This is a genomic window from Cryobacterium sp. Y82 (assembly GCF_002929495.1).
GTDB lineage: Bacteria > Actinomycetota > Actinomycetes > Actinomycetales > Microbacteriaceae > Cryobacterium > Cryobacterium serini.
Map to the genome: position 1 here is coordinate 56,681 of NZ_PJJJ01000037.1, position 57,671 is coordinate 114,351.

Annotated in this window: 51 protein-coding genes and 2 tRNA genes (2 of these 53 running past the window's edge); 29 read left to right on the forward strand and 24 right to left on the reverse strand. The window is 64.7% G+C overall.

Translation table 11 applies throughout. The features are described from left to right. From CXY70_RS15575 to CXY70_RS15610, 8 genes are all read left to right on the forward strand, one after another. Positions 1-212, forward strand: the final stretch of a protein-coding gene (locus CXY70_RS15575; protein ID WP_233205980.1) for a transglycosylase domain-containing protein. 2,398 nt of this gene lie to the left of the window's left edge; 212 of the gene's 2,610 nt are visible here — the last part of the coding sequence; the start codon falls outside the window, past its left edge; it ends in the stop codon at positions 210-212. Next, positions 209-1,201: a metallophosphoesterase gene (locus tag CXY70_RS15580; RefSeq protein ID WP_104193263.1), complete on the forward strand. Its 993-nt coding sequence runs from the start codon at positions 209-211 to the stop codon at positions 1,199-1,201. The genes CXY70_RS15575 and CXY70_RS15580 overlap by 4 nt, the downstream gene beginning before the upstream one ends. Positions 1,202-1,264: 63 nt before the next feature. Beyond that, positions 1,265-1,338 (forward strand) — tRNA-Pro (locus CXY70_RS15585). A gap of 134 nt (positions 1,339-1,472) precedes the next feature. Further along, positions 1,473-2,966, forward strand: coding sequence for an MFS transporter (locus CXY70_RS15590; RefSeq protein WP_104193264.1), 1,494 nt, complete (start codon positions 1,473-1,475; stop codon positions 2,964-2,966). A 30-nt stretch (positions 2,967-2,996) separates the two neighbouring features. Beyond that, positions 2,997-3,470, forward strand: coding sequence for a VanZ family protein (locus CXY70_RS15595; RefSeq protein WP_104193265.1), 474 nt, complete (start codon positions 2,997-2,999; stop codon positions 3,468-3,470). A 69-nt stretch (positions 3,471-3,539) separates the two neighbouring features. After that, positions 3,540-4,394, forward strand: a complete 855-nt coding sequence (locus tag CXY70_RS15600) for a hypothetical protein (RefSeq protein WP_146066157.1) — start codon at positions 3,540-3,542, stop codon at positions 4,392-4,394. A 13-nt stretch (positions 4,395-4,407) separates the two neighbouring features. Continuing rightward, the gene (locus CXY70_RS15605) at positions 4,408-5,535 is read left to right on the forward strand and encodes an acyltransferase family protein (RefSeq protein ID WP_104193267.1); all 1,128 of its coding nucleotides are present in this window, start codon (positions 4,408-4,410) and stop codon (positions 5,533-5,535) included. 32 nt (positions 5,536-5,567) lie between these two features. After that, positions 5,568-6,101, forward strand: a complete 534-nt coding sequence (locus CXY70_RS15610) for a YdcF family protein (protein ID WP_104193268.1) — start codon at positions 5,568-5,570, stop codon at positions 6,099-6,101. Here CXY70_RS15610 and CXY70_RS18555 read toward each other — a convergent pair. Next, positions 6,085-6,609: a DapH/DapD/GlmU-related protein gene (locus CXY70_RS18555; RefSeq protein ID WP_146066158.1), complete on the reverse strand. Its 525-nt coding sequence runs from the start codon at positions 6,607-6,609 to the stop codon at positions 6,085-6,087. The genes CXY70_RS15610 and CXY70_RS18555 overlap by 17 nt on opposite strands. A 194-nt stretch (positions 6,610-6,803) precedes the next feature. Between CXY70_RS18555 and CXY70_RS15620 the strand changes: the two genes are divergently transcribed. From CXY70_RS15620 to CXY70_RS15645, 6 genes are all read left to right on the forward strand, one after another. Next, on the forward strand, positions 6,804-8,231 hold the full coding sequence (locus tag CXY70_RS15620; protein ID WP_104193270.1) for a hypothetical protein: 1,428 nt from the start codon (positions 6,804-6,806) through the stop codon (positions 8,229-8,231). An 84-nt stretch (positions 8,232-8,315) separates the two neighbouring features. Continuing rightward, positions 8,316-9,335 carry a glycosyl transferase gene (locus CXY70_RS15625; protein ID WP_199183462.1) on the forward strand — a complete coding sequence of 340 codons (1,020 nt, stop codon included), beginning with the start codon at positions 8,316-8,318 and terminating at the stop codon, positions 9,333-9,335. Next, on the forward strand, positions 9,332-12,283 hold the full coding sequence (locus CXY70_RS17875; protein WP_158251001.1) for an oligosaccharide flippase family protein: 2,952 nt from the start codon (positions 9,332-9,334) through the stop codon (positions 12,281-12,283). The genes CXY70_RS15625 and CXY70_RS17875 overlap by 4 nt, the downstream gene beginning before the upstream one ends. Beyond that, entirely contained in the window at positions 12,280-13,512 is a 1,233-nt protein-coding gene (locus CXY70_RS15635) for a glycosyltransferase (protein WP_104193272.1), read from the forward strand. Before CXY70_RS17875 ends, CXY70_RS15635 begins: the two co-directional genes overlap by 4 nt. Further along, entirely contained in the window at positions 13,509-14,558 is a 1,050-nt protein-coding gene (locus tag CXY70_RS15640) for a polysaccharide pyruvyl transferase family protein (protein WP_146066159.1), read from the forward strand. The genes CXY70_RS15635 and CXY70_RS15640 overlap by 4 nt, the downstream gene beginning before the upstream one ends. Then, positions 14,555-15,559 (forward strand): glycosyltransferase family 2 protein, encoded by a 1,005-nt coding sequence (locus tag CXY70_RS15645; RefSeq protein ID WP_104193274.1) that lies wholly within the window; start codon positions 14,555-14,557, stop codon positions 15,557-15,559. The genes CXY70_RS15640 and CXY70_RS15645 overlap by 4 nt, the downstream gene beginning before the upstream one ends. Before the next feature lie 158 nt (positions 15,560-15,717). Here CXY70_RS15645 and CXY70_RS18525 read toward each other — a convergent pair whose 3' ends face one another. Beyond that, the gene (locus CXY70_RS18525; RefSeq protein ID WP_146066160.1) at positions 15,718-16,035 is read right to left on the reverse strand and encodes a transcriptional regulator; all 318 of its coding nucleotides are present in this window, start codon (positions 16,033-16,035) and stop codon (positions 15,718-15,720) included. A gap of 138 nt (positions 16,036-16,173) precedes the next feature. On the opposite strand from CXY70_RS18525, the gene CXY70_RS15655 reads away from it, so the two are divergent. Together CXY70_RS15655 and CXY70_RS15660 are read left to right on the forward strand one after the other, a co-directional pair. Then, entirely contained in the window at positions 16,174-17,700 is a 1,527-nt protein-coding gene (locus CXY70_RS15655) for a right-handed parallel beta-helix repeat-containing protein (protein ID WP_146066161.1), read from the forward strand. A gap of 501 nt (positions 17,701-18,201) precedes the next feature. Continuing rightward, positions 18,202-20,097, forward strand: a complete 1,896-nt coding sequence (locus CXY70_RS15660; RefSeq protein ID WP_104193277.1) for a right-handed parallel beta-helix repeat-containing protein — start codon at positions 18,202-18,204, stop codon at positions 20,095-20,097. On the opposite strand, the gene CXY70_RS15665 is transcribed toward CXY70_RS15660, so the two are convergent. The 8 genes from CXY70_RS15665 to CXY70_RS15700 form a co-directional block, all read right to left on the reverse strand. Further along, entirely contained in the window at positions 20,075-21,274 is a 1,200-nt protein-coding gene (locus CXY70_RS15665; RefSeq protein WP_104193278.1) for a glycosyltransferase family 4 protein, read from the reverse strand. The two genes, CXY70_RS15660 and CXY70_RS15665, sit on opposite strands and share 23 nt — an antisense overlap. After that, complete coding sequence (locus CXY70_RS15670; protein WP_146066162.1) at positions 21,271-22,371, reverse strand: polysaccharide pyruvyl transferase family protein; 1,101 nt, start codon at positions 22,369-22,371, stop codon at positions 21,271-21,273. The genes CXY70_RS15665 and CXY70_RS15670 overlap by 4 nt, the downstream gene beginning before the upstream one ends. Further along, positions 22,368-23,399: a glycosyltransferase gene (locus CXY70_RS15675; RefSeq protein WP_104193280.1), complete on the reverse strand. Its 1,032-nt coding sequence runs from the start codon at positions 23,397-23,399 to the stop codon at positions 22,368-22,370. Before CXY70_RS15675 ends, CXY70_RS15670 begins: the two co-directional genes overlap by 4 nt. A gap of 24 nt (positions 23,400-23,423) precedes the next feature. Further along, on the reverse strand, positions 23,424-24,944 hold the full coding sequence (locus CXY70_RS15680; RefSeq protein WP_104193281.1) for a polysaccharide biosynthesis tyrosine autokinase: 1,521 nt from the start codon (positions 24,942-24,944) through the stop codon (positions 23,424-23,426). Positions 24,945-25,004: 60 nt separating this feature from the next. Next, entirely contained in the window at positions 25,005-25,916 is a 912-nt protein-coding gene (locus CXY70_RS15685) for an alpha/beta hydrolase (RefSeq protein ID WP_104193282.1), read from the reverse strand. After that, positions 25,913-26,968 carry an acyltransferase family protein gene (locus CXY70_RS15690; RefSeq protein WP_158251003.1) on the reverse strand — a complete coding sequence of 352 codons (1,056 nt, stop codon included), beginning with the start codon at positions 26,966-26,968 and terminating at the stop codon, positions 25,913-25,915. Before CXY70_RS15690 ends, CXY70_RS15685 begins: the two co-directional genes overlap by 4 nt. Before the next feature lie 50 nt (positions 26,969-27,018). Next, positions 27,019-28,029, reverse strand: coding sequence for an LCP family protein (locus tag CXY70_RS15695; RefSeq protein WP_158251004.1), 1,011 nt, complete (start codon positions 28,027-28,029; stop codon positions 27,019-27,021). Between the two features lie 269 nt (positions 28,030-28,298). Next, positions 28,299-29,066 (reverse strand): HAD-IIB family hydrolase, encoded by a 768-nt coding sequence (locus tag CXY70_RS15700; RefSeq protein WP_104193285.1) that lies wholly within the window; start codon positions 29,064-29,066, stop codon positions 28,299-28,301. 155 nt (positions 29,067-29,221) lie between these two features. Here CXY70_RS15700 and CXY70_RS15705 point away from each other — a divergent pair, with 155 nt between their 5' ends. Next, positions 29,222-29,845, forward strand: coding sequence for a flavin reductase family protein (locus CXY70_RS15705; protein WP_104193286.1), 624 nt, complete (start codon positions 29,222-29,224; stop codon positions 29,843-29,845). A gap of 127 nt (positions 29,846-29,972) precedes the next feature. On the opposite strand, the gene CXY70_RS15710 is transcribed toward CXY70_RS15705, so the two are convergent. Next, positions 29,973-32,180 carry an acyltransferase family protein gene (locus CXY70_RS15710; RefSeq protein ID WP_104193287.1) on the reverse strand — a complete coding sequence of 736 codons (2,208 nt, stop codon included), beginning with the start codon at positions 32,178-32,180 and terminating at the stop codon, positions 29,973-29,975. Between the two features lie 288 nt (positions 32,181-32,468). On the opposite strand from CXY70_RS15710, the gene CXY70_RS15715 reads away from it, so the two are divergent. Both CXY70_RS15715 and CXY70_RS15720 read left to right on the forward strand, forming a co-directional pair. Continuing rightward, positions 32,469-32,831, forward strand: coding sequence for a zf-TFIIB domain-containing protein (locus tag CXY70_RS15715; protein ID WP_104193288.1), 363 nt, complete (start codon positions 32,469-32,471; stop codon positions 32,829-32,831). A gap of 98 nt (positions 32,832-32,929) precedes the next feature. Then, a complete protein-coding gene (locus CXY70_RS15720; protein ID WP_104193289.1) occupies positions 32,930-33,406 on the forward strand; it encodes a hypothetical protein in 477 nt (158 codons plus the stop codon). A 27-nt stretch (positions 33,407-33,433) separates the two neighbouring features. Here CXY70_RS15720 and CXY70_RS15725 read toward each other — a convergent pair whose 3' ends face one another. The 6 genes from CXY70_RS15725 to CXY70_RS15750 form a co-directional block, all read right to left on the reverse strand. Further along, a complete protein-coding gene (locus tag CXY70_RS15725; protein ID WP_104193290.1) occupies positions 33,434-34,471 on the reverse strand; it encodes a YeiH family protein in 1,038 nt (345 codons plus the stop codon). Positions 34,472-34,661: 190 nt separating this feature from the next. After that, positions 34,662-35,972 (reverse strand): UDP-glucose/GDP-mannose dehydrogenase family protein, encoded by a 1,311-nt coding sequence (locus CXY70_RS15730; RefSeq protein WP_104193562.1) that lies wholly within the window; start codon positions 35,970-35,972, stop codon positions 34,662-34,664. Between the two features lie 172 nt (positions 35,973-36,144). Beyond that, entirely contained in the window at positions 36,145-37,032 is an 888-nt protein-coding gene (locus CXY70_RS15735) for an aminodeoxychorismate lyase (protein ID WP_104193291.1), read from the reverse strand. Between the two features lie 82 nt (positions 37,033-37,114). Then, the gene (locus CXY70_RS15740) at positions 37,115-38,038 is read right to left on the reverse strand and encodes an anti-sigma factor domain-containing protein (protein WP_104193292.1); all 924 of its coding nucleotides are present in this window, start codon (positions 38,036-38,038) and stop codon (positions 37,115-37,117) included. Beyond that, on the reverse strand, positions 38,035-38,619 hold the full coding sequence (locus CXY70_RS15745; protein ID WP_233205981.1) for a sigma-70 family RNA polymerase sigma factor: 585 nt from the start codon (positions 38,617-38,619) through the stop codon (positions 38,035-38,037). The genes CXY70_RS15740 and CXY70_RS15745 overlap by 4 nt, the downstream gene beginning before the upstream one ends. Positions 38,620-39,007: 388 nt before the next feature. Further along, positions 39,008-39,637 (reverse strand): DNA-directed RNA polymerase subunit beta, encoded by a 630-nt coding sequence (locus CXY70_RS15750; protein ID WP_104193294.1) that lies wholly within the window; start codon positions 39,635-39,637, stop codon positions 39,008-39,010. 101 nt (positions 39,638-39,738) lie between these two features. Here CXY70_RS15750 and CXY70_RS15755 point away from each other — a divergent pair. Beyond that, a tRNA-Lys gene (locus CXY70_RS15755) sits at positions 39,739-39,811 on the forward strand. Between the two features lie 67 nt (positions 39,812-39,878). Here CXY70_RS15755 and CXY70_RS15760 read toward each other — a convergent pair. Next, positions 39,879-40,385, reverse strand: a complete 507-nt coding sequence (locus CXY70_RS15760) for a MarR family winged helix-turn-helix transcriptional regulator (RefSeq protein ID WP_158251005.1) — start codon at positions 40,383-40,385, stop codon at positions 39,879-39,881. Between the two features lie 61 nt (positions 40,386-40,446). Here CXY70_RS15760 and CXY70_RS15765 point away from each other — a divergent pair, with 61 nt between their 5' ends. From CXY70_RS15765 to CXY70_RS15775, 3 genes are read left to right on the forward strand one after another with little or no spacing between them, the layout of a single operon-like run. After that, a complete protein-coding gene (locus CXY70_RS15765) occupies positions 40,447-41,556 on the forward strand; it encodes an ABC transporter substrate-binding protein (RefSeq protein WP_104193295.1) in 1,110 nt (369 codons plus the stop codon). A gap of 58 nt (positions 41,557-41,614) precedes the next feature. Beyond that, entirely contained in the window at positions 41,615-43,033 is a 1,419-nt protein-coding gene (locus tag CXY70_RS15770) for an APC family permease (RefSeq protein ID WP_233205982.1), read from the forward strand. A gap of 4 nt (positions 43,034-43,037) precedes the next feature. Then, entirely contained in the window at positions 43,038-44,048 is a 1,011-nt protein-coding gene (locus CXY70_RS15775; RefSeq protein ID WP_104193296.1) for an acetamidase/formamidase family protein, read from the forward strand. A gap of 167 nt (positions 44,049-44,215) precedes the next feature. Here the strand turns inward: CXY70_RS15775 and CXY70_RS15780 are convergent, their stop codons facing one another. From CXY70_RS15780 to CXY70_RS15790, 3 genes are all read right to left on the reverse strand, one after another. Next, a complete protein-coding gene (locus CXY70_RS15780; protein ID WP_104193297.1) occupies positions 44,216-44,734 on the reverse strand; it encodes a pyridoxal 5'-phosphate synthase in 519 nt (172 codons plus the stop codon). A gap of 90 nt (positions 44,735-44,824) precedes the next feature. Further along, on the reverse strand, positions 44,825-46,072 hold the full coding sequence (locus CXY70_RS15785; RefSeq protein WP_104193298.1) for a GAF domain-containing protein: 1,248 nt from the start codon (positions 46,070-46,072) through the stop codon (positions 44,825-44,827). A 100-nt stretch (positions 46,073-46,172) separates the two neighbouring features. Next, the gene (locus tag CXY70_RS15790; RefSeq protein ID WP_104193299.1) at positions 46,173-47,459 is read right to left on the reverse strand and encodes a DUF445 domain-containing protein; all 1,287 of its coding nucleotides are present in this window, start codon (positions 47,457-47,459) and stop codon (positions 46,173-46,175) included. A 265-nt stretch (positions 47,460-47,724) separates the two neighbouring features. On the opposite strand from CXY70_RS15790, the gene CXY70_RS15795 reads away from it, so the two are divergent. From CXY70_RS15795 to CXY70_RS15805, 3 genes are all read left to right on the forward strand, one after another. Continuing rightward, positions 47,725-49,812: a heavy metal translocating P-type ATPase gene (locus CXY70_RS15795; protein ID WP_199183470.1), complete on the forward strand. Its 2,088-nt coding sequence runs from the start codon at positions 47,725-47,727 to the stop codon at positions 49,810-49,812. Between the two features lie 104 nt (positions 49,813-49,916). Then, positions 49,917-50,249 carry a hypothetical protein gene (locus tag CXY70_RS15800; protein ID WP_104193301.1) on the forward strand — a complete coding sequence of 111 codons (333 nt, stop codon included), beginning with the start codon at positions 49,917-49,919 and terminating at the stop codon, positions 50,247-50,249. A gap of 82 nt (positions 50,250-50,331) precedes the next feature. Beyond that, positions 50,332-51,573: a hypothetical protein gene (locus CXY70_RS15805; RefSeq protein ID WP_104193302.1), complete on the forward strand. Its 1,242-nt coding sequence runs from the start codon at positions 50,332-50,334 to the stop codon at positions 51,571-51,573. A gap of 362 nt (positions 51,574-51,935) precedes the next feature. Here CXY70_RS15805 and CXY70_RS15810 read toward each other — a convergent pair whose 3' ends face one another. After that, complete coding sequence (locus CXY70_RS15810) at positions 51,936-52,892, reverse strand: DMT family transporter (protein WP_104193303.1); 957 nt, start codon at positions 52,890-52,892, stop codon at positions 51,936-51,938. 72 nt (positions 52,893-52,964) lie between these two features. Between CXY70_RS15810 and CXY70_RS15815 the strand changes: the two genes are divergently transcribed. After that, positions 52,965-53,870: a LysR family transcriptional regulator gene (locus CXY70_RS15815; RefSeq protein ID WP_104193304.1), complete on the forward strand. Its 906-nt coding sequence runs from the start codon at positions 52,965-52,967 to the stop codon at positions 53,868-53,870. Here the strand turns inward: CXY70_RS15815 and CXY70_RS15820 are convergent. Then, on the reverse strand, positions 53,867-54,832 hold the full coding sequence (locus CXY70_RS15820; RefSeq protein ID WP_104193305.1) for an aldose 1-epimerase family protein: 966 nt from the start codon (positions 54,830-54,832) through the stop codon (positions 53,867-53,869). The two genes, CXY70_RS15815 and CXY70_RS15820, sit on opposite strands and share 4 nt — an antisense overlap. Before the next feature lie 9 nt (positions 54,833-54,841). After that, positions 54,842-55,711: a DeoR/GlpR family DNA-binding transcription regulator gene (locus CXY70_RS15825; RefSeq protein ID WP_199183463.1), complete on the reverse strand. Its 870-nt coding sequence runs from the start codon at positions 55,709-55,711 to the stop codon at positions 54,842-54,844. An 85-nt stretch (positions 55,712-55,796) separates the two neighbouring features. On the opposite strand from CXY70_RS15825, the gene galT reads away from it, so the two are divergent. Both galT and galK read left to right on the forward strand, forming a co-directional pair. Beyond that, positions 55,797-56,978: a galactose-1-phosphate uridylyltransferase gene (gene galT, locus CXY70_RS15830; RefSeq protein ID WP_104193306.1), complete on the forward strand. Its 1,182-nt coding sequence runs from the start codon at positions 55,797-55,799 to the stop codon at positions 56,976-56,978. 38 nt (positions 56,979-57,016) lie between these two features. Next, positions 57,017-57,671: the 5' portion of a galactokinase gene (galK, locus tag CXY70_RS15835; protein WP_104193566.1), read on the forward strand. It continues 509 nt past the right edge of the window; the window shows 655 of its 1,164 coding nt (coding positions 1-655); the start codon lies at positions 57,017-57,019; the stop codon falls past the right edge of the window.

The following is a 57,671-nucleotide window of genomic DNA, read 5'->3' on the forward strand; positions in this document are numbered from 1 at the left end:
CCGGCGCTCCCTACGGTTTCACCGTGGCCAAGACCGAACAGCCAACCGCGGACAAGGCGCAGGACGGCAAAGTCATGGCCATCCAGCCCGGCGAGGGAACGGCCGGCCGCCCCGGCGACGCCGTAACCATCGTTATCGGCAAGTACACCCCACCGACGCCTCCGACCACGACCGCGCCCAACTCCGGCGCCAATAACGGCCGGGACGAATGACCGCGCTTCGCCGCCTCGGCGAGGGCGGGCAACTCGTCGGCACGTCGCTCGCGGCAGCCGGCGCGGTTGGCCTGGCCGCCTTCGCCTGGGGCGCGCTTGTGGAGCGCAACCGATTCACGCTGCGTGAGGTGAACGTTCCGGTGCTCGCGCCGGGGTCGACCTCCATTCGGGTGCTGCATCTGTCCGACCTGCACATGGCTCCGTGGCAGAAGAACAAGCAGGAGTGGGTGCGCAGCCTCGCGTCCCTGAAACCCGACCTTGTCGTCGATACCGGCGACAACCTCGGTCATGAAGACGGTGTCAGTGGCATCGAGTATGCCCTCGCCCCGTTCCGCGGCATTCCCGGTGTGTTCGTCAACGGCTCCAATGACTACATCGGACCGCAGGTGAAGAACCCGTTCACCTACTTCGGGGGGCCGTCAAGCCGGCGCACCATTCGCCGGGAAGAACTCGACACCGATGCGCTGCGCCGGGTGTTCGCCGATCTCGGCTGGACCGACATCAACAATGCGGCCGAGGCTCTCGACCTGAAAGACACCCACGTGGAGTTCTTCGGCGTCGACGACCCGCACATCGGGCGGGACCGACTCGACCTGATCACGCGGGCGATCGACGACCTACGGGCCAACGATCCGCTCGGTGACGACGTCTGGCCCGACCCTGAAGAGGCCGCAGCACCGCGCTCCACGCTGACGGTGGGCGTGGCGCACGCGCCCTACCAGCGGGTGCTGAACTCTTTTGTGAACCATGGCGCCCAACTGATTCTGGCCGGCCACACTCATGGCGGCCAGGTCTGCGTGCCGGGTTTCGGTGCCCTCGTAACCAATTGCGATATTCCACGGCGCCAGGTCAAGGGCTTGAGCCTCTGGAACCATGGCTTGCGAACCGCATTCCTGAACGTCTCGGCCGGCCTTGGAACCTCTATTTATGCGCCCGTACGTTTCGCCTGCCCGCCCGAGGCGACGCTGCTCACCCTGACCTCCGCCTAGCTTCAGGCTCAATTCGTCGCCGGAGGGTATGAGCGCCTATACTAATTGAGGCTCACGGGCCATCGGGGTATGGCGCAGCTTGGTAGCGCGCGTCGTTCGGGACGACGAGGTCGCAGGTTCAAATCCTGTTACCCCGACAGCAGTAAATTCGGCGGACAACGCATAATCCCCCACTCCACTCGAGTGGGGGATTTGTTGTAGGATCGCCTGTCGGCACCGGCGTCACTCCTGCCGAGGATCACCGGGAGACCGGCGCGAATGGATCTCCCGCATGACTTCTACGCCCGCCACCCCAACGACGTCCGTCGTTTCACGCCGGGCCTGGCAGGCGCTAATCGTTCTTCTCGCCGGTATGTTCATGGCTCTGCTCGACACGACCATCGTGAACGTTGCATTGCCGAGCATCCGCACGAGCCTCGACGCCAGCGAGGCTACGCTTTCGTGGATCATCTCCGGTTACGCCCTCGCTTTCGGCCTCGCGCTCATTCCAGCGGGGCGGGTCGGCGATCGGTACGGGCACAAATGGGTCTACTTCACCGGCCTGGCCCTGTTCACCATCGCCAGCCTCGCCTGCGGGCTCGCGCAGAATGACCTGCAACTCATCGTCGCCCGCGTCGTGCAGGGACTGGCCGGCGGCGTATTCGTGCCGGCGGTCACCGCCGTCATTCAGCTGATGTTCCCACCGATGGCCCGCGGCAAGGCCTACGCGATCATGGGCTCGGTCATCGGAGTCTCCACTGCGCTTGGCCCCATTGTCGGCGGCCTGATTATCGAGGCCTTCGGCGCCCCGAACGGCTGGCGCCTGGTCTTTTGGGTGAACCTGCCGATCGGCGTTCTCGCCCTGATCGCCACTGTCTTCCTCCTGCCCGGTGGCGCCGCACTCCCGCGAGCGACACCGGTGTCGCGGACGGGCACTGACTGGTTTGGACTCGCACTCATCTCGGCCGGCCTGGTCGCTCTTTTAGTTCCACTGATTGAGGGCCAGGACCAAGGCTGGCCGCTCTGGACCTTCCTTACCCTCGCTGCCGGCGTGCTGCTCGTGGTGGCCTTCGGTGCCTGGGAAGTCTCCGTCGCGCGGCGTGACGGTAGCCCGCTCGTACCCCCTCACCTGTTCGCGCACCCGGCGTTCACCGGCGGAGTCGTTCTCGCACTGGTCTACTTCGCAGCGTTCACCAGCATTTTCTTCACCATCTCCATTCTCTGGCAGGCGGGTCTTGGGCACAGTGCGCTCGATTCGGGCATCGTCTCCATTCCGTTCGCTGTCGGCACGATTCTCGGCGCATCGCAGAGCGACCGACTGGCCAAGCGCCTGGGACGCACCGTTCTCGTCGTCGGCGTAGCCCTCGTCACGATCGGCCTGGTCTGGATCTGGCTGGTCATGCTCCTGACCACTCCGGGGGACCTCACAAATTGGCACCTGCTGCCGCCCCTGTTCATCGCGGGCCTCGGCAGCGGCTTCTTCATCGCCCCGAACGTGTCCTTCATCGTCGCGACCGTCGACCCTACTGAAGCCGGCGGCGCGAGCGGCGTAATCGGCGTGATGCAGCGCGTCGGCAGCGCGGTGGGTATCGCCGTAATCGGCAGCGTATTCTTTGGCACGCTCACGGTCACCGGCCCGGGAGCGGATGCCCTCGCCGCGGCTTTCACCCACAGCGCCACAATGGCGATGGCGGTGAGCGCCGGATTTGCCCTTGTCGCGCTCATGCTCGTCTTTGCCCTGCCGAAACGCGTCGCGGACAACCGCCCGGTCGCAGCCGCCGAGTAGTGCAGAGTTGATCAGTAACCAGGAGGTGTCATGAACGCCATTCGACGACATCGACACAGCCTGCTGCGTGGCGGCGCCCTGTGGATTGTGCTGGCCTACTTTGTGGCCCTCGCTTTGATCGCATTCTGGCCAACGCCCGTCGACCGCAACGTGCACGGGGCGATCGGGGCTTTCGTGACCTGGTTACACGCGCACGGGATGCCAAATCGAGTTGACTACGGCACGATTGAGTTCACCGCTAACATCGCGCTGTTCATTCCGGTCGGCCTGCTCCTCGTGGTCCTGGCCGGGGCGCGCCGCTGGTGGCTCGGCCCGGTGATCGGCGCCCTGATCAGTGCCATGATCGAGCTTGGCCAGCTCGTTTTTCTGCCCGAGCGGTTCGCGACCGTCAACGACGTCGTAGCCAACAGCCTTGGGGCGGTGATCGGCACCGTACTGGCGCTGATCGTGCTTCGTCTCACCCTGGGGCCGTGCCCCGCAGCCCGCCCAATCCAACTTCAATGACTTTGAGATTGGACCGCTTCGATTCTCTCTGCTATCTTCAGCAGCATGGATCGTCGAGGGTTTCTCACTTTGTCAACTGCTGGCGCAGCAACGCTTGGTTTCGGTGCGCTCGGCGCACCCGCCGCGTTCGCTGCCACCGCTCCGAAACTACCGGGAGAGGTGTCGCGCCTCTCCAACGTACTCACCCAGAAGGGTAGAAAGCTCTACGACAACATCGAAGTGGACATCGGCGGTGATCGTGCCCGCCTGTTCATTCCGCAGACGATCTCGATGAACTCAGCGGCCGCTGTGGGTGCCGTCTGGTTCTACCACGCAGCCTCCAGCTCACACAACGCTCTCAACGGTGGCTTCAAGTACCCCGGCGAGCTCGTTGTCGATCAGAACAGCATTGCCATCTGCATCAACGCCGGTGGCACCCAGTACACCAACTCCATCGCCACGACGGCGCAGAAGAACGCGTGGACCTACCTGAACGCGCTGTACACCGTGCGCCGCAATTTTCTGCGCGCCACCTCCTTTGGCGGATCGCTCGGCTGCTACACCTATGGCAAGAAGCTCATCCCGTACATTCGCGGCCTGTACATGGTCAACGGTCTCTACGACAACGAGTGGCTCTACGCCTACGACACCAAAAACCAGGCGCACGTCGGAGACGCCTACGGCAACGACCTCACCCTGATCAAGGGAACCAACCCCGCACGCATCAGTGCGACCCCGTGGACCAATAGCCGGGTCAAGGTGCTCGTCTCCGATGATGCCCACCCCGATAACGTCGTCGTGCCGAGCAGGAACGGCCTCGCCCTGATCAATAAGATCAAGCCGGTCGCCGCCGATGCCCAAGTGATGTATCACACGCTCGCCCACGGGACGCCGGGTTTTGCCCACACCGACATGATCAAAACCTTCGCACAGTGGTCGGTCTGATAGAGAGGGACTAATGGGCAATGAGATCGATCGCAGCAGGGTGGACTGGGTCGATGGCGCGAAGGGTATTGCAATTTTGCTCGTTGCCCTGGCGCACGCGGTGCAGTGGACGGTTCTTTCAGGCCTGGCCCCCGAACTGTGGAACAAGATCAATCTCGTCTTCATCGTGTTTCGCATGCCGCTGTTCTTTCTCGCCTCCGGACTGTTCGCCGCGTCGATCATCACACGCACCTGGCCCACTCTTTGGCGTACCCGGCTGAGCCTGCTGGTCTGGGCTCTGCTGCTGTGGACAGTCATCCGCTTTGGGTATTTCTCCCTGCTGCCAAACCCCGCGGGCTTCGACGAGACCAACCCGCTCGATCTGCTGCTCGCCCCGTTGCGGCCCAGCAACGGCCTCTGGTTTCTTTACGCCCTCACCCTGTTCTTCATTGCTTCAAAGCTCATGCGAAATCGCGTCGACTGGCGGGTGCAGATCGCTGTTGCCGCCGCGCTGTCGGTGTTGTTCTTCGCGCGCGCCGACACCGGCAACATCGCCTGGAACGGCATCGGCCGCTACTTCGTGTTCTTTTTGCTCGGCTGCTACCTGCGCGGGTGGATCCTGGCTTTCGTCAACCGGCCCAGCCGGTTCGGCGCCCTCTGGCTCGGCTTCGGTTTCGGAGCGGGGTTCCTGGGGCTGGCCGGCGTGATTCTCACCGTCGACGCTCGGGTGCCGTTCATCACGGGTACTCTCGTCGTGGTGAGCCTGCTGGCCCTCGGCGCCGGCCTCCTCGTAGCCCGGTTTTTGGTGGGCTTTCGGGCGTTCACCTGGCTGATCTATGTGGGCCGTAACACCCTGCCAATCTACGTCGTGCACGTTTTGTTCGTCTCCGCCCTAACCAGCCTGCTGCTGCTCGCCCGCGGCCAGACCTGGCTCGACCGCCTCGGCCCGGTGCTCCCCCTGATCGTCGCGGGTGGTGCGGTCGCCGCCTCCCTGCTGTTGTGGCGCCTCGTGCGCGACCTTCCGGTGCTCCGCTATGGTTTCGTTGTGCCGGCCTGGTTCTCCGGTCGCGCTTCTGCCGGAAACGTAACGGCGCAAGCGGCAGCATCCGTTTCGGCTGAGTCGGCAGAATCCCCAGAGCGGATGCTGCCACGCAGCGATTAAGACGAGCTCGCCGGCGACAGCGCGCGCTGGTCATGCTCACCGGCCTGGTGCTGCTGATCATGGGACTTGCAGCCGTCACCACTCTTACCGTCATGTTTCCCCGCGAGGACCCAGCAAGCCCGGCCGACGCCATCGTTGTTCTCGGAGGACTCGGCAGCGCTGCCGTGGTTGCGAAGGCCGTGGACCTCGCCGAAACCGGGTACAGCGAGAGGATTTTCATTTCAGACGCGTTCGGCGGCGACACTCGCCCGGCAAATTTGTGTGCGCGCGCCGTTCCAGTACCTGGCACGACGATCCAGGTGCAGTGCTTCGACGCGCACCCAACGACGACCCGCGGTGAAGCCGAAGCGATCGCCGCGTTCGCGACTGCCCAAGGGTGGAATCGGGTGATCGTGGTCACCTCGAGCTACCATGTGAGCCGAGCCCGAGTGCAGATCAGCCGGTGCTACGCCGGTTCCCTCGCTGTGGTCGGTGCCCGGCAGCCGATGGATCCGCTGAAATGGGCTTACCAGCTCGTCTACCAGACCGCCGGTTTCGTCAAGGCGTGGATTACGCCGGCTTGTTGACCTGGAACCCCTCAGCGATCGAGTCGACCCGCTGGCGGTACGTCTGGCCGACCATGTCAGCCTCGGCCGGCCATGCGGCAAGCCCCGCGTGGAACTCGGGCCAGTCCTTGATCGGCCGGGCCGGAACGCCGGCCACGATGGTGCCGTCCGGCACCGATGCGGTGACCACCGACCCGGCTCCGACCACGCACCGGTCGCCGATTCGAACGCCCGGCAGCACGGTGACGCCAGCGCCGATGAAGACGTCGGAGCCTACCTGAATCGGTGCAAACCGGTAACGGCGGCCGCGCTCATCCCGGTAGAGCCAGCCGGATCCGTCATGGGTGACGAACGTCACGCCGGAGCTGATGGTCACGCGGTCACCGACCGAGATGAGCCACGGTTCCGTCGTGATGATGTCGGAGAGGATGCGGCATCCGGCACCGATCTGCACGCCCAGGGCACGCATGGCGTAAACCCGGCCTCGGGTGCTTCGTTGAAATCTGTAGGTCAGGCGGGAAAATTTCACCGGAAACTCCACTTCCTTGGTGGTTCAGGCGTTCAGCGACCCGCTCAAAGTATCGGTTTTCGAGCGATCCTGCTGGCGCTGAGGAAAATTCACGTGTTATCGTTGCGCCTGATCACAAATCAGGGCTACAGCCAGATCTCGTTTACCCACTGCGCGACCACTATTGACTGCACGACCTCCCCCGAAGGCGGCCGATGTTCGATTCCACCATGCTGCGCCTGCGCCGCACGCCGATCATTCTCGTCGCGCTTGCTGCGCTGTTCGTGGTCGTGGCCAGCCTGGTGCTGCCACGCTTCGTCACCGAGCTTGGCATCATTGTGCTTCCGCTAGCCCTGCTGGCTTTCGTCGCCGTCGTGACGCTGTTCCTGCTGCCGGCGCACATCCTTCCCGCTGTGGCATTGGCCACCTTCGCACTGGTTCCGGCCCGCATCCTGCCGCAGGACGGCCCGATCGGCGCCCTGCCGCTGACCACCATGATCATCGTCATCTGGGCCGTGCGTCGACTGCTCACCGGCTCCGCCGACCGGCAGCCCGACGCTGTGCCAGCCCCCTTCCGGTCAGCCACCCGCTACTTCGCCCTGCTGTTTTTGGCCTGGTCGCTGTTCGCGCTCGTGCGCAGCACCGACCTGCAGGCAAGCCTTGGCTGGATCATCAGCTTCAGCGCTGGGGTGTTGCTCCCGCTCGCCATCCAAACCGCCAGTCGGGAGGCGTACTGGATTCGACGGGTCTGGCTCGTGCTCGGAGCCACCCTCGGCGCATACGCGCTGATCGAGGGCGCGCTGCGCGCCAATCCGGTCTGGGGCACCCTGTTCAGTGTGCTCGGCCTCAGTGACAGCCAGCACTGGTCGGTGTATCGCGCGACCGCGTCGTTCGGGCATCCGCTCTTCGCTGGCTTGTTCTTTGCCGTGGCCTGCGCCCTCGCCATCGGCGTGTGGCTGCGGGAAAGTTCGAAACCTGCCCTCGCCGCCGCCGTGCTCAGCGGTCTCGGGCTCGTCGCCACCGTTTCGCGCGGCGCCATCCTCTCTGCGGCCATCGCCATCGCCTTCGCTTACGCGGTGTCGCTCGTACTTCGCGGCGACAAACGGTGGGGCAAGTTCGCGTTGCTCGCGGTGCTGATGGTCGTCGCTGTGGTCGGGCTGTTCCAGTTCGACGCTTTCACCGCCCGCAACAACTCGATCGAAGCCGAACTGTCTTCGCAGGCGCGTGACCTCGGTGTCTGGGTATCGATACAGGCCGCAAACTTCACCGGTTGGATCGGGTCGGGCCCGGGCACCTCGGGCATCACCGGGCGCCTGTTCGACGACGTGACCATCGAGAACTCGCTGCTGCAACTGCTCATCAGCATCGGTCTGCCCGGGGTGGCGTTGTTCCTGCTCATGGTCGGTTCGGCCGTCGCTCATGCGCTCTCCCGCCGGGCGGTCGGAGCGGCAACCGCCCTGGTGGCGTACACGGTATGCATCGCCGGCTTCAACGCGATCGACGCCCTGCGCCCGATGCACCTGCTGCTCGGATGCCTGCTTCTTCTCGCCTTGCATCCGACGCGAGCGGATGCCGCTGCCCCGCTCGAGCTCCGCAAAGGGCGGGAGACTCTTCGCCCCAAACGGGGGTATGCGCGGCTCTAACGCGTTCGCAGCGCGCGCGCTACGCTAAACCGAAAGATTCTCAGTTTCGCCGGTCGTTTTCACCGGCCCGTGACAGATATGGGCGTGATGAATACAGGCACGACACACATCACCGTGTTGCAATCCTTGAGCCCGCCCGACGGCACCACCCGGTACGTCAACCAAGTGGTCGAGGGGGCGCCCGATGCGGTGACCATGCGCTTCTTCACCTGGCGCACCGCGCTGCTCGGCCGCTACGACGTTCTTCACGTGCACTGGCCGGAGTTACTCATTCGCGCGCCGCGCCCTGTGAAGGCACGGCTGCGACGCGGGGCGCTGTACGCGCTGCTGCTGCGGGCCCGGCTGCAGCACATTCCTATTGTGCGAACCATGCATAACCTGGCCCCGCACGAAGCCGGCGCGGGTGCCGAGACCCGCGCTCTCGACGCGCTCGACGCACGCACGGCGCTGGTCATCCGCCTGAACCCAACCACGCCTGTGGAGCCCGAATCCCGGGCGGTCACCATTCTGCACGGCCACTACCGTGACCGCTTCAGCGACATGCCGCGGCCCGATTCGATCAGTGGGCGCATCCTCTATTTTGGGCTCATTCGCCCGTATAAGGGCGTCGAGACCCTTCTGCAGGTGTTTCGGGCGCTGCCGGGACCGGACCTGACGCTCCGCGTTGTGGGGCGGCCATCGAGCGGTCTCGGCGAGATCATCACGGCCGAAACCGCACAGGATGCACGCATTAGCTCGGTGCTGCGCTTCGTCTCCGACGAAGAATTGGTGGTCGAAGTCGGCGGGTGCGAGCTGGTCGTGCTGCCTTACCGCGAAATGCATAATTCCGGGGTATTGCTCGTGACGCTGTCGCTCGATCGCCCGGTGCTCGTGCCGTCGACGCCCTCGAACCGGGCCCTAGCCGACGAGGTCGGGCCCGATTGGATCTACCTCTACGACGGCGAGCTCACGCCGGAGATTTTACGCGGCACCCTCGAGCGGATGCGCGCCGCCGGCTCCCCCCCGCGCCCGCGGCTCGACGATCGGGACTGGAATACCCTCGGCCTGCAGAGTTATCGAACCTACCTGCGGGCGCTGGAACTGGCCGGGCGGAGCATCCGTTGACCGCGACGCTTCCGCCCGATGCGCCCGAAACACCTGAGCGGCCCGAGAAGCCACGGTCCACCGCCGGCCTGGGCCGCACCGCCGGACGCGGCGCGTCGACGACACTGGTCGGCCAGCTCATCCGCATCGGCGTGCAGCTCGGCGGCATCGTCGTGCTTGGCCGACTGCTCGACCCGAGCGACTATGGTCTGGTCGCATCGGTCGCCGCGATCATCGGCGTCGGCGAAGTGCTGCGTAACTTTGGGCTGTCGTCGGCCGCCATTCAGGTGCGCGACCTGAGTCGGCACCAAAAAAACAACCTGTTTTGGATCAACAGCCTGATCGGGCTTGCGCTCATGCTGCTGGCGGTGCTCTGCAGCCCGCTCATCGCTACCCTGTACGGCGACGACCGGCTCGTGCTCCTCACCCAGGTGCTCGCGGCCACCTTTCTGCTTAACGGCCTTGCCACCCAGTTTCGTGCAGACCTAAACCGCAATTTTCATTTCAAGGCCCTCGCCGGGTCGGAGATCGGAGCCCAGGTCGGTGGCCTCGCCATCGGCATCGCGATGGCGCTGAACGGTTTCGGCTACTGGGCCCTCGCCGGGCAGCAGATCAGCCAGGGCATTCTGACCATCCTCATTCTCATCCCAGTCACCCACTGGTTTCCCGGCTGGTATCACCGCACCGCGCCGATGCGTCACCTGATCATGTTCGGGTCGAACCTGGCTGGCACCCAACTGCTCGGCTACGCCAGCCGCAACACGGACTCGATCGTGATCGGCGCGACCCTCGGTGCCGGGCCGCTCGGGCTGTACAACCGCGCGTTCCAGCTGCTGCTGCTGCCGCTCAACCAGATAAACGGACCATCCACCCGGGTGGCCCTGCCCGTGCTGGCTCGATTGCAGGACGACCCGCCCAAATACGACCGGTTCATTCTGCTCGGGCAGACCATCATGCTGCACGCGGTCACCATCGTGCTCGCTTTCTCCTGTGCCCAGGCCCTGCCGATCATCAGCATCGCCCTCGGCAGCAACTGGCTCGGCTCCGCCCCGATTTTTCAGATCCTCGCCATTGCCGGGTTCTTCGAGGCCGCCGCCTACGCGACCTACTGGGTATTCCTGTCGAAGGGCGTTACCAAGCAAAACCTGTATTTCGCCCTCGCCACCCGGCCGCTGCTCGTCGTGTTCGTGCTGGTCGGCTCACTCTGGGGCGTTTACGGCGTGGCTGCCGGGTATTCGATCGGCGTTGCGCTGATCTGGCCGATCGGTCTGTTGTGGATCAGCCGGGTCACAACGGCGCCAGCGCGCGCCATGTTCCTGGCCGGCGTACGCGCCATTCTCGGCTATGGCTTCGCGACCGGTATCAGCTGGTCCGCCGTGCAGTGGATTCCGGTCGACCTGCCGTTCGCGCGCGTCGCGCTCGGCGGTGTCGCCCTGCTCGCGGCGATCGGCCTGGTCATGCTGGTCTGGCCGACCTTTCGCCGGGATGTGCGCTCGATCGCCCAGGCCCGAAGCTTTCTGCGCTCAGCGAAGTCGTCGAAAGACGGCAACGTCGACGCGACCGTCGACACCGACCAGCTAACGCCCACCCACCCCCCCACCCGTGCCCGAAAAGTGGGGCGCACACGCTTGCGCATAATCCGCCGGCTGGACCGGGTGGTGCACGGCTTGGCCGCAGCATCCACTGTGCCCTTCCTGCGCGATCGTGCCGCTCTGAAACGCGCGACCAACCGACTGCGCCCGTTCGACGCGGGCACAGAGCGCGCTCACGTGCTCGTCGCCCCGCCCGGCGAGGGCAATATCGGTGATCAGGCCATGGTCGAAGCCTTTCTCGAAAATGTGACGGGACCAGTACAGGTACTCGTGCGGCGGCCGACCGACGTGCAAATTCCGTCGCAGCACGCCTGGCGGGCGCAACTCGTTCCGATTCCACACCTCATCTACGGAAAGGGGCCGGCGCACCGGCAGGCCATGGCAATGCTGGCTCCCGTACTGGGCGGCGCCCGGTCACTGAGCGTGATCGGCGCCGACATTATGGACGGCGCGTACAGCGTGCGTGCCTCCGCCCGCCGAGCGGATGTTGCGAGTCTGGCGCGCAGCGTCGGCGTCGAAGCGCGCATCCTCGGCTTCAGCTGGAACGGCCACGCCAACGTGGGAGTGCGGCGGTCGCTCGCGCGGGCCGGCCGTATGGGAACGCGGTTACAACTGCGTGACCCCGTCTCCAGCGCGCGCGCCCGCGCCGATCGATTCGACACCGTGGTCGACGTCGCCGATGCCGTGTTCGCGGCCCGGACCAACTCCGCCCTCGCCGTAACGGAATATCTCGGAGCCACGCCGGCCCGCTATGCCGTCGTAAATGCCAGCGCTCTGGTCGGCCGCAGTTTCGACCAGACCACAGAGTACGCCCGGATCGTGACGGCGCTGCTGGAGGCGGGGCTTCAGGTGGTACTGCTGCCGCACGTCGTGCGCACCAGCGGTGACGACGCTGCCGCCTGCCGGGCCGTGTTCGATCGGTTGACGCAGACTGATCGTCTGGCCCCGACAGACCGAGTGACCGATTCCCGCGTTGTTTTGGTGAATCGCTTGCTCACCCCGGCCGAAGTGCGCGGGTTGTGTGCCGGCGCCGAAATCGTACTGACCGGCCGCATGCACCTCGCCGTGCAGGCCATGTTCCACGGGGTGCCTGCCGTCGCGCTGTCCACCCAGGGCAAGGTCGCGGGCATGATGCGGCTTTTTGACACGCAGGAACTGTGCGTCGAGCCGGGCGTCGGCCTGGCCGGACGCATGATTCCGGTGGCGTTATCGGTGCTGGCCGATCGGGAGAGGTATCGCGACCGGTTGGCTGCGCGGCTGCCCGAGGTTCAGCGCCTGGCCGCCCTGAACTTCTCGGGCTTGCCGAGTGCTACGCATACCCATCCTTTTACCCTCACGGCCCCGAGCCCGACTTCCCACAGACAAGGCCCCGCATGACACTCTCCGTGCAGACCCCGCCCGATTACGCGCGCGAGCATCCCTCGCTCCACCGCATCCTCTTCGTTATTCCGTCATTGCATGGTGGGGGGGCAGAATTCGTGGCCCGCACCTGGATGGGCTGGCTCGCCGACCAGGGCTACGAGGTGGCTGTCGTGCTCACCTCCGCTGAGGTGAAGCCGGAGTACCTGCCCGATGGTGTCGCGTCTTTCTCTCTATCCGGGCAACGCGGGCACCTGCAGAAGGCCACCGCACTGCGGCGCCGCCTGCTCGACTGGCAGCCCGACGTGGCGATATCGCTGCAGGCCCACCCGAACCTGGTGCTGCTGACGGCTGCTCACCTGATGCCAGCACGCCTGCGCCCCCGCGTGCTCGTGAGTGAACGCAACCTGGTGTCGCTCGGGCTGCCCGGATCGAATCTTGCCCACCGGGTGAAAATCTGGTTTGCCAAGCGCCTGTATCCGTGGGCCGACCACGTGATCGCCATTTCGCATCCGGTCGCCGCTGAGATGATCGCGGCTTTCGGAGTGCACGGTGACCGCATCACCGTCGTCGCCAACCCCGCAACGGCGAAACTACGCGGCACCCGGCGCGGGCAGGGCACGACGGGAGCGCACGTCCAAGTCGGGGGCGACGACGGCACGGAACTCGTCGAGCCGGGGGGAACGACGATCGTGGCGCGATCCGAACGCCGTCCAGGATCAGCCAATGGCATTCAGATCGTGCTGGCCTGCCGGCTCGTGGCGCAAAAGCGGCCGCTGCTCGCCATCGCGGCCGCCGCCGAGCTCGCCCGTCGCGGCATCGTCGTCGAGGTCGTCTCGTTCGGCGGCGGTCCGCTGCTCGACGACGTACAGGCCGCAGCCCGGCAGGAAAACGTGACCTTTCACCATCGCGGCTGGGTCGAAAATTGGTTCGACCACTTCGGCGATAACTCGGTGGCACTGCTTACCTCAAGCCGGGAGGGTTTCGGCAACGTGCTCGTTGAAGCGGCCGCAGCCGGCTACCCCTCGGTTGCCGTTTCGGGGGCCCTCGGGGTAGCGGATGCGATTGTGCCCGGCATCACGGGCGAACTCGCGCTGTCCGCGCATCCAGCGGACCTTGCCGACGCCATTCTGCGGGCGGTGGATCTCCCCCTCGAGCACATCGAGCCCTGGCTGGCTCGTTTTTCGGAGGAAGCGAGCGGCAGCGACCTGGAACGGGTCTTGCTTCGGGTCGTGGAACGCGCATGAGAATCTTCGCTTCGGCTATGGGCCAGATCGATAACGTCGGCGATACCGTGCTGCGACGGGCCTTTCTCGATGCACTTCGAGGCGCCGGCGAACTGCAGGTCTTCGTCGGGGCCCGATCGGACTTTTACCTGAGCGGGCTCGGCCTGCACGACGAAGACCGGGTGTACCGCACCAACGCAGAATGGCGGCGCGAGATTTCGCGATCGACTCTGCGGGAGGCATCCGTTTACGCCTTCAACGCCGGCGAAATGGAATTGCAGCGCGCCTATGCTCTGCGCTATCTGCGCCTCGCGCCCCACCTCGCGCTCAACCGGCTGCGCGGCGGGCATGCCGTACACGCCGGGTTCGGCGTGCGGCAGAAGACGGGCTGGCGCATTCCGGTGGCGGCGACACTGCGCCTGTGCGACCTCGTGGCCTGGCGTGACGCCTACAGCCGCGGCACAATGGGCCTGGGCCGCATCGCTCCCGACTGGGCCTTCGCTACGGGGGCAGAAGATGCCGATCTGCTCGCGTCAACCGCTTCTCGCCCGCTGCTGGCCGTGTCGGTGCGCTACAACGGGCGGCGCCCCGACGACACGTGGCTGGCGGCACTGCGCGGCCTGGCCGATACCCTCGAACTCGAGATCGTGACGGTGTCACAGATCGAACGAGACGGGCCCCTCGCCGAGGAACTGGCCGTCAAGCTCGGCGGCACGGCGCTGGTCTGGGACGGTCCTGACCATCTCGCTCAGGAGCAGAAACTACGGGCGGTCTACCAGCGGTCACTGCTCGTGGTGAGCGACCGGCTGCACGCTGTCGTGATCGGCCTGAGCGAGGGCGCGCTGCCGCTCGTGATCGCCGATGCTGCCCAGTCGAAGGCGGCTCGCACCCTCGACGCGGTCGGCATCAAGGGCGCCACGATCGGCTGGACTCTGCCCGACCCCGCGGCACTCGACCGCCGGGCGCGCGACGTGATCAGCCGCCGGGAGCCGATTCTGCGCCACGTCGTCGAGGCGCGCGCTTCCCTACGGGAGCTGACCCGTTCTATTGAAAAGCTCACCGCATGACCGGGGCACACGTGGCGGGTTCGCCGGTTGTCAGCGTCATCCTACCGGCCTACAACGCCGCCGAGTTTCTGGAAAGCGCCATCGAACGACTCCTGGCCCAAACCATCGACAATTTCGAGATCATTGTGGTCGACGACGGCTCAACGGATACGACGGCTTCGATCGGCCTGCGAGCGGCTGCAGCGCACGCCGCCGTTCATTACTTTCGCCAGGAGCAGAACGGCGGCGTCGCGCGGGCGAGGGCGCGGGCGGTGGCCGAGAGTCGGGGCGAGTTTGTGTGGTTCGTCGATTGTGACGACGAATGGGCGGACTCTGCGCTGGAGAAGCTCGTAGCGGCGGCCAGGTCTACGGGCGCCGACGTGATCGTCTGCGGTGCGATGTATGTCTACTCCGGCCAACAGCGCCCGTTGGTTGCGCCACTTGTAAACGATCCGATCACCGGCGCAGAGGCTTTTGTGCTGCTGCTCGACGGCAAGCTGACCGGGCATCTCTGGAATAAGTTGTTCCGCCGTTCTCTCACGAAGGAGATCGAGTTCACCCCGACCCGGGTGCATTCCGACTTGGCCATGGTGGCCCAACTGCTCGCCGCCGCCGATCGCGTGGCGTTCATCAGCGACTCTCTCTATTCCTATGTTGTGCGTGGTGGGTCGATCATCCGCTCGGGGTTGCGCCGAGCCGAGTCGCTTCTGCTGGTGGAGCAGGCCATCACGAACGCGGCGATCACCCTGGATACCCGCATCATCGGTTCTAACTCGTACGGCTACTTTCGGCTGCGCTACGTGCTGCTCTCCGGGCTGAAGGACGCGCTGACCGGGCCGTACGATGCTGAAGAGCGGGACGAGATCGTCTCCGAATTGCGTTCCCGCCTGACCTGGCGCCTCATACTGTTAGCCGCGCGCCGGCGCGATTGGAAACGACTAGCGCTGGCGGGCACGGCAAAGCTGAGCATTCCGCTGCATCATCAGTTGCTGCGCCTGGCCGCCAAGCAGGGTGCCGCCTGAGCGGTGTCGTGAGTTTTGGCACGCATTCGCCAAGCCGTCAGCGGCGGCATTCGCTTCGTCGAGCGGTGACTTTCCGCCGCCGAACCGCGAGAGCTTAACGCTTTCAATCGATTTTTCCAGGAGCAACTCACGGCTCGGCGACGGTGGGTTCCAAAAACTCACGGTTCGGCGTTGATCGCGCCCGTGATCGTGCGCAGGAAGGCCACGTGGCCTCGAAAAGCCCCGCGGCCGGATTCGGTGAGCTGCACCCGGGTGCGCGGGCGACTGTCGACGATTCCCTTGATGATGTCGACGTAACCGGCGGCCTCGAGGATGCGCAGGTGTTTGCTGAGCGTGGGGTCGCTCACCTCAGTCGCCTTTCTGGGTGTTTTCACAGGAAAGTGAAACGGATTCGACTTTGGGCCTCGATAAGCTCGGAGCCACAGCTTAATCCGAATAGTCCCTACGATCTCGGTCCTCGAACGCTGAAGACGCATCGCATCACGCAACGGCCGGGCAGTAACGGGCACAGACGAATCTTCACCCGGCTATATGCGACACGGCACCGCCAGCATCCGCGCAGAATCGCGCCCCAGCTGTTCGTTCGCGACCCCGACTCTCCGGAGGACCCCACCGTGCCCCTTCTTCGTAACCGTCACCCCCGCAAAGCCCTTTCCCGCACACCCGCCCGCCGCGCCATGCTCGCCGTTGCCGCCTTTACTGCCGTCACCGTCGCGGTTCTCGCGTCGCTGACCATCCCGAGCCCGGGCGGCGAAGCCACCGCCGCACCCACACCCACAGTTATCGACAGCTCCTCGGCAAAGATCAGCTACACCGGCTCTTGGCGCAGTACGCGTAACGCCGCCGACCGCGGCGGATCCGTAAAATTTCAGTCCAGTGCGGGCAGCGCGTCGATGACGTTTAAGGGAACCAGCGTCGCCTTCATCACACGCACCACGAAAAGCTCGGGAAGGAGCACCGTCGCAATCGACGGCAAGGTTGTCGCCACTGTGGACGGCTACTCCTTGAAAACCAAGCACAGGCAGACAGTTTTCAGCACGACGAGCCTGTCGGGCGGCACCCACACCATCAAGATCAGCCGCACCGGCAAGAGAGACGCTCGCGCGAGCGGCACGAACAGCATCGTCGACGCGTTCGTCGTAAACGCCACGTCCAGGCCAGCACCAGCACCAGCACCAGCACCAGCACCAGCACCAGTCCTTGCACCCGCGCCGTCGCCGACCGTGCACCGCTACGCCGACTGCCCCGCTGCCACGACGACCGTGCACACCGTCGACGAGCTGAGGGAGGCCATCAACCGCGCCCGCCCCGGCACCGTCATCAGAATGGCCCCCGGAACCTATCGCGGTCAGATTGACATGCACGCCAACGGAACGGCGGCTGACCCGATCTGGGTCTGCGGCCAGCGCGACGCCGTGATCAACGTTGGGAGTATCCAGAAGAACCACGGCATCCAAATCAAGAATTCTTCTAATCTGGTGATCGCCGGCATGACCGTCACCAACAGCCTCAAGGGCATCAGCGTGATCGGCGGCACGAACGTGACGATCGCCGACACCCGCGTCGACAACATCGGCTACGAGGGCATTCACCTGCGCGCCTTCACAACCGACAGCACCGTGGTCGGAAATGTCATCTCGAACACCGGAATGCGCAGCGCGCCCTTTGGCGAGGGGATCTACATCGGTACGTCCGAAAACAATTGGTGCGACCAGACCGATTGCCAGCCCGACCGAACCGACGGCACGCTCGTTCTGGGCAATCACATCAGCCTCACCGGGGCCCAGCCGATCGAAGTCAAGGAGGGCACTTCGGACGGCGTCGTTCGCGACAACGTGATCGACGGAGCCAACGGCATGAGCGCCGCCCAGGAGTGGGTCAAGGTCAAGGGCAACAACTGGATGATCGATGGCAACGCGGGCTCCAACAGCCCCCTGCACGGCTTCGCGGTCAACGGAAGCGTCGCTGGCTGGGGTCTTCACAACACCTTCACCGACAACTTGGGGGCGGTGAACGCCGGTGGTTACGCCTTCTTCATCCACGAGAAGGGCCGCAAGGGTTCCAGCGACACGGACGTGTCGTGCTCAAACTCGGTCACCCGCGCCGGAAAAGGGTTGACCAACATCGCCTGCACTCCGTAGCCGACCACGAACGACCCCCGCATGCCCGCTGGCGCTGGGGGGCCGTTTTTTCATGCGATGGCAGACGCAAAAACTTTGCAGAATGACAAACCTCAATGGTTTTGATTTGACTCTCGGCACTTTCTCAGGAACGACGGATGCCCGCCCACGGTAACCCCGTAAAACCGCTAGAAAGCCCGACCCCCTTTCGCGGGCACCGCCCACAATGGGCAATAGTACTGATGAGAGCCATATCCTTGAGACCATCTCAGTTTTTCGCTCACGGTAGCTCGACTCGACGCTCACCCTGTCGCGCGCGCACACGCGAGGTAGGGCCGCAGCATGCGTGTGTTTTGTGCCCACAAACCCATTTACACACGGGTAACTCGCAGCAGCTCAGACGCTAATTGACGAAGTGATCACGGCAGCACGACCGCCGGACATGACGAAGATCATCTGCGTCGGGACCATTCGGGTTCACGGACGTAACCATCCTGTCCATGAACATCCGGAAGGTCCCATATGTTGTTCCCCCGCATTTCACGACGTGCCACCATCGCGGCCGTCGCTATCGCCGCGCTGGTTCCGCTCACCGCCGTCATCCCCGGAGGCGTCGCTTCAGCCTCTGCTGCCACGGCTCCCGCCGGGACCACGGTCGTCGACAGCAACTCCCCTCAGGTGAAATATTCCGGTACCTGGCTCACGACGAGCTCGCCGTCGGACAACGGTGGATCCATCAAGTACGCCTCGACCACGTCGAGCGCTTCGCTCACCTTCACCGGTTCAACGGTGGCCTACGTCACGCGCATGACCAGCAGCTCCGGCACGAGCGATATCGCCATCGACGGCAAGGTTGTCGCCACGGTCAACGGCTACTCGGCCACCGCAAAGTACCAGCAGAGCCTGTTCAGCACCTCGAGCCTTTCCAGCGGAACACACACCATCAAGGTCACCCGCACCGGCCAGAAGGATGCGCGCTCCACCGGCACCAGCAGCATCGTCGACGCCTTCGTCACCCTGGCACCTGCCGGGACCACGGCACCCGCACCAGCACCAGCCGCCACCTCTCCCATGCAAGCTCCGGCTGGTTCGACCACCTTCGAAGGTGACTCCGCGTCAGTCAAGTACAACGGCACTTGGCGCACGTCCGGCTCGGCCAGCGACTCGGGCGGCGGAGTTCAGTTCACCACTACGGCGGGCAGCGCCTCGTTCACCTTCCAGGGATCGAGCGTCGCCTTCATCACCCGCCTCACCAGCAGCGCGGGCACAAGCACCGTCGCGATCGACGGCACGAACGTCGCCACGGTCAACGGTTACTCTCCAACCACCGCCTACAAGCAGAACGCGTTCAGCACCACCAGCCTCTCGGCGGGTACACACACCATTACCGTGACCCGCACCGGGCAGAAAGATGCCCGGTCCACCGGTACCAGCAGTATCGTCGACGCCTTCATCGTGTCGGCCGTGCCGAGCACAGCACCGACCCCGGTTCCGATCAGTACCCACCGCTACGCTGACTGCCCCGCTGCCACCGTCAACGTGACGACGGCCAGGGAGCTCATGACGGCCGTCTCCCAGGCCCAGCCCGGAACCGTCATCAAGATGGCCCCCGGCACCTACAACGAGCAGATCAATATGACCGCGAACGGAACGGCCTCCAACCCGATCTGGGTCTGCGGACCGCGCAGCGCCGTGGTCAACGTCGGCAGCATCCAGAACAACCACGGCATCCAGGTCTCCAATTCCTCCAACCTCGTGATCGCCGGAATGACCGTCACGAACAGCCTCAAAGGCATCAGCGTCATCCGCAGCAGCAACGTCACCGTCGCGGACACGCTCGTCGACAACATCGGCTACGAAGGAATTCATTTGCGTGCCTTCACCACCGACAGCAAGGTCGTCGGCAACACGATCAAGAACACCGGCAAGCGCGACCCGTTCTACGGTGAGGGCATCTACATCGGAACCTCAGACGCCAACTGGTGCGCCCAGACCAACTGCCAGCCCGACAAGACCGATCGCACGCTGCTCATGGCCAACAACATCAGCCTCACCGGCGCCCAGCCGATCGAGGTCAAGGAAGGTACCTCCAGCGGCATCATCCGCGACAACATCATCGACGGCGCCAGCGCCATGCCGCGCGCTGAGGAATGGGTCAAAGTCAAGGGTAACGACTGGAGCACCTACAACAACACGGGCAAAAACAGCACCATGCACGGCTTCGCGGTCAACGGAAGTGTCGCCGGCTGGGGCCTCCGCAACATCTTCTACGGCAACACCGCCCCGGTCGGCGCCGCCGGCTACGGCTTCTTCATTCACGAGCAGGGAACCAAGGGCACCAGCGGCACCAAGGTCTACTGCTCGAACACCGTCACGGCTGCCGGGTCCGGTTTTGCTAGCCAGGCCTGTATCTCCTAGCAACACGGTCTGATCGTCGGTCGAGCGCAGCCTTCCAGCTGCGCTCGACCAACGGAAAGACAGCGGCAGCCGAATAGGCAGCCTCGAAGGCGGATCTGGCCAGATCCGCCTTCTTTGCGCGCCAGGCGGCATCCGTCATCGCGTGCCGCAGCGCTTCTTCGAGCGAGTCGACGTCGCCGGGTTCCACGATCACCCCCACACCGTTGGCGAGCACGGCCGGCACGCCACCGACCCGCGTCGCCACGACACAGTTCCTGCGAGCCATGGCCTCGAGAATGAACATCGGCATGGCCTCGTCGCGAGAGGGCAACACGGCGATCGCCGAACGCTCGAGCAACTTCATCAGTGCCTCATGGCTGAGCGCCCCCACGAATTCGCCGCGCACCAGCGGTACGGCAGCCTGGTCACCGATGGGGCCGGCGATCACCAGTTTCCAGAGCGGAAGCTCCGCCGCGAGCCGCTGCCACGCCGCCACGAGCACGTCGACGCCCTTGCGGGTGCTGACCGCACCACCGAACACCACGAGCGGTTCGATGCCGCGGCGCACGCCGTCGGCGACGGCATTAGGCACGAGCACGACCCGCTCCCCCGGCACGAACTCGGCGGCCGCGTCGCGCGACTCGGCCGACAGTGTCAGCACCACGTCGGCCGCGCGTAGGACGCCCCCAACCAAACCGGGCCGTTTCTCGGCGAAGTCGGTAAAAGAACTTCCGTGCAGTTGAGCTACCGTGCTAAACCCGCGAGCGTGAGCGAGGGCGAGCAGCGCTCCTTCACGCGCGAAGGAACCCCCCTGCGAGAGGTGCGCAATCACGACGGTTCGCTCGGGCCGAGCCAGACGCAACACCTTCCAGAAAGCGGATACCGCAAGCACGGCCGCCCGAGCCCCACCACTGCCATCGCGCGAGGAAACCATGCGCAGGTCGAAATCGGCGAAGGAATGTGCCAGATAGCCGTTGACGACCTGACTCATGCCGCCGGCGACCTCGCCGCTGCGCCCAATATGCACCGCTGTCAGCCGTTCGGCCGGTGACGCCGCGACAAACGGGATAATCGGAACGAGGGCTGGCCCTGGCGTGGAGGCGGCGCGGGAGGCAGCAACCGCTGCGGCTGATGGCGACACGATGGTGATCGGTTCCGTCTCGATCGGGTCGGTATCGCCCGCTTCTGCGAGGCTCACCGCGCGGTCTCGCTGGTCAGCACCTGGTCGAGCAGGCGACGCACGGTGTGTAATTCGTCCTGCGCCTCGGCCAGGCCGGCCAGGATGGCCACGCGGCGGCCGAGCAGGTTCTGCAGTCGTGCAGCGATCTGCGCAGCAGTCAAGCCCGCGCTGACAATGCTCACATCGTGCAGTCCGGCGGCCGCGAAGTGCCGGGCAATCTTGTCTGACTTTGCGTTGACGAGGAGCGCGGCCGGGACCGCTCCCTCGGTGAGGGCGCCAACGAGCACGTGTAGGCGGTCACTGACGGCGAGCGCCGCCCTCCGATACAAGTCACGCAATCGCTGCTCCTGCTCGTCGTGGCCGGTGCCGTTCCAGCGCAGCGCCTGGCCACCGAGGTCGGCGGCCAGCTGGCCACACTTGGTGTCATCGCGCAGAACCTGGGTGACACACCAGATTTGCAAGCCATTGTCGGCCGCGACGGCGCGCACCCCGGCGAGCCAGGCGGCGCTCGGGTACTCGAGGTCGGAGCGCATCGACACCACGAGCACGTCGCGGCGCGCCGTGCCGCTTGAATCGGCACCGCTGCTGGCACCTGCGAAGGCCAGGTCGGGCATGATGCTGCCCCGGCCGAGATACCCGGCCGTGGCTGCATCCCGCCACAACGACACGTTCGACAGCGCGATCGAGGGTCCCATCAGCGCACGCGGCAGCGGCGCGAAGTTGCGGCTGCCCACGCCGACCCGGGCGACTCGGCCGTGCCGGGCGCGCACGAGTGCGAGCACCGGCAGCATGGCGAGGTGCTCTTTCATGCCGACCACGGTCAGTTGAATCTCGCCGGGTTTGAAGACGTACGAGGCCTGGCCGCGGGCCGCGCTGCGAAGCGCCGCCGCGTACCAGCGCCGAAACGAACGATATTGCACGTCGCCCGAGGTGAGGCCGAGCCCCTCGGCATACCCGTCGGGTGCCTCGCCGACATAGACGTGCAGCGGGCCGCTCCCCCGTAGCCAGTCGAGCAATTGGCGACGCAGCAAAATGTCGCCGATGTTGTCATATTGGCCGCGAGCGGGGACAAATATTTCGCGCACCATCCGCTCGGCAGGTGCCCTCTGACTCATCGGTCGCTGGGCAGCGGAATGCGCACACCGGTGTCGATGGCACGGCCGGCGGCGAAGCGGATGACGTCAGCCGTCAGGTCGGGCGAGTCAACGGCCTTGGCAATACCGAGGTATTCGGCGAGCTCCGCGATCTGCATCTGGTGGTCATCAACGTGTTCGCCGCGGTGCTTGCGTCGGGTCACGATTACCGGGAAAATGCCCAGCTCGAGCAGCCCCATAAAGGTACCGACACCGGCGTGGGTGATCACGACGTCGGAGTTCAGGGCGACGGCCACGAACTGCGCGGTCGGCATCATCTGGTGTACCTGGCCGGGGAGATCGATGCGGTCGGTGGTGAAACCGAGTTGCCAGACGGTGCGCTCGTCGGCTAAACCACTCGCCAGCACGGAATCGACGAGGGAATCGAAACGGTACCCCTCGATGGTACCGAGTGTCACGAACAGACTGGGGCGTTCCGGTGCGGGCCGAATCAACGAATGGTACGTGGACAGCACGCTGGGGTGCGTTCGCCATCGGTTGGTCGCCCAGGCCGGATGCTGGGTGCGCACGCTGACCAGACGGCTGGCGGCGAGCATCCGCCCGCTGAGTGACGGCCCCTCGACACGGGAGACGCTCTCGATATACAGGCTCGGCACGCCGCTGATGGCGGCCTGCGGGAGCGCCGCAACGGCGAGACCGGCACCGGTACTCACTGCCCCCTCAAAAGTTTCGTGCTTGAGCACTTGGCGAACTATGCCGGCCGCGCGCATCATGCCGAGGTAATCGCGCGGACGCACGTACGGCACATGGATGCGCCGCTGGCCGGCCAACAGCGACCGGCTCTGCACGGAATCAAAGGTGACCCAGAGAGAACTGGGCGAGGCCCCGAGCCCCGGCGCGAGCCGCACCAGCTGGGCCAGGTGCCCTCCGGTGGAAGCGACGAGCAGAAGCTTTCGTTGCGGGGAGGGCGACGAATCGATCGGGTTGAACGAGTGCACGGACACTGAGGCTCCCTTCGGGTAAAGCCCTTGCAGAACTGCTTCGAACATGCCTAAACGCAATTGATGCTGGGCCTACCAGGTGACGCGGGTGGCGGTGACTGATGGGGCAGACTCACTATCAGGCGGGGTCGAACGACTCGAGTCGTTCTTGGCCGCGTCGATCGCTGGGGTGGCATGAGGCGCCGGGCGGGAAGAGGCTGCGAAGCCGCCGTCACGCACGAGGGCATCGGGACCGCGGGTGGGAACCATAGCCAGCACTACGCCGAGGGGCGTCGTGCCGACAGCTTTCAGGGCGTCGAAGGCGGCCAGCAGTTCGGGCTCGCGCACCCGGTTAGCGCCGACGACGAGAATGGTGCCGCCGGTCCAGCGACTCAGCACGGCTGCGTCCGTCACCGCGAGCACCGACGGGGCGTCGAGGAGCACATAGTCGTAACTGCTGCTCAGCACATCGAGCACCGTGCCCATGGCTGTCGATCCGAGCAGTTCGCTCGGGTTAGTGGGGATCTTGCCCGACGACAGCACGGTGAGCGGATGCGCCGCGCCCCACGATTGCAGGGATTCCTTGAGCTGCACGTCGCCGCGGAGCACGTCGGTCAGTCCATGATCGGCGTCGAGTCCGAGGTAGTCGGCCAGCCGGGGCGTGCGCAGGTCGGCGTCGATGACGGCAACCGTCGCGCCACTCTCGGCCAGCACGATCGCGAGATTGACGAGCGTGGTTGTCTTCCCCTCGCCCGAAACGGAAGAGGTTACAACGAGGCTGCGGCGGCCGGTGTCGGCGTCGGCGAAATCAAGGTTGGTGCGCAGCACCCGGAAGGCCTCGGCGCGAGCAGTGGACGCACCGTCGGGCGAGATGATCGCATTGGCGCGGGCTTCCAGCGGGATACCACCGAGCACGGGAACGACAGTCAGCCGCTCGATGTCGTCGCGGTTGTAGATGCGACGGTCAAGCAGCCCGAGGATCAGTGCGGTGAGCAGTCCGCCCAGAAGACCGATAAACAACCCGACGGCGAGGTTGAGGTAGAGCTGAGGCAGCGCGGGGTCGTTGGGGGCGACCGCGGGGTCGAGCACGCCTACTGTCACCGGGCTAGCACCGCCATCGGCGGGCTTTTCCAGCTGGTTGATGACAACGTCGGTGAAACTCTCCGACACGGCCTGCGCGAGCTGCTGGGCGGCATCCGCTGTGGAGGCGAGAGCGCTGAGTTCGATAACGGCCGAGCCGGGCTGGGTCGTGGCCGTGATCCGCTCGGCCAGGTCAACCGCACTCTCATTGAGTCCGAGTCTCGCGATCACCGGGTCGAGCACGCGGGGGCTCGTGGCGACGTCGAGGTAGTACGGCAGCTTCTGCACTACGAAGTTATTGCCCTGTACCAGGTCGCCGGGAGTTGACCCGTTTTGAATCTGCGCGGCGACGAATACGCGGGTGGAAGCCTGGTACTGCACGGGAGTTAGCAGCGCGGCGGCTGCTCCACCGACCACGCCGAGCAGGGTGAAAGCAACGATGAGAATCCATCGCTTTCGGAGTATTCGAACCAGCCGTTTCAGTTCCATGAGCACTTCTCCCCGCATAATCGACGCGTCGTGCTTCGGGTGCACGACGACAGGACCCTATGTTGGCATAAAAATCCTCACTTATGGACTGTCAGTCTCGAGGATTTAATCAGTCCGTCTTGTGGAGTCAACTAAATTTTCGATCAGGAACTGACGAATACTCATTCTTGTGGCCTCGTCGAGGAGTTCCAATGCGTGTCTTTTACCGGATTTCACGTCTAAAGCGACGGGCACACCGACCCTTTTAAGCGCTAACGCCATGGCTTTGCCCTGTTCCACGGGAACCAGCTCTTTTTCTGAAATGGCGATGTAAAACGCCGGGTCGGTCTTGTCCACGGCGTACAACGGCGACGCCTCGCGGGAATTTGAACAGTCGGTGAAGTCGGAGCAGCCGAGGTATTGCAGAATGGAGTCAATCGCCATTTTTGACGGGTCGCCAAGCAGGAGGCCGTTTTCGGTGAGGTCGACCGCCGGAGACATCGCCACGACCGCCGCGACCCGATCCCCGCCAGTGAGGCTGCCCGTGCCCTTGGTGCCGATCGAGGAGGCGATGATCGCGCCCGCGGAGCTTCCAAACAGTCCGATACGTTCGGGGTCGATGCCGAATTCCGCGACCTGAGCGCTCTCCCGAAGCCAGGCGAGCGCGTCGGTGACATCGTTCACCTGTGCCGGGTAGGCAAATTCGGGCGCCAGGCGGTAATCCACCGAAAAGGCGGCTATACCCCCGTCGGCCAGCTCCGAGCAGAGCGCGTTCATACCGCCGAAGTCTTTGGTACCGCTGTCGAAGCCGCCGCCGTGAATGAGGATCATGGCGGCTGTGGGAGCTTGGGAACTCTTGGGCAGGCAGGCGTTCAGCAGCAGCTTCTGACCGCTTACCGTGCCGTACTGCAGGTCGTTCTGCAGCACGACCGAGTCGCTGTGCGTACGCGCGACGGGCGGGGTGGCGGCGCATCCGCTCAGCACAAGACCTACAGCGAGCAAACCAACGCATGCCTCGAGCGCACGACATTTTTTCACAGCGGGTCGCCGTTGGAATGAGCCCGACGAGAGACCGACTTGGCCTGGCGTTTACGGAACGGACTGACCCAGAGGAACGAGAACCGACGCAGAAGCTTGGCCAGGTAGAGCGAGGCGACGAGCACAATGGCGGCGAGCAGGAACGGCAGGGCATTCCCGGCACGTTCGAGCCAGGGGGACTCTGCGAATGGTGCCAGAAGCGCAAGGGCGCTGGCCACGAGAAACAGGTGCAGTAGATAGATTTGAAAGCTGTATTGGCCGAGCGTGCTCATAAAGTTCAACCATCTCACTCGAACCAGCAGGGTGGCCAGGGTGACGCCCATCGCGACGGCAACCACGCTTTCGAGCAGGATCAACCCCGGAACGCGGGAAAGATGAAGCGGTACGAGCAGCACGGCGAGGCCGACGTAGGCAGCGACGAGCACAGTCGCGTGCCAGACGCGCACGCGGGCGGCCAGGCGATAAATGGCGTGGGGAAAGTAGACGGCGGTGATGAAGAAGATGAAGTTGGCGGCGACGCGGTCCCATCCGACGTTGTCGAGGTCGAGCACTCCCGGCGTTGTCGACAGCATCGCGACGACGCCGGCGAGAAGGAGTTGCAAACTGATCGGCAGCTTACGAAGAAGCCATGCAAGCAGGGTGAAGATGGCCAGAGCCCAGATGAACCAGTAGCTGCTGGTGGGCCAAACCGGCAGCAGGACAAGATTGAGCAGGTCGGTCGGGGACCGCTCGGTGCCGCGCAGGTGCGGCACCACGAGGTAGAACACGACCCGGATGACAGACCAGAGCAGGTATAAGTACACGAGCACGAGCAAGCGCCGACGCCAGAGGTCCTTCAGATTCCACGTGAGCATACGCCGCGCGGTGAGTCCGGCGACGAAGAAGAAAACCGGCATGGGAAAGTAGCTCAGCAGGAGGCGCAATCGTGGGGTGCTGCCGGCCAGGCCGAGGTCGTTCAGGAATAACGACGAGTGGTAGAGCACGACGAGAATAATCGCCGCACCCTTGGCGAAGTTGATCCACTCGCGGTTCTCGGTCTGTATCTCTTTCACAAGCGAAATGTACACGAGAAAAACTCAGGATGGTATCGCAGCCGGTATTTTTAGGGTCGATAGTCTGCGAGCGTGTCGGTCTGGAAAGCCTGCTGCAGGCGTGCCAGCGCGCCTCTATCGACATGGACGAAGGACTGCCCATCGTCGGATATTCCAGTGCCGCTGGTGGGCAGAGTGAAAAATGTGAGGTCACTGCCCTGCAGGTCCCGAAGTTGCAGTTCGATGCCGGCCAGGAAGGCGAAGTCGAGGCCGTCGTCCACTGCAATCCACGGGGTGACCGCGGCGATCAGGTCAACCACGGTAGCGGGGTTGGTCACGGTGCGGGAGCTCATGACGGTGCTCAGCATGGCCTTGAAGAAACGCTGCTGGTTGCGCACCCGGGTAAAGTCACCGTCGGCGAAGGCGTAGCGTTCGCGCGAGTAGGCCAGCGCCTCGGTACCGGTCACGACCTGCTTGCCGACGGCGAAGGTGTGTCCCTTGATCTTGGAAGACTCAAACTCGACCGGGTTGTCTATTTCGATGCCGCCGAGGGCATCCGTTATGGACTGGAAGCCCTCAAAATCAATTACGGCGACATGGTCGATGCGGGTCTTGATCAAGCTTTCCACGGTCTGGACAGCGAGCGGCACCCCGCCCCAGGAGAGCGCGGCGTTGATTTTGGCCTGGCCGCGGCCGGAAATCTCCACCCAGCTGTCACGCATGATCGACATGACCCAGACCCCTTCATGATCGGCCGGAATATGTACGACCATGATCACGTCGGAGCGCTGGCCGGTGAGGTCGCTAATCGAGGCATTGTGCACGCCGCGGCTGTCAGAGCCGAGCACGAGAATGTTCCGGGCCTCGGCGGCTACCCCGGTGCTTGGAGCCGGACGCAGGCTGGCTGGCGGAAATACCTGGTCGATGGTCGCGACCTGGTCGTCGAAGGATCGGCTGAGTTTGTAGGCACCGACCCCGCCCGCTCCGACACCGATAAGCACGAGGGAGAGCAGGCTGACGAGCGCGAGATGCCAGGCCTTTTTGCGTCGCGACTTTTTCTGGTGCCGGAGTGCGCTCTGCACGGTACAGCCTCCTGATGCCGCTTTCGGGAGCGGTGAGCACACCGTAGGCCGGTCACCCATTCAGCGGAATAGGGGACCTACCAGTCAGCCTCGAACTGGGGGTAAAAGCACTGCGGCTACACCACCGCCCACACCCGCTGACGCCACCGCGCATAACTCCTGCAATTTCACAGCGGCCACGAGAACCACCCCGGAATTATGCGGATGCAACTGCTCCCGTCGCGAAATTGCTTGAGTTATGCGCAGGAAGAGGGGCTGGGGCTCTGCGGTCAGACGGTGACGTAGCGCGGAACCAGGTCTTCAAGCAGGGCGGCAGTGTCGCGCCAGCCTTCGACGGCGATGCATTCGACGCCGAGAACCTTGACCGGGTAGTCGTTGCCGTTCTCATCGAGGCGGTCACCGACAAACAGCATGTCGTCCAGATCGACACCGGTCAGGGTGGCCAGGCGCTTCATTCCGTAGGCCTTGTCGATGCCCTGCCGGGTGATGTCAACGGAGGTCGACCCGCCGGAGCGCACCTCAAGGTCGGGCAACAGCGCCTGCACGGCGCTCCGAAGGGCATTCTTCTTCTCGCCGGTCGGGTCCCAGGCGATTTTGGAGGCGATCGGAGCCGCCTGGCCGAGCGCGGAGAAAGTGATCTGCGAGCCGCGATCTTCGAGGATCGGTCCCCAGGGGTCGCTTTCCCAGAAGCCGAGGTCGCGAGCGGTCTGCTCAACGGCTTCGAGTGCGCGAGTTTTCTGGCCCGCACTGAGGTTCTCGGCGTAGACCTGGTTCCAGCCCTGCGAGTCGCTGCGGTAGTACTGGGTGCCGCAGGTCGGCATGAGGTGCAGGCGGGCGAGTTTCTCCGGGCTGATCTCGGGCAGATTGTCAATGATCTGCGCCTGGAATTGCCCAAACTGGCCGCCGGAGATGACGCAGACCTCGGTGACGCCCAGCAGCTTGACCAGCAGGTCAATCATGATCGGGTCGAGCGCGGACTTGGACGGCGCGAGCGTATCGTCGAGGTCGAAGGCCACCAGGCGGGGAAGAATAGGCATCAGCCCACTCTATCGGCGCGGGCAGCCGGGAGCTGCTGCCGGGCGGGTGGACGGCCCATTCGGATTGCTCGTGTCGGCGGATGCGCTCACGTCGCAATGCCTGCCCGCAGTGACCCGCTGGCCCGAATAGCGGCGCGAGTTGTTAGCCTGAGCCGGTGCGTACTAACTTTGACCCCCGGAATCTGCCGCGTCACGACTTCTACCGCCTGCTGAATTCGCTCGTAGTGCCGCGGCCAATCGCGTGGGTGTCGAGCCGGTCGGCGGCGGGTGTCGACAACCTGGCGCCGCATTCATTCTTCACCGTGGCATCCGTTTCGCCGGCCATCGTTCAGTTCACCTCGGTGGGGGTGAAGGACACCGTGCGCAACATTCTGGCGACCGGAGATTTCGTGGTGAATTTCACGCCGGAGTCGTTGTTCGAAGAGGTCAACGCAACCGGCACTGACTTCGGGCCGGCGGAGAGCGAGTTCGACCGCGCCGGACTCACCAGGGAGCGCAGCGTAACCGTCGCCTCCATGCGGGTGGCCGAGTCCCCGGCGGCGATCGAGTGCCGCCTGCATTCCACGCTGGAGCTGGGTGATTGCACGCTCGTGTTTGGCGAGGTCACGCACATCGCGGTGTCATCGACAGTGCTGGACGGGGAGCATCCGCTCATTGAGCAGCTGCGCCCGTTGTCACGCCTGGGCCTCGACGAATGGGGAACCATCGGCGAGGTCAAGGCGATCCGGCGAATTCGTGCGAGCGACTGGCCCCGCGAATTTCGGCCGAGAGAGCGCTGAGCATTGCGCCCGAAGCGCATGATCACGCCGGGTTCAGCTAGCCGCTGCGCCGGTTATTGGAGCAGGCACCCCAACCGGGTGCGGCAACGGTGAGTGCCACGTCAAGCGGATGCGCCGTTCGCTCCAGCTAGGCGGCTGGTGGAAACAGTGCCTCGGCGAGCAACGGACCGAGCTGGGCGCTCGCCTCGCGCACGAAGTGCTGTCCGTCGAAAAACACCGGCGTGTTGTTGATGAACGCCGGGCAACTCTCGTCGACGCAGAGCCACGGAACGATGTCCACGTACTGGGCGAAGTCACCGAATTGCTCGATCGCGTCCTGCTCGCTCGCAATGACCTTTTGGTAGAGGCTCGACGGGCTGTAGGCGCAATCTCCGGGGGTGCTCGTGAGGGTCTTGCACTCGGCGAACGGGGTGCTGGCCGGCGGCGGCGATAGCACAGCGACATGCTCGGTCGATCCCTGCAACGCCGTGAGCGTGTCGGCGGTCGCGACCTGCCACTCGGTGAGGGCTGCGGCTCCTTCGTTGCCGCTGGCGAGGCGCACGATGGATCCGGCCAGGCTCGACATGATGACAAGGTCGGGCGAGAGTCGGGCGACCTCGGCGTAGACCCAGGCATGGTGGTCGTCGCATTTGGCGGCCGAGGCGTCGGAGGCGCTCTTGGCGGCGACCGAGATGTTCACGGCCGGGCAGGAGAACATGGTCAGGGACCGCACGTTGTAGCCGAGCGGTTCGAGGGCGGAACGAATCGCGGGCATGTAACTGATCGCCATGGAATCGCCGAGAAGCACCGCCGTTTTGGTCGCCGCCGGATCGCCGTAGAGACAGTCGGCGGCGTTCTTCGCGCTGACTGAAAGACAGTCGTCGTCGACCCATTCCGGGGCGCCGGAGTTGTCGCCGAGCGCATCGAAAGCGGGGGTGGTCTCTGGCCAGGCCGTTGCAGCGAGAGCCGCAGCGATGGTGGCCTGCCGAGCGGCCAGCAGGGTGGCTGGCTCGGTGGTCGTCTTCACTCCCAGGTCGGCCGCTCCGAGCGGGGCTGAATTCGCGGACGGCCCGGATGGCGTGCCGCCCCTCAGTGCGATAAACGAGACAGAGACAAGAACGAGAGCCACGATCGCGAGGGCACCGATCCAAGCCTGGGCCGGGCTGATCCCGGTGCGGTGCTGGGGGGCAGGACGGCGCATCCGTTCTCGCTTTCGGGTGAGGGAGTTTTCGAGCCAGAGTGAGTGACGAATGGGGTCTTCAACGTAGTGAAAGGAAAACACCGAGAGGGCGACCATGAGGAGGGCGGCGAGCGGCAGATAGAGCGGCGAATCCGTAGCGAAGATGGTGGCGAGCAGAATCATGACCGGAAAGTGCCAAAGATAGAGGGAGTAGGAGATCTTGCCGACATAGCGACTGACGGGGTTGGTCAGGGGGAACAACAGCCGCTGCTCAGGCTGCCCGATACCTGCGGCGATCACGAGGGCAGCTCCCGCGACGGGTAGCAGGCCCCAGGGCGCTGGAAACGGTGAATCCCGGCTGATCAACACGAGGCTGGCGACGATGAGGGCGAGGCCGAGCCAGGCGATCGGGGGGCGCACGCGTAGAGGCAGCTTCGCCAGGCCGGGCGCGGCGGCGGCCACGAATGCGCCGATTCCAAGCTCCCAGGCGCGGGCTCCGGTGGAGAAGTAGGCGATGGCGGGGCTCGTCGAGGTTTCGAAAAAACTCCAGGCCAGGAAGGCGAGGGTGATGACGCCGGTGGTCACAGCGACGAGCGTGATGAGTGCCCCTGCGCTCAGTGTGCGGCGGCCGGCGAGGGCGAAGATGACGATAAGCAGGAACGGCCAGACGAAGTAGAACTGTTCTTCCACCGCGAGCGACCAGTAGTGCTGCAGCGGGGAAACGGCGTTGGTAGCCTGCAGGTAGTCGGTGCCGACTGCGGCGAAGTGCCAGTTGGCCACGAACAGTGCCGAGTAGATTCCATCCCACAGGGTACTGAGGGCACGGGCGCTCGGAAGCACCAGAAATCCGACCGCCACGGTGACGACCAGCACGAGCAGTGAGACCGGCAGGATGCGCCGGATGCGCCGGCGATAGAAATCGACCAGGGAGATGCGACCCGTTCGTGCATGCTCCTTGAGCAGGAGGCTCGTGATCAGAAAACCGGAGATCACGAAGAAGATGTCGACACCGATGAATCCGCCGGATGGCCAGCCGAGCAGGTGGTCGAAAATGACCACGACCACGGCGACCGCGCGCAGTCCTTCGATGTCGCCGCGGAAGGAGCGGGTGGCGGATTTGCTGCCAGAGCGGTCGGGTGCGCGCTCGCGCCGCTCCGCGGTGGACTGAACGGACATGTATATCCTCCGACTCGGGTTTCGGAACTGGTACGTATGCGGCCCGACTCTCGGGCACGCCCTGCGATTATGACGTAATCTCAGCTACCGGGGCAAACACGTCGATAAAGTTCTACGGGTCCAGACGAAAAGTTGCCTCGAAGACTGCGCCGCCACGACGAGTCCCGCCGATAAACGTCCCGGCTTATCGCGCTGGGTGCCGTTCCGCTCGTGCACACTCACCCGCTCTCAGCAAGAGCCGGTGTTCACTGTTTAAGGTTGAAGACCGACCTGTTCTGGAGGACTCCTATGAAATGCCCAACCGACTCCGCCACCCTCGTGATGAGCGAACGCAGCGGCGTAGAAATTGACTACTGCCCGGAATGCCGCGGCGTCTGGCTCGACCGCGGTGAGCTTGACAAGATCATTGATCGTGCCGAAAAGGAATTTGCCGCTGCGGCGCCCGCTGCGGCTGCCAACGCGGCACCGGTGATTGTCGCTGTACCCCAGCAACAGCAGTATCCGGATGCCCGCACCCGGGCTCCGCAGTATGGCGAGCGCAACAACGACCGCGACCGCGGGTATGACCGAGACAGAGATCGCGATCGGGACAGTCGGGATGGTTATCGCCCGAAAAAGAAGGAAAGCTGGCTCGGAGACCTTTTCGGCTAAATCCCGAAGAATTGGAGTTAGTAGATGACGTGGAACGATGCTCAAGTTAGTGCTGAACCAACTTCACCCGGTGGCTCGGCCTGTTCGCTGGGGGCAGCGTGACCGCAGCATTTGCGGTCACGCTCGCCGGGGTATCCGTTCTCATTCTGCTGGCGCGGCCGTTGCTGCCTCAGCTTCCCCTGGCCGGGCGCTCGGTCAGACTGTCGTGGGTGGACACTGTTCTGTTCCTTGGCGGCGTTGTCGGTCTGGCATTCCATTGCTTCGCCATGTTTTATCGATCTCTGTTCGACGGGATCGGGCCGCTGGGCCCCCTGGTGGACATGGTCAATGAGATGAATGCTGCGAGCATCATCCTGTTCGTTGGCCCGGCGTTGCTGGTGCTGATCGGCTTGCGCCGGCACTATCGGGTGGCGCTGGCGGTGCTGGCGCTGACCCTGCTCTCGGTCGGGATCACCATGTATGCGGGGAGTCCGCTGAACGTGCATCTTGGCGCCATCTTTGTCGCTGTCGTCGCTCTCGCGGGCCATGTTGCGCTCTTCGTCATACCGCCGTGGCAACGGGCCGCGAAACCGTAGCGGGCGCGAGCACACCGGGCTCCCGGGTCAGGACAGGTGCACGGCCCCCAGGGCGAGCGCTGCGATCAGTACCCACGACAGCAGCCCGACAGCGAGCGGCCGGCCACCCGTGCGCAGTAGCGTAATGAGGTTGACGGCCGTTCCGAGGGCAAAGAGTGCCATCGCCAGCAACCCGGTCTGAAGAACCTCGGCGGCATCCAGCACGGGCACGGGCAGGGGAATCAACGTGCGCACCAGCATTGCCACGATGAATCCAGCGACGAAAAGCGGAACGATGGGCGGGCGCTTCGCCACGCCCCTCCGAGTATCAGGGCTCGCCGCAGTAGCCATGAGGGCGGCATCCGCTTGTGCAATACCGCGCCCTGCTTGCAAGTGGCGTTCCACGACCGACGCAACCGCGACGATCGGGGCGAGCATGAGTACCCGAGTGAGTTTGACGACGAGGGCCACGGCGAGTGCGGATGATCCGGCGATTTGCGCGGTCGCCACGACCTGGCCGACATCGTGCACACCGGCCCCGACCCAGTGACCGAATTGTAGTGCGCTCAAGCCGAGCGGCTGCCACAGCAACGGCAACACGGCAATGGCGAGGGTTCCGCACAGGGTCACCAAGGCGATCGGAGTGGCCGTCTCTTCGTCTTTGGCCTTGACGACGCCGCTCATGGCGCCGATCGCCGAGGCGCCACAGATGCTGAATCCGGTGGCGATGAGCAGGGGTTGGTGCCCGGGCAGGTCGAACCAGCGGCCGAGGCCGAGAGTGCCGGCGAAGGTGAGCAGCACGATTGCGACGGTGGTGGCAATCGTCACCCAACCGAGCGCGGCAATGTCGACGAGGCTGAGTTTGAGACCGAGCAGCACGATGCCCAGCTGCATGAATGATTTGGCGGCGACGGACAGGCCGGGCGCGAGAGCGCCGGTGAGGCCCGGGCGCGCGGCGAGGATCTGGCCGACGACGATTCCGAGCACGACGGCGGTCGTGAGCAGGGGGATGCCCGGTATGGCGAGGTGCACGCCCCAGGCCGCGGTTGCGGCGAGGGCCGCGACGAGCATTCCCCGAAGCCACATTGGTACGAGTCTAGGCGGCGCGGGCCCCGAACCTTGATCGGCATCCGGGAATGCTCGGGCCCATGTTGTGATCGCGGGCCCAGCTTCTAAGCTGGGCCCGCGTTCATAAGGTGGGCCCGGTGCTGAACGCCCCGTTTACAAAGTGGGCCCGCGATCCGGGCCAGAGAACGCCCCGCACCGAGACTTCAGGCTACGGACGACCGAGGCCGTGGTAGGTCCAGCCGGCGGCACGCCAGGCTGCGGGGTCGAGAGCGTTGCGGCCGTCGATCACCGTCTTCGTTTTCACGAGCGCACCGGCCCACACTGGGTCGAGATGCCTAAACTCGGGCCACTCGGTGACGAGCACGACGGCATCCGCTCCCCGCAGGGTGTCTTCGAGCGATACTGCGTACTGGAGCTGCGGATGCCGCGCCCGTGAGTTCTCGATGGCCTGCGGGTCAGTCGCCACGACGTCGGCCCCCAGTCCGCGCAACTGCACGGCTACGTCGAGCGCCGGCGAATCACGCACGTCGTCGGAGTGCGGCTTGAAACTCAGGCCGAGCACCGCGACCTTGGTGTTGTAGACGGAGCCGTCGAGCGCCCCGACGGTGAGATCGACCACACGCTGGCGGCGACGCAGGTTGATCTTGTCGACCTCCTTGAGGAAGGCCACGGACTCACCGCGTCCCAACTCTTCGGCGCGTGCGGTGAAGGCGCGAATATCTTTTGGCAGGCAGCCGCCGCCGAAACCAACGCCGGCGCCCAAAAAGCGACGACCGATGCGGCCGTCGTAGCCGATGGCATCCGCCAGCTGTGTCACATCGGCGCCGGTGACCTCGGCGATCTCGGCCATGGCGTTGATGAAGCTAATTTTGGTTGCGAGAAACGCATTTGCGGCGACCTTGACGAGCTCGGCGGTAGCATAGTCGGTTACGACGAGGGGGGTGTCGGCGGCGAGCGCCGTGGCGTAGATCTCGTTGAGCAGCTTCACGGCATGCTCGCCGGGCGCGCCCGCGGCGACCCCATAGACGAGACGGTCCGGGCTGATGGTGTCCTGCACGGCGAATCCCTCGCGCAGAAATTCCGGGTTCCAGGCCAGCGAGGCCCCACTGCCAGCTTCGATGAGCTCGGCCAGGCGCGCGGCGGTTCCCACCGGCACCGTGCTCTTGCCCACGACCAGGTCGCCGTCGGACAGATGCGGAATGAGCGATTCGATCGAGGCGTCCACGTACCGCAGGTCAGCACTATAGCTGCCGGGCTTCTGCGGTGTTCCGACGGCAATGAAGTGCACCTGCGAGCCGGCGGCATCGGCTATGTCGGTGCTGAAACGCAGCCGTCCACTGTTCATGGCCGAGGTCAGAACCTCGGGTAGTCCGGGTTCGAAAAAGGGGGGCTTGCCGACGGCCAGCTGGGCGATCTTGGCGGCGTCGACATCGATGCCGACGACGTCGTGCCCCAGCTCGGCCATCGCCGATGCGTGCACGGCACCCAGGTAGCCGCATCCAATGACGGAAATTCTCATGTATTCCTCTCGGTCATCCCAGAGCATACTGGGCGCGGCACGTCGGCCCAATTCGGGGGTATCACCGAACGGATGCCGCAGCCCGGCCCGACAAGGTCAGCGCGCCGCCTGCGGGTCAGCGCGCCAGTCAGAGGTGGCGCCCCACCCGTAGCGGGCGCGGCGAAGCGCGCGACTACGCCGTGCGTGCCAGCAGGTACGCGTTCAAGGCATCCGTCAGTGCCTGGTCGGCGGAAAACGCCTCACCGTCGAGGGCGACGACGGACACGGCCAGGCGCACGCTGGAGACGAGCCAGGCGGCATCCGCTTGGCGAAGTTCCTCGACCGTGACGTCGCGGTAGTCGACGGAAGCGCCCTGCGCGCGCAGGTAGTCGAACATGCTCTGCTGCGTGGTGCCGTGCAAAATAGCGCCGCTCGGCGCGGGCGTGACGTACTCGCCGCCTATGCGCAGCACGACGCTCGAGGTCGGGCCTTCCATGACGAAGCCGTCGGTGGTGAGAAAGATTGTGTCGTCGGCGCCGCGACGGTGCGCTTCGCGAATAGCCGCCATATTTACCGCGTAGCTCAACGTTTTCGCGCCCATCAGCAGCCAGGGGGCTCGCTCGGCGACGCCCCGCGGGTAGCCGCGGTCGAGGGTGATCACGCGCACGCCATTCGCCCGCACGACGCTGAAGTCCGCCGCGGCGGCGGCGTGCAGCCAGGCGGTCGGTGCCGGACCGTGCTCGACGCCACGGCTGAGCACGAACTTGAGCGCGATTTCACCCCGCTGCGGAACGCGCGAGACCGCGTACGCGATCGCAGCGCGCCACTGGTCGGCGTTCGGCACCGGCAGCTCGCAGATGCGCGCGGAATTGCGCAACCGGCTGATGTGCGGCTCAACCTCCTGCGGGTGGCCGTTGACGACGGCGAGGGTCTCGAAGACTCCATCGCCGCGCTGGGTGCTCAGCTCGCCTACGCGCAGTGCCGGGGCGGTCGAATCCATCTCACGGAACGTATCGGCGAAATCCTGCTGCAGCGAGTCAGCGGGCACAGGGTCAATCAACAGAGTGAAGGGCAGTCTCATGCCCCGAGCCTAGTTGGGCATCTGCTCCGGGCGCACACAAACGGATGCGGCCGCACCCGCCGAAACGGGTGCGGCCGGCACATCAACTTTGGAACGCGACGATCGGGTTGGTCGTTGGCTGGTCGGATCCGCCGCTGGGCTCAACGGTTATGCCGACCTGGTCGCCGGCATGCATCGTGCCGTCGAGTACCCGCCAGGCTGTGCTGTCGCCGCTTGAGTCGAAGGTGCCAGCCGGAGCGGCGCCCTCACCATTGATGTACCAAAGTTGGTAGTCCTGATCGCTTGGCAGCGCCGGCAAATTATCGACGAGCACCGCGGAGATTCCAAGCTTGTTCGACCAGACCAGGGTGGCTTCCTGGCCGTCGGCGGTTGTCGTGGCGGCACGCTGAGAATCGTCGGCCGCGTTGATCTGCGCGAGCCCGGAGGCCTGCTGGGACTCGAACTGGTTGGTGTTGAGCGTTTGGCCGAGCACGGTTCCGCCGACGAACAGCGCAACAGCAGCAGCGGCGGCCAGCATGATTTGCGCCGGACGCTTGAACCACCGCACCTGGGCACGTTCGGTTGCCGTCGCCGAGCCGTGCGGACTGCTGGCTGCACCGTTGCTCGAGCGGATGTCCGTGACGGCCGACGGCGCGTCGGTAGACACGCCCCCGGCGGTCACCGGCGGTGTACCGGGCAAGCCGGGTGTGCTCGGAGCTGGGGTCGGCGCAACAGCGGAGGCCGCGGCCTCCGCCGGGTCGGGGCCAGCGGCGCGCGGCAGGGGCGGAAGCTGTGGGGTCGACGCGAGCAGGGACATGAGCTTGGCCTTGACCGCGGCTGAGGGCTGCACAGGGGCCACGGCGAGGCCGAGGGCCACGGCGGTGTCGCTCAACTCGGCAGCCTCGATGCGCGCCCACTCGGATTCAGCGAGATGTGCTTCGAAGGTAGCCGTGTCGTCGGCGTCGAGGGCGTGCAGGGCGTAAGCGCCGGAAAGATCTGCGGGGTACTGCTCGTTACGGCTGCTCATGATGCCACGCCCAATTCGTCGCGAAGGCGGATCAGCCCGTCGCGGAGTCGCGTCTTCACGGTGCCCAACGGGATGTGGAGCATGTCGGCGACCTCGCTGTGACTGAACCCGCCGTAATACGCGAGGCTCACAGCCTGACGCTGCAGCTGAGTCAATCGAGTCATCGCCTTCTCCACCCTTTCATGTTCGATTCGTACTTCAACGGTTTCGGCCACGTGATCGTAGGCAACGGCCAGGTCACGGATCCCGATTTTGGTATCGCGGTCCCGTCCGGCCTGCGACGACCGAATTCGGTCGACGGCCCGCCGGTGTGCCATGGTGAGAATCCAGGTGCTTGCACCACCACGCGTTGGTTCGTATCGCGACGCCGACTGCCAGATCTCCAGAAAAATCTCCTGGGTCACTTCTTCCGACTGCGCGTGGTCGACAAGCAGACGCTTGACCAGGCCAAGCACCCGCGGGGCGATCTGGTCATATAGTTCTCCGAAGGCCGATTGGTCGCCGTGGGCTACTCGAGCAAGCAGCTCCTCCTTGGTGGCAGGGGCTGCCGGCGCGAGGTCTCCGGCGGAATCAACAGTCATGAGACCTAGCATGTCAGGTCTCGTCCCGTTCCATGACTAGGGTTCGGTGCGAAGTACCCATTGGATTGGTCGCTACGAGAATTAGCCCGCAAGAAAACCGGATGCCCGCGGCCAGATTCGCGTCGCCGCGGCCGGAATGCAGAAGGTCGGGCCGCAGAGCACCTCTCGGCGCGAGGCCGCTCGAAGCGGCGAATAATGGAACCCGGGATTACTGCGACCCGACCAAGTTCCAGTGTATTCGAACGGGGCGGTCGGCGTCGAATGTTCGCCCCTGGCGCACAGGGAATATGCGATTGCCGTGGCATCGCCCGACCGGACCCACCTTATGAAACTGGGCCCGGTTTATAAACTGGGCCAGGTTCCGGGCCTGGGCCCGAGCCGTGCGGGACTATTCGAGGGAGTCGCGGCGCCAGAGACGCGCACAGGCCGCGAACTCGGCGGCGGTCGTCGAGAAGCGCAACGCACGCGTGGTCAGCTCCGAAGACCGATGCGGCTCGGTCAGCTCGAGATCGTCGGCGATGCTCGTGGCCCCGACCGCCGTGACCCGGCAATAGGCGGCGCCGCGGTCCAGCGCCACCGCGAAGTCTCCAGTGAACAGTCCGCGGAGAATCTCGTCCGCCAGAGTCATGATCTCGGCTGGACCGGTGGGCACGGCAGCGCCGGCAACCAGCGGATCGATCGTTGCGGCAGCATCCGTTCCGCGTTGGTAGAGGTAGGCGCAACCTTCGGGGTCCTGCCGAATCAGCATGCGGATGAGGTAGATGCGCCAGAGAGCGCCCGGCAGGCTGCGCGGTGTGGCCCGAGACCACAGTTCGGCGACAGCGTCAAGGCCGTTTTCGTCGGTGTAGGCGACGAGGCGCTCGACCGTCTCGGGGTCGGGGTCTTTGCGCACGCGGTTCAGCAGGGCCTGCGCTGTCTCGTGGGCGACCCGGCTGATAGCGGCGGGATCGTCGCCACCCTGAAATGCCTCGAATTTGTTCGCAGAGAACAGGGTGGGCTTGTGGAAGTTGTCTGCCATGGCGGTTCTCCTCGTTTCACTGTGCGCTCGGGTGGCGTTTTTCTCGTCGTCCACGCTATCGAGAAAAGCTGAGCGTGAATCCACGGTAGATTAGAACCTACGGGCCTCTAGCTCAGTTGGTAGAGCAAAGGACTTTTAATCCTTGGGTCGTCGGTTCGAGCCCGACGGGGCCCACATTACCCGCGCACGTGACGCGAGACAGGCGCACTGAATCTCCACAAGATTCAGTGCGCCTGTCTCGCTAGCGAGGCCGGACGTGCTGCGATTGCAGGTCAAGATTCGCACCTGCGTCCAATGCGCGCGCGGCGAAGTCGGCGGCTTCAAGCAAGTCCGTTGCGGCATCTGGTCCGAGTCTCTGCTGGAGCGTTTGCTCCCAGGCGACGACGATCTGACGAATGCGCGCAAGTTTGTGACGGCCCCGGTCGGACACATGCACTGTGATTCGTCTGCGGTCGGCAACGGTCGGCAATCGAAAGGCGCAAGCCGTGTCCTCCAGCGCATCCACGATTCGGCTCAGGCTCGCGTTCGCCATACCCGATGCCTCGGCCAGCTCTCCCATCGTCGGCGAGTCAAGCCTCTCCAAAGTCTCTAAAATTCGCCACTGATCGGGCGTTGCGCTTTCTTCCGAAAGCGCAACTGTCAACCCGAGCGCGAGACGCCGTTCGAGGTTGGACAGCGTCCAGACCAACTCCGCAAGTGGAGCCGCGAATTCCGGTCCCGGCCGTGCGCTGGGCGAGTCCTCGGCCATTCCACTCCTTGGCAAGTACGTGCGATGAGACCTGGTATTTCTCAGGCATAATAATTGTCCTATGACGTCACCGGTCAGCATATTACTCCCGAGCGAAGTTCTGCTGAGCGGCCCCGATCCGCACGTGCTTCGACTGGGACTTCTTGCACCGCTGTCGGGCTTGCTGGGCGTGGCTGGCCCGGCGATCATCAACTGCGCAATCCTGGCCGGAGAAGAAATCTGTCTGGCCACCGAGACAGTCATGGAACTCGTCCTGATCGATGCGGGCGGAATGCCCGACGCCGTCGCGCGCGAAGTCGACCTCCTGGTCGGAGCGGGGTTGGTCAATGGCCTGGTCGGAACCCACACATCTAATATTCGAGTAGCCGTGGAGGCGCGGGTGGCCGACCGAGTGCCCTACGTTTTCACTCCGCCGCACGAATTCAGTCGGGCCCGCGCAGGGAGCGTTTTTCTCGGCAGCGACCCCAAAGAACATCTGCGCCAGCCGATTGCCTGGTTGGCCCGGAACCGACGGATAACGCGATGGGCGCTCATTGGTAGTGACTATGTTTGGCCGCGCCAAGTACACCGAGCGGCGACTTCGGTGCTGCGGGAGCTCGGGCAACCCATCGTGTTGGACCGACTCGTGCCGATGGGCCACGTCGATGCCGCCGAACTCGTAGCGGCAACCCGACGCGCAGGCGCCGACGCGATCCTGGTCTCGCTGGTCGGGCGCGACGGCATCGAGTTTCATCGCGGAGTCACCGAACTGGATGCCGGCCAGTCTTTCGTCAGGCTGTGCACCGCCCTCGACGAAAATTGTCTAATCGCCGTCGGCGGCGACTCCAGTGGTGAACTGTATTCCGCCATGCCCACTTTCTTGCAGCAAGGTGATGATCGACACCTTCGGCTGCTGGAATCCTACGTCGCACGCTTTGGGCTCACGGCACCCCTTCCAGGGGCCTACGCCGAGGGATGTTACGACGGCGTGCACGTGTTGGCGGCCCTCTGTAGGAGCGGCTTGCTCGCAGTGACCTCCGCTGCCAACGCGGCCGAACAGTTATTTGCCGCAAGCTCGGGCGGTGCCGCGGGTGGGTCAGAGCTCGGATACGACCTCACGCGACGACCGATGCGCTTAGCGCGTGCGAATGACACTGATTTGGAGATTGTCGGGATGTCCAGCAGGGTGTAGCCTGATAAACATTTCCACTTGGAAACAATAACGTCTGTCGACGACGATTGGACCACGCGTGAACGCCACGACCAACTCTGGTGGCTTAGCCACTTCCGGTATTGAACAATTTGGCTACAAGCAGGAGCTGAAGAGAACGCTGACTTTCAGTGACCTCATCATCTACGGCCTGATCTTCATGGTCCCGATCGCACCATTCGCCATCTTCGGCGGAGTCTTCCACGACTCGGGCGGAATGCCGCCGGTCGCGTACATCATCGCGTTGATCGCCATGATGTTCTCGGCCAATTCGTACTCGCAAATGGCCCAGGCCTTCCCGATGGCCGGGTCCGTCTACACCTACGCCGGTCGCGGGATCAACCGCCCTGTCGGCTTCATCGCCGGTTGGATGATTCTGCTGGACTACATCCTCATTCCGACCCTGCTGTACTTTGTCGCTGCCATCGCGATGAATGGCATCATCAGCCAGATCCCAATTTGGCTTTGGCTGGTTCTCTTCGTTGCGCTCAACACGGTGATCAACTACCTGGGCATCCACCTTGCCGCCGTCGTGATCCGCGTCATGCTGGTGCTCGAACTCTTGGTACTGGCCATTTTCCTGATCGTCGGCATCGTCGCCGTCTCGCAGGGCAAGGGCCAGGGCTTCAGCTTCGACGCTTTCTACAATTCGGAAACGTTCTCCCTCCCCCTGCTATTCGGCGCCGCGTCCATTGCCGTGTTGTCATTTCTGGGCTTCGATGGAATCTCCACCCTGGCCGAAGAAAACAGCGGCAGCAGCAAATCTCTCGGTCGCTCGATGATCGCCGCGCTCTGTCTGCTAGGCGTTTTGTTCATCGCGCAGACCTGGGTCGCCTCGATGCTGGTGGAAGACCCTGCAGCCCTTATCGCCAACGGCGACCCGACGGGAGTGGCCTTCTACGAGGCAGCCGCTGTCGCTGGCGGACCGTTCATGTACATCCTGACCGCAGCCTCGACCGCCATCGCCTGGGGTTTTGCCAATGCACTCGTCGCTCAGGCATCGACGTCTCGCCTGCTTTACGCGATGGCGCGCGACCGCCAGTTGCCCAAATTCCTCGCCAAGGTGAGCGAGAAGCACAGCGTACCGGTCAACGCAACATTTCTAGTCGCCGCGATCTCTCTCGTCCTGGGACTGTTCCTGACTGTTCTGCCAGACGGGCTGGGCGCCATCGCCGCTCTGGTCAACTTTGGCGCTTTGACGGCATTCCTGCTGCTGAACGTATCGGTCGTGTGGTGGTTCATCGTGAGGCAGAAATCCCGCCGCTGGTTCGTGCACCTGATTTTCCCGGTGCTGGGATTCGTGGTCCTCTCCTTCGTGCTCTACAACGCCCGAGTATCCGCCCAGATCCTCGGCGTGGCCTGGCTGATCCTGGGAATCGTCGTCGCGGTCGTGCTCTACAAATCGGGTCGCATGACCAACCCTGTCCCCGTCGAGCCGGCACAGATCAGGGTGAGGTAGCGATATGACAGTGCACCAGCTCGCTCCCCTCCCCGAACAGTATTCCTATGTGTTCGGCGGGCGCACCCCCCTGTTGAGTGTGCGCCCCGGCGACATCATCGAGGTCAGCACGGAGGACTGCTTTGGCGGACGGGTAACGAATCCGGGGGACGTTCCCAGCCAGATTGTGCCGTTCAACGAACTCAATCCGGTCTCCGGTCCGATCGAGGTGGCCGGCGCAGAACCCGGTGACCTGCTGGCCGTACATTTCGTTTCCATCGTCCCGGCGCGCCAATACGCCATCTCGAGCACTTTCCCCCTCTTTGGCGCGCTCTCCGCGACGCACGAGACGGCGATGCTGCACGAGCCGCTCGAGGAGCGGGTGTGGTTCTATGACATTGATCTGGATGCCTGGACGGCTACTTTTCGCGCGAAGAACTCGGACTACACGCTCGCTCTCCCGCTCGATCCCATGCACGGAACGGTGGGTGTCGCTCCGGCAGGCGGTGAGGTTCGGTTGGTCGTGACGCCCTCCACCCACGGTGGCAACATGGACACACCGGAAGCTCGCGCCGGAACAACTCTCTATCTTCCGGTCAATGTCGCCGGGGCGATGCTGTCGCTCGGAGATGGTCACGCGCGCCAGGGTGAGGGCGAGGTGTGTGGCACCGGACTCGAATCGGCAATGAACTCGGTGATCGCCCTCGACCTGATCAAGGGCGGCGCCTCGGCGTGGCCCCGGCTCGAGAACGATGAATTCATCATGAGCACGGGGTCGGCGCGCCCACTGGAGGACGCGTTCCGGATCAGCCAAAAAGATCTCGTGAGCTGGGCATCCGATCTCACCGGTCTCGACACGCTCGATGCGTACCAGCTCGTCAGCCAAATGGGACTCGCGCCGGCCGCAAACGTGTGCGATCCCAACTACACGATGGTGGCCAAACTGCCCAAGTGGACTTTGAAGGATGCACAGGCCTATGGCGGGGTGCACTCTCGGTTGCGCGCCGCGGCCGTGGAATACACTGCGGCACGGTAGCCCTGGCGTCAAGATCCCACGGGTTCGACGCACACTCGCATGCGCTGATGATGTGTCGATGGCACCCGCATCAGTGCGACTGACAAAAAGTGACGCTGCCCGCAAAGTTTCGAATTCAGCCACCACGATCACGCCTGATCGGGCGAACGAATGTCGCGAGCCCGGCTTTAAAGCACGTACCGGTGGCGAATGTGGTGGCGATCACTGCTCGCCTGCCAAAATTCCACTTCCGTGGGATGCAGGGCAAAAAGCTGCCAATCGGGGTTGTCGCGGCCGTCGGCACCGGGACGCTCATCCCAGTCGCGAGCGGATGCCTCGGCCGAAAGCAGGGTGACCGCGCCACTAACGCGCACCTGACGACCAAATTTCGCCCAGTAGAAATTCATGGCGGCTTGCGGGTTTGCAGTAAGTTCCCGGCCTTTGCGGGACCCTACTGTGCTGGCAAAGTGCCAGGCTCCAGCATCGATGTTCTTCAAAATCATCATGCGGGACGATACCTGTCCGGTTTGGGTCGTCGTCGCGAGGCTGAAAGCGTGCGGCTGCAATACCCCGTCCGCGAGCGCCGCTTCGAGCCACTCGAGGAACAGGTCAACGGAATCGGCCGGTGCATCGGCTGGATCGAATTTCGGGAGATCGTTCGGAAAATCCGGGAGGGCCCGGAGGCGTTGGCTGAAGGATTCGCTCACGCCGCGAGCTTACCCTCAGCTAAGAAAAATGAGCGTCAGAGCGCTGCGAGTGATCTACCCGGCTGGCATCGCCTCGAGCACCACCACCAATTACGCCGGGAGGTGTGCCGGACCCCCGCTCGACGGCACCCGCAACTCGCGCTGCACCAGCAGCGCAAGTTCGCGCAACAGCACCTGGTCGACTTCGGCGAGCGAGCGCGGGGCCGGGTCGAAGACGCAGAGCGATCCGATGCGCTCCCCCGACGGCGATTCGATCGGGAATCCGGCGTAGAAACGGATGAGCGAATCACCGTGCACGAGCGGGTTCTGGCTGAACCGCTGGTCCTTTTGGGCGTCTTCCACCACGAAGGGTCCGTCTCCGGTAATCGTGTAGGCACAGAGCGAGTCAGCGCGCGGAATCTCTGGTGCTGCCACTCCGACCCTCGCCTTGTGCCATTGACGATCGTGGTCAATGACGCTGATCACCGCCGACTCGGTTTCAAAAAGTCGCTGAGCCAGAACGACGAGTTCATCGAACCGGGCCTCCGGCAAGGTGTCGACAATACCGAGGCGGTCGACGGCTGCCTGCCGGGTTCGTTCCCGGCTGGCAGCATCCGCTACCCGTTGACCGACGTGTTCCGCGTTGATACCGAGTCGTACCGCATCGAGGGTGTCGGCCATGGCATCGGCCAGCAGCACGGCCCAGTCCCGGTAGTCGGCTGGCGTGCGATGGCGGTCGGGCGTGAGCGTGGCAGCGGGTGAAAAGGGGAGAAAGGTGGTGCGCGGTGCCTCAGCGGCCACCTGCGCGCTGACCCGGTTGAGGTCTGCTGCGGAATGATCGGCGATGAATCCGAGCGGGAGGTTGAAGATCTCGATACTCCGAATCGGCGCGATCCCCAGAATGTAGAAGTAGGTACTTTGTGAGGTCTCACGTTGGAGCACCGTGAGTAGTTCTCCGAGTCGGGCGCGCCATTCGCGACGACTCACGAGTGTCAAAGCCTCATTGACACCAAGTGTCAGCACGACGGCGTCGAAGCGGCTGAGGCTAGGCAGGTCCAGTGCGGGGAGCGCGTTCGCCGCCGTCATCGTTCGATTGGCCACGAGATCGATGTCTACTCCGCGACCGGTGAGCGCCGACAGCTCCCGGGCAAGCGAGCCGGGCAGGGCGAGTTGGTGGCTGAGCACACCCCAGCCAACAGCCGGTCCGCAGCCCAGAATGAGCACCCGATCGCTGTCGATTCCGGGAGCATGCGCCTGAGGCACATCGCTCGGCCGGGGCAGGCGGCGATCTTGACGCTCGGCGCATGCCGTCCACGCGCGCATCAGCGGCCGAACGGCCCACCGGGTCAGGTCGTGCATGTGGCGCCTTTCAAGAACAACAGAAAGACTTATTCTGCCCCGAATGGGGAAAGCCCAAATACTACGGCCGTGATTTTCAGCGACTTCCCGGACTGCCGGCTCAAATCAGTGCGGCCACCGCGTGCGCGAGGGTGAAAATGGCCAGTCCGGCGAGGGCACCAACCACGGTTCCATTGATTCGAATGAACTGCAGGTCGCGGCCCACCTGCAGCTCGATCTTCGCGGCTGTCTCTGCGGCCGGCCAGCGCTCCACGGTTTCGGTGATCACCCCGGCGATCTCGTGGCGATAGGTGGAGATGACGTGGCTGGCGGTGTCGGCGAGCCAGCGGTCAATACGGGAGCCGAGCGCGGCATCCGTCGCGAGACGGTCGCCGATGTCGTCCAGAGTCGAGCGGATGCCCACCAGCAGCGCGCTGGACGGGTCGTCGAGCGCCTGCGTGAGAGAGGTCTTGATAGCCTCCCAGGTGTCGCCGGCGAACTCGCGCAGCTTGGCATTGTCGAGAACCTCGGCCTTGAGATTTTCGACGCGGTTGATCATGGCCTGCTCATATTGCAGGTCGTGCATGACCTCTCCCAGGTAGTCATCCAGGGCCTTTCGCACCGGATGCTTCCGGTCGTGGCGGGCGGACGCCACAAAAGCCAGTACCTCACGGTAGGCCTTGTCGTCGACGAGCTTGTCGATGAACCCGGGCATCCAGGTCGGCAGTCGCTGCGACACCACGCGGCCGAACGCTTCGGGGTGGTCGCGCAGCCACCCGTCGGCGCGGTCGAGCAGCAGGTCGACCGCTGCGTGCTGCTGGCCACTGGTGACCAGCCGTTCCCCCACCCGGCCGAGGCTCGGGCCCCACTCCGGTTGGATCAGGTGCTCACGCGCGACAGATTCGATGAGGTTCTTGATGGCGTCATCACCGAGCAGGTTGAGCACGCCCTGGCCGGCGACAGCGAGCTCGCCGGTGAGCCTGTCGACGTTCTTGTCGTCGTTAAGCCAGGCGCCGAGGCGACGGGCTGGTTGTACCGATTCGAGTTTGCCACGGATGACCGCCTCGGAAAGAAAGTTGGTCTCGACGAACTCGCCGAGGCTTGCGCCGATCTCGTCCTTGCGGTTGGCGATGATGTTGGTATGCGGAATGCGCAGGCCCATCGGGTAGCGAAACAGGGCGGTCACGGCGAACCAGTCGGCGATCGCGCCGACCATGCCACCCTCGGCGGCGGCGCGCACATATTCGAGCCAGGGGTAGCGTTCCTGCAGAGCGAACGAGACGGTGAAGATGATGGCCATGAGGGAGAGCAGGCCAACCGCGAATCGCTTCATGCGGGTGAGCGCGGTACGGCGGGCTGTGTCGTTTGGGGATTCGGCGGGGGGTGCCGTGGATTTGCTCTGCGCCATACCTTAAGCCTGCCCGATTGCATGGCAGAGTGGTGCTCATTCCTGCATGTTCCGCTCGGAACCGTTCACGGGCACCTCGCCCGCGGCGACGAGCGCTGCAGTGGCAACGGTGCTCAGCGGTACCGGAACTGAGGTAGATATACCCTAAGGGGGTATACTTCGTGAGTATCTTCAGATTCGGAATCGAGGAAATGATATGACACGGCCTGACTCGAACCACGGCACAGACGGCAGCACGGCTCACCTAAAGCCGGATCACGCGGCCATGAACCACGGCGGGCACGGCGATCATGTCGGGCAGTTTCGGCGTCTGTTCTGGACCATGCTCGTCATCGCAGTGCCCGTTGTGGCGTTCAGCCACATGTTCGCTGCCCTCGTCGGGTATGCACTTCCGGACATCGCGGGCGCCACCTGGATCTCCCCCGTGCTCGGAACCGTCATGTATGTCTGGGGCGGGCGACCTTTCCTCGCCGGTGCGGTGTCTGAGCTGAAGACCCGGAAGCCCGGCATGATGCTGCTGATCGCCCTGGCGATCACGGTCGCGTTCCTTGCTTCCTGGGGCGCGAGCCTCGGCCTCATCGACGCCGAGCTCGATTTCTGGTGGGAACTCGCGCTGCTGATCGTGATCATGCTGCTCGGCCACTGGATCGAAATGCGCTCGCTGGCGCAGACATCCACTGCACTCGAATCGCTCGCTGCGCTGCTGCCCGATGAGGCCGAGCGGGTCGAGGATGATGGCCTCGCTAGCGAGCACAGTGTGGTGGTCTCACCGAGCGACTTGGTGCTCGGCGACCTCGTCGTGGTGAGGCCGGGCGGGCGCGTACCGGCCGATGGTCAGGTCACCGAGGGTACGGCCGACGTCGACGAATCGATGATCACCGGCGAGTCACGGCCGGTACGGCGCTCCCGCGGCGACCAGGTCGTGGCGGGGACGGTCGCGACTGATTCAGCCCTGCGGGTGCGGGTGAGCGCCGTCGGCGATGACACCGCGCTGGCTGGAATCCAGCGGCTCGTCACCGAGGCGCAGAACTCATCGTCACGGGCGCAGCGCATTGCCGACCGGGCGGCTGGCTGGCTGTTCTGGTTCGCGCTCGGCGCCGGTGTCGTGACCGCGATCGTCTGGACGCTGCTCGGCCAGCCGCAGGATGCCGTCGTGCGCACGATCACCGTGCTCGTGATCGCCTGCCCGCACGCTCTCGGACTGGCGATTCCACTCGTGGTGTCGATCGCCACCGAGCGTGCAGCGAAGGGCGGCGTGCTCATCAAGGATCGCCTCGCCCTTGAGAGCATGCGCCGGGTCACCTCGGTTCTGTTCGATAAAACCGGCACGCTCACTAAGGGCGAGCCAACGGTCAGCCACGTGGCCGTCGCAAGCAGCCACGCGGATGCCGCAGCGCGCGTTCCTCAAGTCCGCGCGGCTTCGGCGGACGCTAACCTGTTTTCGAGCGACGACGTGCTCGCGTGGGCGGCGTCAGTGGAAGGTGACAGTGAACATCCGCTGGCTCGCGCCATTGTGAATTCTGCGCGCGCGCATGCTCTGACCGTGCCGCGGGCGAGCGACTTTCAGACTGCGGCCGCGGTGGGTGTGACCGCCCTGGTCGATGGGCACAGCGTGAGCGTCGGCGGGCCGAACATGCTCGACGAATACGGTGCGGCGCCGCTGGCCGAGACCGTGGCGTGGCAGAGCCAGGGCGCTATCATTTTGCACGTGCTGCGCGACGGCATTATCGTCGGCGCGATCGGCCTGGCCGATGAGATCCGCGAGGAGTCACGGCAGGCGGTGGATGCCCTGCACCGACAGGGCATCGAGGTCGTCATGATCACCGGCGACGCCCAAGCCGTGGCCCAGTCAGTCGCAACCGAGCTCGGCATCGACCGGGTGTTCGCGGGCGTGCATCCGGAGGACAAGGCGCGCAAAGTAGCAGAGCTACAGCGCGAGGGCCGCCGCGTAGCAATGGTCGGCGACGGAGTAAACGACGCCCCGGCGCTCGCGCAGGCCGACGTCGGCATCGCGATCGGCGCCGGGACCGACGTGGCGATCGCATCGGCGGGAGTCATTCTCGCGAGCGACGATCCGCGGTCGGTACTCTCGGTGATCGAGTTGTCGCGGGCGAGCTACCGCAAGATGAGGCAGAACCTCTGGTGGGCGGCCGGGTACAACCTGCTGTCGGTTCCGCTCGCCGCGGGTGTGCTCGCACCGATCGGCTTCGTACTGCCGATGGAGATCGGGGCCCTGCTCATGTCGGTGTCGACCGTGGTCGTTGCCCTGAACGCGCAACTGCTGCGCCGCCTCGATCTGCGCCCGGAGGCGAGCGTGCGCGAGCGTGCAGCTTCGCAACCCCGAACGAGGTGAAACACAACCCAATCGGATAGGGTCGATTTGCGCGGGGAACACGTCGGTACCCGATATGGCGCGGCGCACCGGAACAGGCGAAATCATTTCACAGTCATGGTCTGTTGATTTACCTGAAACTCGACGAATCACCACTGTGGGGCAGCACCGGCAGTGACGCGCTCAGCAGCGTTCCCGGAGGTGCCGCACAGGGCCTCGCAGCCGAGCTCCTGCGCCGCTATCGAATCCTCTATGTGCCCACCCCCGGCGCCGTTCTCCCAATTGTTCCGCGCATCGACGCGATCGTGCCCGACGAGATCATCAAGGGGGTGGGGTACGCCCGTCTTCCCAGCGGCATTCTGGTCACGGTCGGAACCGCAACCTCTCCGGTGCCAACCTCCATCGCGCTGCCGAGGCGAGGGCTTTCACCCTCGTTTTGGGCGCCATCGGTGCTCTGAGCATGCTCACATTCACGATGTCCCTGTTCTGGTTGCCTAGATTCCTGTTGCCAGGCTGGTTCAGAACTCTGAAGGAACTCAAATGACGTTGTTCAGCGCCACTCTGCCCGACCTCGACGGATGGGAGAGCCTGTCGCACGAGGGTGCCGAGCGCGTGCTCGCCCTCGCGAACACCGCCACTGGTGCATTTCGACCCAATATCGTTCTCACGTCGACGCCGTCGACCGCGCCGATCGAGGCCGCCTCCAGCGTCGCCATCGCGGCAATCCTCACCGACCACCCCGGCTCGCAGATCATCGCGGTCGACCTGTGGGCCAAGCAGGCTGTGGACGGGCGCATGATCACGGCGAGTTACCCGCAGGGGGACCAGCAGATCGTCATCCAACGCTGGATTTGGGCGACCGGTCTGCGACACGTTAGCCTCACGGCATCCGCTGCGACGCATCAGTTTCTGGCCTGCGCGCCGACGCTGTCGTATGTTGCCACTGTGCTTGTACTGTCCGGCGAGATCAGCGCCACCCAGGTAGACGTCGACGCGGCCCCGAAACTCGACCGCGCTGCCACCTTGGCGGCCGGGGAACCGCTCGAACTTCTGGGGCGGGTTCCCTCGTTTCAGCCGTACACACCGCCGATACTCGAGATCTCCGAGGCGGCACAGGGTGCCCTGCTCGCTGCGCGCGCAACCGGTGCGTTGCCCTGGCGCTCCCCCGCCCAGGCAGAGCTTCGGGCCAACGGACTGCTCGAGGGCAACAGCCGCCGGCTCAGCCCCTTTGCCCTGCAGGTCGTGACTCACTGGGACGCCGGCGCCATCCAACTCGAAGCCAGCACGACCCTCGGCGGGGTCACCCGAAGCCTACGCAGCTGGACGCGGGGCGAGTCCACTCTGTTCGCCTTCGCCGCCACTTCGCAGAATGCACCCGATCCCGGTAGTTTCGCGATCGAGATGCGCCCGGTCGGCCAGACCGTCGACGTCATCCTGCGCTTTCTGGGTGTCGGGCCGACGTGGACACGTGCGACTCAGCCCGGGCATCTCTCGGTCAGGGCGTTGGATGAGCGTCTCGCGGCGGATGCTTCGGCCGTCCTGGCGCCGCCAACCGACGCCAACGACGCGTTTGAGCGTTTCTGGAACCAGGAGTGGACCGAACTTCGGGTTCGCTCGGTGCACGCGTCTGTTCGCGTCATCACCACTCCCTCGGCCGGTCTGCTCAGCGTCGGCTCTGCAGAGGCCGTGCCCGGCGAAGCGGTCATTCCAATCGCGGCTCTGCCGAGCTACGCGCTCTACACCCACCTGCTCGAACTCTTCGAGACCGCGCTGCGCGGCTGACACACGCACGCGAGCCGCGGCATCCGCTTGCCGGGCCCACCTCATGAACACGGGCCCAGTTTCTAAACTGGGCCCGTGGACCGGGCCTGGGCCCCGTCCACGGTGGGCGGCCGTGGCCGACGGTGTCGACCCTCACACCACCCCGTAGGGCTCAGCACGATCGGCTGGGTGCTGGTCGGCCTCCCCTTCCTCGCCGACCCGTGCGCTCGCGTCACAACCCGTGAGTTTCATCTGCCGACCCGTGAGTCTTGCGCCCATTCAAACGATTCAGCGCTCCGAAACTCACGGCTCGGCGAACGTCGCGGGTGAATACTCACGGCTCGGCGAAAGGGGCGCGCTGACCGGACCACCCGAACGGAAGCTCACCCCACGTTCAAACGGTGGCTCGCTTCGATGCGCTGGCCCCAGAACGTTCCCACGATGATCAGCACTGCACCGACTGCCCCAATGAGGCCGAGGACTTCGCTGCCGAGCGACACCCCCACGAGCACCGCCCAGATCGGTTCGGTGCCCATGAGCAGGCTGGCCCTGGCCGCCGAGGTGCGGCGGATCGCCCACATCTGCGCCAGAAACGCGAACACGCTGCAAGCCAAGCCAAGGTAGAGCACGCCGATCCATGCAGCTACGTCGAAGATCGAGATTGCCGCGACGAGGCCGTGGATGTCGAAAGCGCTAAAGACGACCGCCCCGACGAGCGCCTGCAACAGGGTGAGGGTAATGGTGCTGTCACTTTGCCCACGGGTGAGATGGCCCATCATCGTCACGTGCAGGGAGCGCACGAGCGCCGCCGCGAGAATGAGCAGGTCGCCCACATTCGGCTGGGCAAACCCGTTGTCGGAGACGAGCAGGGCAACGCCGACAACGGCAAGCACCGCGGCCACGAAGAATGGGCGCGGCAGCCACCGGCGGGCCGCGACCGATTCCAGCACCGGAGTGACAATGATCGTCAGGCTGATGATGAGGCCCGCATTCGTGGCCGACGTGAATGCTACGCCCTGGGTTTCAAGCCAGAGGATGCTCGCCTGGGTCACCCCGAGCAACACGCCGACCCCGAGCGCGCGCCGCGACGGCAGTCGTTCGCGCCGCATCACCCAGACGATCAGCAGGGCGAGCGCCGCGACCAGAAAGCGCAGCGCGAGCACGGCCGATACACTCGCCTGCTCGGTGAGCACCTTCGCACTGAGGTAGCTTCCACCCCAGACCGCGGCCACGAGCAGCAGCACAAGATCGACGCGATAGCGCCCGAGGTGCGGCAGCACCGTGCGGCCGGGCAGCGACGCTCGGCCGGGCAGAGTGCGGTGGGGTGGCGAGGTGGTCATGGGTTAATGGTGCTGGGCGGCATCCATTAATTCTAGAGGTCCTTATTTGAACGGATGCTTTAGCCTGAGCTTATGGAATTGCGTCAATTGGCTGTGTTGCGGGAACTCGGCGAGCGCGGAAGCGTCGCAGCAGTGGCCCGTGCGCTGCACGTCTCGTCATCGGCGGTTTCGCAGCACCTCAGCGCCCTGCAGCGGCGAGCCGGCGTTCCCCTCACCGAGAAACGCGGTCGTGTGCTCGGATTGACGCCGGCCGGGGTGGCGCTCGCGCTGGCGGCTGCCGACGTATCAACGGCGATGGCGCGCGCCGATGAAGCCGTGGCGCGGTTTCAGAACGACCCGGGATTGCCGGTGACCGTGAGCGCGTTCCACAGTGCCGGTCTGGCCTGGTTCGGTCCGTTACTGAGCCGCCTGCACTCCCGTGGCGGGCCAACCGTGGGCTATGGCGACGAAGATGTGCCGCGGGAGCGCTTTGCTGCGCTCGTCGCCGACTATGACCTCGTCATTGCGCACCGGGTTCCTCATGATCCGGATTGGCCGAACACGGTTGCGGTCACGCCGCTGTTGTTGGAGCCGTTCGATGTGGCCGTGCCGGTCGGGCATCCACTCGCCGGTCGCGCGTCCCTGTCGGTCGATGATATTCGCCACGAACCGTGGGTCTCCGGGCACGTCGGTTTTCCGCTCGCGGAGGCGGTGAACGTGGTCGCCGCGGCGGCGGGTCAGCCACTTCGGATCGTGCATCGCATCAACGAGTTCTTCGTGGCGGCTTCGGTCGTGGCTACCGGAGCGGCTGTTGCGCTGCTGCCGCGGTACACGATGGCGCCCCGCGAGGGTGACGGCGTGGCGCTCGTGCCCTTTCGCGACCTGCCGGTGGCGCGGCAGATCGATGCATTGAGCCGCCCGGAGACCCTCGCCCGGGCATCTGTTCGGCGCGTGCTGGCCGAACTGGTCGTGGTGGCCGGGCAGCATCCACCGGCTTAGGCGAAAAAGTCGAACCCGGCGTGACGGATGCCCCAGCGCACGATCCATTCCTCCCCCGGTTGCAGCCAGTGCAGGCCAGCGCCGGAGTTGAAAGCATCGGCGGGTGCCGTCATCGGTTCGATGGCGATCGCCTGGCCGCGGATTGGCTCGGTGACTCCGGTGCGCACCGGAAAAACGCGCGGCGTGAAGACCTGTACGTAGCGCATATTCTCGTCGCCCCACAGGGTGACGCTGCGGCCATCCGGCGCGGTGAGGGTGTGTTCGCCGGGCGCGCCGGAACCGGGACGGGCCAGGCCCACCCCGCCGAAGCCATCATCGAGATCGAGATCGCCGACCGCGACGCCCCCGCGCAGGTCGAAGCGGGTGCCATCGACGGGAGTTTCGCCGGTCGGGTTGAGGCGGTCGTCTACGTCGATATGGGTTGCGGCGTCCACTCGCACCACGAGATCGCCAGTCGTTACGTCACCTATTTTCAGATACGGATGCGCTCCCACAGCTACCGGCGCCGCTTCGGTACTGACGTTGGTCAGCCGGTGTGTCACGTTCAGACCGTTCGGAGTGAGGGCATAGCTCACCTCGGTGTCGAGGTGAAACGGGTAGCCGGACTGCGGAAAGACGGTCGCACCGAGCGTTACCGAATCGCTCTGCCGGGAGACCTCACGGTAGGCAGTGAAGCGCAGCAGCCCATGGATGGCGTTGTGGCGGGCCGGCTCGCTGAGCGCGAGTTGGCGGGTGACCTCGTTCTGAATCCATTTACCGTCGCGAATGCGATTGGGCCACGGCACGAGCACGATGCCGGCAGCCATGGGCGGTTGGGATGCCTCGGAAAAGCTCTCGATCAGGTCTATGCCGTTCACGGAATATGCCCGGAGACCTGCCGCCACCTCGGTCACGACGGCTCGGGACGTTCCGTTCGCGGTCTGCAAAGTCAGGTTGTATTGGATTCCGCTTGGTGCGCGCATCCGTTTAGCCTAGAGCCGGTCTGGCGCACCATGCGCGATTTCGGGGAGCAAGACGGTCAGTCCGACCTCACGCAACGAATCCAGCATCGCCGGATCCGCAGCGGCATCCGTAATGAGGGTGTGGAAGGCGCTCAGCGGGCCAACCCGGCCGAGATGTACCTGACCCAGCTTGGATCGGTCGGCCACGACAACCACCCGCTCCGCCGCGGTGAGCATGAGCGCTTTAATTCCGGCCTCCGGCAGGTTGATGTTGGTGACACCGCCCGCTATGTCGACGCCGTTACAGCCGATGAAGACCAGGTCGGCATGAACCTGGCTGAGCACCAGCCCGGCGAGCGGCTCGACCAGCGAATGCTGCAGCGGGCGCAGTGACCCTCCGGTGACGATCACGGAGAACCGGGGGATGGCCCGTTCCAGTTCCAGGGCGATGCTAAGCCCATTGGTGATGATGACAACGTCATGCAGGTCGTCCCGAGCAACCAATGCACGGGCAACCGCGTGGGTCGTGGTGCCCACGTCAAGAATCACGCTCTGCCCACTTTGCACGAGCCCCGCCGCGATCTGGGCAATTTGTTGCTTGGGAATAATGGAGGCTTCCAGCGCTTCCTCGAACGAGTGCTCGCGTTGGGCGCGAAAACTTTCGCCATCGCCGGGAGAATGCACCGGCACCGCTCCGCCGTGCACGCGCCGAACAGCGCCCCGAAGTTCCAGGGCGTCAAGGTCGGCCCTGGCCGTCACTCCCGAAATGTTGAAGGCGTTCCGCAACTCGCTTACCCGCACGAAGCCGCGTTCGTCCACCAAGCGCTGCGCTTGCTCGCGGCGAACGTGAGCGGGAAGCGAATCGGGTATCGGGCTGCGCGTCGGTTCGGTCGCGGTCATCAAGCTAGTATCGCTTAGTTTCTTTTGCTTTTCAATACGCAATTATAAGGTTTCGCTCGCACAAATTTGGTACTGTGACAGTGCCATGACGAATCCAGACACCCCCCGCCCGCACTTTGTCGCCGATGAGAAGATTGCGCGGCAGTTCAGCACTCTCGCCGACGGTCGCGATCTGGTGTATTTTGACGACCCCGACACTGCGCTGTCGCCGAATCGGGATCCCGACCTGCGTGAACCGGCCGTCCGGGCGACCACCGCGACCATGCGTCAAGATCCACTAACCGGCGAATGGGTCTCCATTGCCGCCAATCGCCAAGACCGGGTGTTCTTGCCGCCCGCCAATCTCGACCCGCTCGCACCACAATCCCCCGGCAACGCCTCGGAGATTCCGAGCAACTACGACGTGGCCGTCTTCGAGAATAAGTCCCCCTCATTTGGTCCTCTCCTGGCGGATGCCTCCCCGGTTGACCTGGCCGATCTCGACCGCATCGGCATCGGTCGTACCCGCACGTCCGTTGGCCGCTGCGAGGTGGTGTGCTTTAGCCCCGAGCACGAGGGCTCCTTTGCCAGCCTGTCGGTGATTCGAGCCCGAACCGTCATTGAGGCCTGGGCAGAACGTACCCACGTGCTGTCGCAGTTGCCGGGCGTCGAACAAGTATTCCCGTTTGAGAATAGGGGTGAGCAGATCGGGGTTACCCTGCGGCATCCGCATGGCCAGATCTACTCGTACCCGTATGTCACCCCCAGAACCCAGCGTTTGGTCGACTCGCTCGACCGCTATGGAGCCACCCTTTTCGCCGATATTCTGGCGAGCGAACAGTCCAGCGACCGGATGATTCTTCGCGGCGAACACTGGAGCGCCTTCGTGCCCTTCGCCGCGCGGTGGCCGATCGAAGTGCACATGCTCCCACACCGCCAGGTACCGGACTTTGCCGAAACCTCCCTCGCCGAGCGCGATGAGTTGGCCGTGTTGTATCGTCGGCTGCTGCGCGGCATCGATGCGATCTACTCGACCCCGACTCCCTATATTGCCGCGTGGCACCAGGCGCCGGTGCGGGTGCATCGGGCGGACATCCGTTTGATGCTGCAGCTGACCAGCCCGCGACGCGCCGAGGACAAGCTCAAGTTTCTCGCCGGTTCGGAGGCCGCCATGGGCGCTTGGATCGGCGATGTCACTCCAGAGGATGCTGCCGCCACGATTCGCGCGGCCGTCGCGCGCGCCGCCGAGGCGGACTCCGCCGCAAGTGGTTCGGGGACGCACTCGTGACCGTCCGGAATGCTGACGGCGCCGGCGCCGTCAGCGCGTTGGATCGCGCGGCCCAGGCTGGCTTCCAGAGTCGGTTTCATCGATTGGCGACAGGCCTGTGGTCGGCGCCCGGCCGGGTCAACCTGATCGGTGAGCACACCGACTACAACGACGGGTTCGTGCTGCCGCTCGCCATCGACCGGCGCACGGTCGTTGCGCTCGCGACCAGAACCGACCGAGTCGTTCGCGTAGCGAGTTCTTTCGCGGCCGAGACCGTCGAGGTTTCCCTTGACGAGCTGGTTCCCGAGAACCTCGACGGCTGGTCAGCGTACCCGCTGGGCGTGGCCTGGGCACTCGGGCAGTTCGGAGCGGACCTCGCTGTCATGCCGGGCTTCGAGGTCTACATCGACTCCGACGTGCCGGTAGGAGCCGGGCTGTCGTCGTCGGCAGCGCTCGAAAGCGCCGTCGCGGTAGCCCTCAACGACGTGTGGGATCTGAGCCTCGACCGTGCAACGCTGGCCCGTGTTGGCCAACTCGCCGAGAACCGGGTCGTCGGTGCCCCGACGGGCATCATGGACCAATCGGCATCGCTGCTCGGCCAGGCCGACGCTGCGGTCTTTCTGGACTGCCGAAGCCTCGCGGCCGAGGTCATCCCGCTCGGACTCAACCCGGCAGGCCTCGAGCTACTCATCATCGATACCCGGGTCAGCCACT

Excerpts from the sequence above, each read along its gene's own strand:
- CXY70_RS15580 (WP_104193263.1), top strand. The coding sequence starts at position 209 with ATGACCGCGCTTCGCCGCCTCGGCGAGGGCGGGCAACTCGTCGGCACG.
- CXY70_RS15590 (WP_104193264.1), top strand. The coding sequence starts at position 1,473 with ATGACTTCTACGCCCGCCACCCCAACGACGTCCGTCGTTTCACGCCGG.
- CXY70_RS15595 (WP_104193265.1), top strand. The coding sequence starts at position 2,997 with ATGAACGCCATTCGACGACATCGACACAGCCTGCTGCGTGGCGGCGCC.
- CXY70_RS15605 (WP_104193267.1), top strand. The coding sequence starts at position 4,408 with ATGGGCAATGAGATCGATCGCAGCAGGGTGGACTGGGTCGATGGCGCG.
- CXY70_RS15610 (WP_104193268.1), top strand. The coding sequence starts at position 5,568 with ATGCTCACCGGCCTGGTGCTGCTGATCATGGGACTTGCAGCCGTCACC.
- CXY70_RS15620 (WP_104193270.1), top strand. The coding sequence starts at position 6,804 with ATGTTCGATTCCACCATGCTGCGCCTGCGCCGCACGCCGATCATTCTC.
- CXY70_RS15635 (WP_104193272.1), top strand. The coding sequence starts at position 12,280 with ATGACACTCTCCGTGCAGACCCCGCCCGATTACGCGCGCGAGCATCCC.
- CXY70_RS15640 (WP_146066159.1), top strand. The coding sequence starts at position 13,509 with ATGAGAATCTTCGCTTCGGCTATGGGCCAGATCGATAACGTCGGCGAT.
- CXY70_RS15645 (WP_104193274.1), top strand. The coding sequence starts at position 14,555 with ATGACCGGGGCACACGTGGCGGGTTCGCCGGTTGTCAGCGTCATCCTA.
- CXY70_RS18525 (WP_146066160.1), bottom strand. The coding sequence starts at position 16,035 with ATGCGTCTTCAGCGTTCGAGGACCGAGATCGTAGGGACTATTCGGATT.
- CXY70_RS15660 (WP_104193277.1), top strand. The coding sequence starts at position 18,202 with ATGTTGTTCCCCCGCATTTCACGACGTGCCACCATCGCGGCCGTCGCT.
- CXY70_RS15670 (WP_146066162.1), bottom strand. The coding sequence starts at position 22,371 with ATGAGTCAGAGGGCACCTGCCGAGCGGATGGTGCGCGAAATATTTGTC.
- CXY70_RS15675 (WP_104193280.1), bottom strand. The coding sequence starts at position 23,399 with ATGTTCGAAGCAGTTCTGCAAGGGCTTTACCCGAAGGGAGCCTCAGTG.
- CXY70_RS15700 (WP_104193285.1), bottom strand. The coding sequence starts at position 29,066 with ATGCCTATTCTTCCCCGCCTGGTGGCCTTCGACCTCGACGATACGCTC.
- CXY70_RS15710 (WP_104193287.1), bottom strand. The coding sequence starts at position 32,180 with ATGTCCGTTCAGTCCACCGCGGAGCGGCGCGAGCGCGCACCCGACCGC.
- CXY70_RS15715 (WP_104193288.1), top strand. The coding sequence starts at position 32,469 with ATGAAATGCCCAACCGACTCCGCCACCCTCGTGATGAGCGAACGCAGC.
- CXY70_RS15725 (WP_104193290.1), bottom strand. The coding sequence starts at position 34,471 with ATGTGGCTTCGGGGAATGCTCGTCGCGGCCCTCGCCGCAACCGCGGCC.
- CXY70_RS15730 (WP_104193562.1), bottom strand. The coding sequence starts at position 35,972 with ATGAGAATTTCCGTCATTGGATGCGGCTACCTGGGTGCCGTGCACGCA.
- CXY70_RS15735 (WP_104193291.1), bottom strand. The coding sequence starts at position 37,032 with ATGAGACTGCCCTTCACTCTGTTGATTGACCCTGTGCCCGCTGACTCG.
- CXY70_RS15740 (WP_104193292.1), bottom strand. The coding sequence starts at position 38,038 with ATGAGCAGCCGTAACGAGCAGTACCCCGCAGATCTTTCCGGCGCTTAC.
- CXY70_RS15745 (WP_233205981.1), bottom strand. The coding sequence starts at position 38,619 with ATGACTGTTGATTCCGCCGGAGACCTCGCGCCGGCAGCCCCTGCCACC.
- CXY70_RS15750 (WP_104193294.1), bottom strand. The coding sequence starts at position 39,637 with ATGGCAGACAACTTCCACAAGCCCACCCTGTTCTCTGCGAACAAATTC.
- CXY70_RS15760 (WP_158251005.1), bottom strand. The coding sequence starts at position 40,385 with ATGGCCGAGGACTCGCCCAGCGCACGGCCGGGACCGGAATTCGCGGCT.
- CXY70_RS15765 (WP_104193295.1), top strand. The coding sequence starts at position 40,447 with ATGACGTCACCGGTCAGCATATTACTCCCGAGCGAAGTTCTGCTGAGC.
- CXY70_RS15775 (WP_104193296.1), top strand. The coding sequence starts at position 43,038 with ATGACAGTGCACCAGCTCGCTCCCCTCCCCGAACAGTATTCCTATGTG.
- CXY70_RS15785 (WP_104193298.1), bottom strand. The coding sequence starts at position 46,072 with ATGCACGACCTGACCCGGTGGGCCGTTCGGCCGCTGATGCGCGCGTGG.
- CXY70_RS15790 (WP_104193299.1), bottom strand. The coding sequence starts at position 47,459 with ATGGCGCAGAGCAAATCCACGGCACCCCCCGCCGAATCCCCAAACGAC.
- CXY70_RS15795 (WP_199183470.1), top strand. The coding sequence starts at position 47,725 with ATGAACCACGGCGGGCACGGCGATCATGTCGGGCAGTTTCGGCGTCTG.
- CXY70_RS15805 (WP_104193302.1), top strand. The coding sequence starts at position 50,332 with ATGACGTTGTTCAGCGCCACTCTGCCCGACCTCGACGGATGGGAGAGC.
- CXY70_RS15810 (WP_104193303.1), bottom strand. The coding sequence starts at position 52,892 with ATGACCACCTCGCCACCCCACCGCACTCTGCCCGGCCGAGCGTCGCTG.
- CXY70_RS15815 (WP_104193304.1), top strand. The coding sequence starts at position 52,965 with ATGGAATTGCGTCAATTGGCTGTGTTGCGGGAACTCGGCGAGCGCGGA.
- CXY70_RS15820 (WP_104193305.1), bottom strand. The coding sequence starts at position 54,832 with ATGCGCGCACCAAGCGGAATCCAATACAACCTGACTTTGCAGACCGCG.
- CXY70_RS15825 (WP_199183463.1), bottom strand. The coding sequence starts at position 55,711 with ATGACCGCGACCGAACCGACGCGCAGCCCGATACCCGATTCGCTTCCC.
- galT (WP_104193306.1), top strand. The coding sequence starts at position 55,797 with ATGACGAATCCAGACACCCCCCGCCCGCACTTTGTCGCCGATGAGAAG.